Raw genomic sequence first — 57,671 nt, 5'->3', positions numbered from 1 at the left:
GATCGTCACCGACCACATGATGCCCGGCATGAACGGGTTGGACATGGTGCGTGCCATCCGCGCCCGCAACAACCCGGTTCCCATCCTGATGGTCACAGGATTCGCCGAAGAGCTGAGGACGGACGTGGCCGGGGTCAGCGACGGGCTGTCGCTGCTGGCCAAGCCGGTGGTCCCGCAAAGTCTGGTCCGGTCGATCCGCGCCATGGCGTCGATGTCCACCGCCGCGTGAACCGTCGCCCTCCTGGAACAAGCGACAAAAAGTGAAGCGGGGCAACGCTCTGACGTCTGTTTCACGAACGCGGTGCGTCAAACCCGTTTCGGTTTTGGGCGTTCCGCTCTAGCATGTTTGCGAACGAAACGAACAAACGGCGGTGGCCGTGATGCGGAAGGCCATGAGGAACGCGACAACGACCCTGCGCCGTGCGGCGTGGGGCGGTCTGGTGGCGGTGATCGCCCTGCTGTGGACGGGGGACGATGGGCACGCCTGGGCTGACGCCGGGGGCGAGCTGGCGGCCAAGACCTGCGCCACCCTGGCCAAGCGGGTCGATGAGATTCCCGGGGCGGGATCGGTGTTCCTGCGCAGCTACGACAACGCCTTTTCCGCCGGGCCGACCAGCGAACCGGCCCTGTCGATTGCCGCCTTCACCTACGACAACGCGCTGGCAATCATCGCCTTGCACGCCTGCGGCAAGCGCCCGCAGGCGCTGCGCATCGGCGAAGCGCTGCTGGACGCCACCAACCTCGACCGCGCCGGGCGCAAAGGCCGGCTGCGCAACACCTACCGCGCCGGGGCGCAGAAGCAGCGCCCGATTCCGCCGATGGGCTGGTGGGATGCGGTGGAAAACCGTTGGTTGGAGGACGCCTACCAGATCGGGACCGCCACCGGAAACGTCGCCTGGGCCGGGCTGGCCCTGCTGACCCTGGCCGAAGCCACCGGGGAGAAGCGGTTCCGCGACGGGGCGGCGGGGCTGGCCCGCTGGGTGGTGGACAACACCGCCGATCCCAAGGGGCCGGGCGGCTTCAACGGCGGCCTGCAAGGCTTCGACAACGCCCCGCAACCGCTGACCTGGAAGGCGACGGAGCACAACACCGACCTCGTCGCCCTGTTCGACCGCTTGGGCGGCGGCGGGGAATGGGCGGCCCCAGCCAAGGCGGCGCGCGGCTTTCTGGACGCGCTGTGGGCTGCGGGGGGCGATCATTTCCCGGTCGGCACACTGCCCGACGGAGTGACGGTCAGCCGGAGCATCTCCGGCCTGGACGCGCAACTCTGGCCGCTGCTGCTGCGCGACGCCCCGGTTGGGTGGCGTGCGGCGCTGGCCTACGCCGAACGCGCCCATGGCGTGGACGGTGGTTTCGATTTCAACGACGACCGCGATGGCGTGTGGGTCGAAGGCACGGCGCAAGCCGCGCTGGCCTACCGCGCGGTCGGGCGCAAGGCCGACGCCGACCGGCTGTTCGCCGACCTCTTGCAGGACATCAGCCCCGGTGGGTTCCTGTGGGCCACCCGGTCGGCGATCCTGACCACCGGGCTGGCCATCGGCCCGGACAGCAAAACCGACGATTTCCTCTATTTCCGCCGCCCGCATCTGGGGGCCACCGCCTGGGCAGCGCTGGCCGCCCAAGGCTGGAACCCCTTCACCGGCGCTCGGCTGCCATAATCCACCCACCCCCTCACGGCGCGGGTGTGGACGGCGTGGCGGAGGGGAGGTTCGGTGTGGGAACAGATGGCGGCGCGTTGGCCGGTGGATCGCCGTTGGCGGGGCGGGGGGCCGCCGCTTCGCCGGTTGCTCCCGGTGGGAACGGGGCTGGAGCCGCCGGGGCGACGTGCGGTCGGGCGTCGTCGGCGGTGTTGAGGATGACGGGCAGCCCGTCACGCCCGCCGATGATGATGGTCTTGGCGTTGGCGGATTCGGCGAAGGCGCGCGTCGCCTCGATCCCGCGCAGGCGCAGATACTCCGGTGTGATGGTGTGGGCGACGGTTTCCTGGAAATCGCGGATGCCTTCCGCCTCGATCCGTTTGCGGTCGCGCTCCTTGGCTTCGCGGGCGACGCGGAACTCGTACTCCTGCATGATCTGCTGCTGTTCGATCTTGCGGTCGATGGCCTGCCGAACCAGCGGCGGCAGGGTGATGCCGCTGACCAGCACATCCTCCACCCGGATCATCGGTTCCCCCAGATTGCCCGGCGCGACGTCGAAGGCGTCGGACGGAACCGGAAATCCGTTGCGGGCGTTGGTCATCAGATAGGTCTGAATGTCGGCGCGGTCAGCGGAATAGAAGCTTTCCGGGTTGTTCTGGGCCACGAAATGATAGACGAGGCTGCCGACCTTGGGATGGACCAGCGTGTCGGCGAAAGACGGCCCGGTCAGCTTGTGCAGCACCCCGGCGGTCGGCGGGTTGACGCGGTAGCGGACCGACACCTCCACGGTCAGGGTCATGCCGTTGCTCGTCACCGCGTCGAACCGGCGGTTGTCGGTGCGCAGGCGCACGTCGTAAAGCGTCACGGTGTCCCACGGAAAGATGACGTGCAGCCCTTCCTTGAACACGCGGTCGGTGACGGTGCCGCCGAAGAAGCGCAGCCACAGCACGCCGACGTGACCGGCCGGAACCTCGATGAAGATTGACGGAGCGATGGCGAACAGCGCCATCAACAGGGTGAGGATCGCCGCGTAAAAGGAGATCGCGTGCCGCTTCATCCACAGCCCGGCGCGGGTCAGGACGGACGGCGGGCGGGGGGCCAGATCAATGGTGGTCATCGCACTCTCAGCGGGATCGCAGCGACATCAGCTTTTCGCGCATCCGGGCGCTGGGCCGTCCAACCGCCTGGATGACGAAATCAACCAGCGGCGTCAGGAACAGGGCCAGCAGGAAATGCCCGACAAAGCCGAACACGGTGTTGCGCCCCATGATGCCGCACACCACGCAGGCGGTCAGGTACAGGCCAGAGAAGATGATCGGCATGGTCCGGGCCTCGGAAGGAAGACAGACAGGCGGTGACACGGATGGGGGAGGCGGAAACGCCGCGAACAGCGCCTCCGCCCCCATCCACGGGCAGCGGATCAGGCCGCGACGGCCTCGGGGGCCGCGTCCGGCACCACGCCCTTGCGGCGGCGCAGTTCGTCGTACTTCTCGCGGAAATAGGTCTTCACCTTCTCCGGGTCGAAGGTCAGGAACGTGCCGCCCGAGGCGAAGTGCTGCTGGAACACCTTGCCCAAGGCGTAGGTGAAGGCGGCGTTGAACAGCGGCTGGGTGGCCAGACGCGTGACCGTGCCGACCACCGGAACGCGGTTGAGCGCCGCGTTGACCACCGTCGATCCCAGGAACCCGCCACTGAGCAGCGCCGGGGTGACGCTGGCCAGCAGCGCGCCCACGGCGGAGCGGCCGATGTCAGCGCGGAAGCTGACGCCATAGACGTCCGACAGCTCCTTGAGCAGGCGCAGTTGGACGACGGCGGCGGCGGCGGTGTCCACGAACGTCACCGGGATCACCCCGGCGGCGGCGGACAGCAGCACATGGTTGCGGATCACGGTGTGGGCGTGGCGCGCGCGCTCGCCGTCCACCGTGGCTTCGGACGCGACCGCTTCGGGGGCGGCCTCGGACGCGGCGGCGTCGACGCTCTCCGCCACGGCGGGGGCGGCGGCCTCCGGCGCGGCGGCGGTCGTCTCGACCACCGGATCCGGCGTGGACGGCGCAGCGCCGTCGCCGGTCGGCGGGTCTTTCTTAATGACCATCGGTTGGTGCTCCCAAAACTACACTGGTGAAACCCGCGCACCGAACCGGCGCGCGGTGTGTGACGGCCCCGAGGGGACGGCCCGCGTGGGAACGCCGACGGCCGGAACCGGCGGTGTCCTGATATGGGCTAACGAATGAACGGGTGATCGTCAAATCGGCAGCGGCGCAATGATGGATGCAATGGATCAGCATGTGCCTAAAACGCGAGCGGAAGAATGGTTTCAACAATTTTCTGTCGGTGCTGGTGCAAAAAGAAATGGTCGCCGGGCAATGGGTGCAGGGCGAATCCGGCCCCCGCCACCCGTTCCCAGGCGGCGACATCCTCCACCGCAACCTCGGCATCCCCAATTCCGGCAAAGGCCAGCAGGGGAATCGCCAAGGGGGACGGGTTGGGGTCGGCGAAGCCGTCGGACAGGATGAAATCGGCGCGCAGCATCGGAACCACCAGATCCATCAACTCGTCGCAGGCCAGCACCTCCGGCGGGGTGCCACCCATCGTGCGAATCCGCGCGCGGAAACTGTCGTCGTCCAGGCTTGCGGTGTGCGGTCGGCGCAACGGGACCTGCGGCGCGCGCCGTCCCGACACCGCCAGCCGTTCGGGCGGACGCCCCGCCGCGATCAGCGCGCGGGCGGTGGCGTAGGCCAGCGCCGCCCCCAAGGAATGACCGAACAGCACCAGCGGACGGTCGAGCCGGATCAGCGCGTCGCACAGCGGCAGGGCGACCGCCGCCGCGTCGGTCGCGCAGGCTTCGGTGAAACGGTTCTCCCGCCCCGGCAGGCGGACAGCCAACAGTTCGTCCCCCCGCCCGATGTGCTGGTCCCAATCGCGGTACAGCGCCGCCCCCGCCCCGGCGTGCGGAAAGCACACCAGGGTGCGGCGCGGGGCGACGACGGGGCGGAAACGGTGGAGCCACGGCGTCCCGGTCATGCCGCTCCCCCCGGTTCCGGGCCGATCCGCCCAACCTCGATCCGCCCCTCGTTCATGTGATAGACGCGGTCGGCCATGCCGAACCACCGGTCATCGTGGGTCACGCAGATCACGATCTTTCCCTTGGCCTTCATCTCGGGCAGCAACTCTTCGTAAAAGACGCGGCGGAAATGGGGGTCCTGGTCGGCCGCCCATTCGTCGAGCACGATGACCGGCTTGTCCTCCATCTGCGCAACGACCAGGGCCAGACGCTTGCGTTGGCCGGTGGACAGGGCGACGGTGGAGAAGGCCCCGTCCTGCACGCTGGCCTTGTCCTGCATCTCCAGCCGTTCCAGCAGGGCACGGGCGCGCGCCGGATCGGGATCCGCCACGCCATAGAGCCGCCGCGACAGGTGGTAGTCGGAGAAGATCGCCGAAATCTGGTCGCGGTAGCTCTGCATCCGCTCCGGCTCCACCGGCTCGCCATCGGCCAGCAGCGCCCCGCCCTTGATCGGCATCAACCCGGTCAGCAGGCGCAGCATGGTGGATTTGCCCGATCCGTTGCCGCCGGTGACGAAGGTGATCTCGCCCGCGTGGAACTCCGCCGACAGCGGCCCCACCGAAAAGACCGGGTTGCCCGCCGCGTCGGTGTAGGAAAAGACCGCGTCGCGCAGCGCGATCCGGCTGGGCGGGCGGTCCAGCGCGCGGGCGTTCTCGTCGGGCGCGTCGCCCGCCGCCGTGCTCAGCAGCGCCGCCATGCTTTCGATGTTGGCGAGCGCGAATTCGGTCTGCGTCACCAGCGGGGTGACGTGGGCCAGCGTGCCGACCGGGCCAACGATGAACAGCGCCGCCATCGTCGCCGGAACCACCACCTCATAATATTTGGTGGTGAACAGCGGCACGACGAAGACCATCAACCCGACCAGCACATAGAACAACGCCTGGAGCAAGGCGAACTCCTGCCCCCATAGCGCCTTCATCGCGGTGTTGACCCGCCTTGCGCTGTCGGAGGCGCGGGCGGCGTCCGCAACCACGCCATCGGCGCGGCGCACGCTCATCCGCACCTCTTTGAAGCCGCGCAGCAGGTCGGTCAGCCCGTCGAACACGGCCATTTCCGCCCCCATCGCCGCGCGCATCTGCGGCCCCAGGGCGGCCATGCGCGAAAAGCGCAGCGCCACGGAGAAACCGGCGAAGCCAAAGGCCATCACGCAGGCCAGAGGCGACAGCCACGCCAGATACAAAGCGAGGAAAATCAACATCGTCGCCTGCTGCCCACCGATGACCAGCATCGGCAGGGTGCGGGCCAGCGTCTGGGTGTCCTGGGTCAAGGCCCCGTGCAGGGCGGCCCGGCCCACCCGTTCGACCGTGACCAGATCGGCCCGGCGCACGGCGTCGAACAGCCGCACGCGCAGGCGGTGGATCAGCCCCTCCACATCCTGCGACGCGGTGACGAGCACGTAATTGTGCGTCACCCCGAACAGGGTGATGGTGATGGCGAACAGCACCAGCAGGCGGACGCTCATCTGCCCCTTGGCCGCGTCCTTGGCGGCGAGATCGACCACCCAGAGCAGCATGGAGGTGGACAGCGCCGACAGCGCCGTCATGATCGCCAGGGAGCGGAGATTCTGCGGGATCTCCTGCCGGATCAAGCGGATGAGCCTCACGGCGCACCCCCTTCCCCGGCGGACGGGCGGGGCACGGCGATTTCGCTCAACCGGCCTTCCTCCATGTGCAGGCGGCGGTCGGCCACGTCGAAATAATGGTCGTCATGGGTGACGGCGATGATGGTCAACCCGCGCCGTTTCAGCTCCGGCACGATCTCCCGGTAAAATTTCTGGCGGAAATGCGGATCCTGGTCGGCGGCCCATTCATCAAGGATCAGGATCGGCTTTTTCTCCAGAATGGCGGCGACCAGCCCCAGCCGCTTGCGCTGCCCGGCGGACAGGTCACGCCGCCCGAAGCGGTCGCCGTCCACGCTGGTCACGCGCTCCATCTCCATCCAGCGCATCAGGGCGTCGGCCTCCGCCCGGTCGGGGTGATCCATGCCGTAGAGGCGGGCGAACAGATGGAAATCGGCGAACACCGTGGCCATCAGCCCGCGATAGGCGTTCTGGCGACCCGGCCCGATCTCCAGCCCGTCCACCGTCAGCCGCCCGCGCAAGGGGTGGTACAGCCCGGTCAACAGCTTGATGAAGGTTGATTTTCCCGATCCGTTGCCGCCGGTGATGAACAGCGTCTCCCCCCGACGGATGGTGAGGTCGAACGGACCGACGGCAAAGCTCTGCTCCCCCGCCGGGGCGGGAAAGGCGTATTCGATCCCCTCCAACCGAATTACATGAAAATCCTCCGGCAGAGGCAAGGGCGGGGCGGTGGCCGCCGGTTCGGCCAGCTCGTTCAACTGGCCCTCCAGCTCGATCATGCGGCGAGCGGCGGAATCGGCCGCCGCCATCACCGCCATCGACTGCATCAGCCCGAACACCGCCGAGGCCATGAACAGGATCGCCGCCGTCACCTTCACCACCTCCTGCCCAAAGGTGGAGGAGTAGTTCGGCACGACGAAGACGATCACGCCCAACATCATGTTGAAGGCGGTTTCACCGAACACGAACTGCTGCCAGCCGTGCAGATGCACCTCGTTGCGGGCGGCGGTCGTGGTGGCCGACACCCCGGCGAAGGTGGCGTTCAGATCGGCGCTGCGCGCGCTGTTCAGCCGCTGTTCCTTGAAGCCGTCGAACAGGTCCGACACGCTTTCGAACAGCCCGGCCTCGTGGCGGTTCTGGATCTCCTGCCGTTCGTTGAGCGCCTCGCCCAGCCGGAGATAGCTGACCGCCCCCACCGCCATCAGCGCGGCGATCAGCAGAAAGGCCAGCGGCGACAGCGCGGCGATGTAGACCAGCACCGCGACGATCAACAGGGCCGAGCGCAGCGACAGCGCCAGGAACTGCGAGTTCATCGACACGATCTGGCAGCTTTGGGTGATGCTGTCGAACAGCGGTGTTTCGCCGAACCGTTCCAGCTTCCACAGATCGGCCCGGCGCAGCCGGTCGAGAAGGCGCACGCGAACGCCGTCGATCGCCTCCTCGATGTCCGCGCCCATGCGGGCGACCATCCAGCTTTCGGACGCGGTGTAGAGCAGCACGCAGACGACGAAGAGCGCCGCCATCCACAGATCGACGACGTCGCTTTTGGTCTCGGCGATCTTCTGGGCGGCCCGGTTGACGATGGCGAGCACGACGGCGCTGCTCAACGCCGACACCGCCGCGCCGAAGACAAGACGGCGCAACGGCATCGGCCCGAGCCGCGCCAGCAGCAGGACGACGTTCATCGACCGGCCCCTTCACCCCGACCCACTCCCCGCAGGAGAGAGGGAACCAGACCGCCTTCACCCATTGACCGCATCCAACCAGCTCCGCACATGGTTCGCCAGCTCGTCCAGCCAGGGTTTGACCAGCATTTGCCCGTGGGTTCCCTCCATCCAGCGGAGCGTCACCCCACCGGTGGGCAGTGGTCCCCAGCCGTTCAGCGGATCGCCGGGGACGCCGGGGGCCTGCTTGGTTTCCACCTTGGGACGAACGAGCAGCAGCTTGCCATCGAAGGGGCGCGGGCGATAGCGCACGGCGGCCAAGCCATTGTTCTGGAACAGCGCCATCAGGCGGCGCATCCCGGCGCGATCCATGCCGTCGGGCAGGAAATGGCCACCCTTGCCCCGTTCCAGGATCAGATCCAGCCGCTGTTCGGGCGTCAGCGGGCGCAGGGTTTCGGCGTCGAACAGGCCCATTTCGTCGAACAGGGCGGCCAGATAGTCCGACTCGTCCTTGCGCAGCAGGTCGCGCACCACCTCCGGCACCGCCACGCCGTCCAACACCGCGACGGCGCGCACATCGACCCCGGCGCGTTGCAACTGACAGGCGGCCTCCCAGGCCAGCAGCCCGCCAAAGCTCCAGCCCGCCACCGCCAGCGGCCCGTCCGGCACGATGCCCTTGGCGGCGGCGAGATAGGCCGCGACCATCGCCTCCACCGACGCGTGCAGCGGCTGGCCTTCCTCCAGGCCATAGCTCTGCACCATATAGACCGGCTGGTCGGGGCCGAGCGCCTCCGCCAACTCGCGGTAACACAGGACGTTGCCGCCCACCGGGTGGAAGCAGAGCAGCGGCACGCGGGTCCCGCCCGCGTTCACCGCGACCACCGGGTGCCAGTCCGACGCGCTGCCGCGCCGGTCGATCAGCGCGGCCATGCTGGCCACCGTCGGGCTGGTGAAAAGCTCGGCCAGCGGCAGACGCACGCCGAACTCCTTTTCCGCCGCCGACAGCAGCCGCACCGCCAGCACGCTGTGACCGCCCATGGTGAAGAAATCATCCTCGCCATCCTCCACCGTCACGTCGAGGATACCGCCCCACAGGGCGGCCAGCCGCTTTTCGGTGTCGGTGGCAAGCGGGCGGCGCCTCCGGTTCGGGCGGGCACCCAGTTCGGCGGGCGGGGGCAGACGGCGTTCGTCCAGCTTGCCGTTCGGGGTCATCGGCAGATCGTCGATCGTCACCAGCCAGGACGGAACCATCCAGGCGGGCATCGTGGCGTCCAACTCCGCCCGCGCCTGTGCGGCGTCGAAACCGTCGCGCGGCACGACATAGGCCACCAGTTGCTTGTCACCATCGCCGCGCGGGTCGGCGGCAACCACGGCGACGCGCCCGACCAGCGGGTGCGCGGCCAGCTTGGCCTCCACCTCGCCCAGCTCAATGCGGTAGCCGCGAATCTTGACCTGCCGGTCCTCGCGCCCCAGGAACTGCAACAGCCCGTTGGACAGGCGGCGGGCCATATCGCCGGTCCGGTACCAGCGCGCGCCGGCCTCGTCGGTGACGAAGCGGCGGGCGGTCTGGTCGGCGTCGTTGAGGTAGCCGCGCGCCACCCCCCGCCCGCCGATGCGGATCTCACCGGGCACGCCATCGGGAACCGGGCGTCCGGCATCGTCGGTCAGGCTGACGACGACGTTGTCGAGCGGCAGGCCAATGGGCGGGGGCAGATGTTCGGCCCAATTGACCGCCGTCATCACATGCTGGGTGGCGCAGACGCAGGTTTCGGTCGGGCCATACTGGTTGACAACCCTCAGATCGCCATGGGCGGGCAGGCTGTAGAGACGGCGCAGCATCTCCGCCTTCACCGGCTCCCCGCCCAATATGACGGCGCGGGCGCTGGTGCTGGTCCCACTGTCATGCCAGTGATCGACCAGCATGGAAAACAGGCTGGGGGTGGCATCGCACACGTCGATGCGGTGCGCCTCGATGAAGGCGTGCAACCGGGCGGGGTCGCGGCGCGTGTCCTCGGCCGGCACATGCAGGGCGTGGCCGTTCAACAGCGACGTGCCGATGGAGTGCATCGACCCGTCGAAGGCGAAGGCGAAAATGCAGCTCAGGGCCAATTGGTCGCCCTGGCCCAACGGCTCATAGAGCGAGCGCTCGATCGCATCGGCCAGATTGACAAGCGGGGCGTGCCCGACCAGCACCCCCTTGGGCGTGCCGGTGGTCCCGCTGGTGAAAATGACGTAGGCCCCCTGGTCGGGCGTGACCGTCACCGCCGGGGCGCTGTCGGGCAGCCGCTCCAGCGCGGCGCGACCGTCCAGATGACGGATTGCCTGCGCGCCCTCGCCCCGGCCATCCAGGCGGATGACCAGATCGAAGCCGTAGGGGGCGGGGTCGAAGCCGGGGGCGTCGATGGCGGAAAACTCCAGCGACGGCTTTTCCGCCCGCCTGGCCGCCCAATCGCGGAAGAAGGCGGCGGGCACGAAGAAATCATCGCTGAAGTCGAGACGGGTGGCGTAGCCCTGTCCGGCGTGGTCGCGGGCGAACGCGGCGAGATCGGCCAGATAATCGTCCTTGCGCTCCAAATTCCACAGGCTGCCGAGGAACAGAGAGCCGCCGGGGGCGAGCAGCGTCACCGCCTTGTCCAGGATGTCGGCGAGGTAGCCGAAACCGGGAAAGCTTTCGATCACGCTGTTGAAGACGATCAGATCCAGGCTGCCCGGTTCCAGCAGATCGATGTCGTGCGAGGTCAGGTGACGCCCGGTGACGTGGGTCAGCCCCAGCTTGCGGGCGTTGGCCTCCACCCGCTCGGCGTTCAGGCGGCTGATGTCCGACGCGATGTAGGAGCCGCAAAGCGGGGCGACGTGCCGCATGGTGAAGCCAGAGGCGCAACCGACCTCCAGCACGCGGGAGGCGGGCGTCAGCAGCGGCGCGGTCTTGGCCCGCGCGTTGGCCCCAAAGGCCGCCAGCGCGGCGTCGGGGATCGGCAGGCCGGTGAAGGCGCTTTTCCAACCGCCCGCCCCGGCGTCATCGGCCTGTTCCCCGGCAAGATGATCCCACAATTCGGTCGACATCATCACGCCAGGAGCCTCGATCACCCGGTCGGGGTCGTCGGCGTCCAGGCACAGACCGGCGCGCAGGCTCGGGCAACGCCATTGCAGGCTGCGCAGGTCGCCCAGCGACGCCGCGTCGCCGACGATGGCGGCGATGCCCACCGCGTCGATCTGGGTGCGGCGGCGGGCCAGCGGCTGGGTGGGGTCGAGCGGAACATAGACGCACCCCGCCTTGACGATGCCGACCATGGCGGCCAGAACGCCGCGTTGGCGGTGCATCATCACGCCGACACGGGTTTCGCGCGGCAGCCCCTGCGCGACCAGCCAATGGGCGATGCGGTTGGACCAGCGGTCGAGCGCGCGGTAGCTGGTGCTCCCGGCTTCGTCCACCACGGCCGCAGCGTCGGGGCGGCGCTCCACCCAGGCGGCGAAGCGCGAGACGATGGTGTCGGTGGAAGCCGGAGCGGTGGCCACGGACGGAACGGGAACCGCCGTCGGTTTGGCGCTGGCGTCAAAGACGAAATCGGCGATCCTCATTCGGCGGCATCCTTGTTTGCGTTGGCGTGGTTCACAACCATCGAGGCGAATTGCTCCAGATAGGCCAGCCAGCGTTCCGCCGTGGCCCGGTCGAACAGGTCGGTGTCGAATTCCAGGGTCAGCGTGCCGCCGTCACGCTGTTCGCTGAAGAACAGCAGCAGGTCATGCTTGGCCGTCGGCGTGCGGATGGCGTCCTGCAACGCCCCGCCAAAGGCGGGATCGACCGGCTGGCCATCGCCGAACGGACGGTCGCCCAGCGCGTCGGCACACCCGGCCTCGGCGTCCAGATCCTCAAAGCGCTGGTATTCGAACACCACATTGATGAGCGGCTGGCGGTTCGCCACCCGGCGCGGGGCGACGCTGCGCACCAGCAGGTCAAAGGGAAAGTCGCGGTGGTCCATCGCCGACATCATCGCGGTGTGGACCTGATCGACCAGCGGCCCGAACTCCGTCTCGTCGCCGATGCGCACGCGCAGCGGCAGCACGTTGACGAAGAAGCCGATCAACCCCTCCACCTCCGCCCGGTCGCGCCCGGCCACGCCAAAGCCGATCACCAGATCGCCTTGACGGGTCAGGCGGTAGAGCAGCCCGGCGAACATCGCCAATGACACCGACGCGCTCGACGCGCCGCGCTGGCGGGCGTAGGCGGCGATGCCCTGAACCAGGGCCAGGGGCAGGCGGCGGCTGACCGTGTCGCCCCGGTGCGATTGCACCGCCGGGGCCGGATGGTCGGCGGGCAGCGCGATGCTGTCCGGTGCGTCGGCCAGGACCGACCGCCAATGACGCGCCGAATCCGCCCAATCGCGCCGGGTCTGCCACGCCGCGTAGTCGCGGTAGGCCACCGGCAGGGCGGGCAGGCCCGCCGCCTCGACGTTTCCGGCCAGCGCGGCGCGGTACAGGCTGCCCAGCTCGCGCAGCAGGATGCGCGACGACCAGCCATCGCCGACGATGTGGTGCAGCACCAGCAGGACCAGCCAGCCGTCCGTCGTTGGCGCTCCGAACCCGGCGGTGGATGCGGGATCGAGGACGCTCGCCCCCAGCCGGATGGCGCGGGCGCGCAGCAGCGGCGGGGTGGCAAGGTCGAACGGCGTGGCCGCCTCGCGCCGGGCCACGCGCAGGGCCTCGCCACGCGGATCCGGGCTGGCCGACAGGTCATCGACCGCCAGCGGCGGGACCGCCGACGCGGCGATGCGCTGGCGGATCGCGCCATCCTCCTCGTCAAAGCCGGTGCGCAGGGTTTCGTGGCGGTCGGCCAGACGGGCCAGCGCCGTCCGCAGCGCTTCGGGATCCAGCGCACCGCCAAAGGGCAGGGCGAAGGTGATGTTGTAGGCGGCGTCCCCGCCGGTCGCGTCGCCCTGCATCCGGCTGGCCAGATACAGGCGCGCCTGCGCGTGGCTGGCCGGGTGGCTGGGGGCGTCGGGAACCCGGACCACGCCGTCGCTGGGCTGCGCGCCCTCCGCGATCAGGGCGGCCAGACCGGCGACGGTCGGCACGGCGAAGAAGCTGCGCATCGACAGCCGCACCCCGGTGGCCTGGGCGATGCGGTTCACCACCTTGATCGCCAGCAGCGAATGACCGCCAAGATCGAGGAAATTGGCGTCGCGGTCGGCCACCTTGCGGCCGAACACCTCCGTGAACACCTCGGCCACCAGGGTTTCCGACGCGTCGCGCGGCGGATCGCCCGCCGCGTCGTCGTCGTTGGCCTCGACCGGCGGCAGGCTGGCGGCCAGTTGGCGGCGGTCAATCTTGCCGTTTTCCGTCACCGGCAGGGCCGACACGGTGACGAAGCGGCGCGGCGTCATGTAGGCGGGCAGACGCCGCCCGAGCCAGTCGCGCAGGGCCGCCGAACTCGGGGCCTCCGCCTTGGGTTGGACGCAGGCGACGAGCGCGCCGTCGCCCTCGCCGGACGGGTCGGGCAGGAACAGCACCGCACCGTCGGCGATGGCCGGATGGGCGTTCAGCGCCGCCTCGATCTCCTCCAATTCAATGCGATAGCCGCGCAGCTTGATTTGGCCGTCGCGGCGTCCGCCGAACTCCAGCGCTCCATCGGCGCGCCAGCGGCCCAGATCGCCGGTGCGGTAGAGCCGCTCGCCGCTGACCGGATCGGTGACGAAGCGATCCGCCGTCAGGTCGGCGCGGTTGAGGTAGCCCTCGGCCAGCCCCAACCCGCCCAGCAGCAAATCGCCCCACACCCCGACCGGGGCCAGCCCGCCACCCGCCTCGACGATGCGGACGCTGGTGTGGGCGATGGGGCGGCCAAGCGGGACCGGCCCCGGATCGACGTCCGAAACCGTCACCCGATGAACGGCGGTGAAGGTGGTGTTTTCCGTCGGGCCATAGCCGTTGACGAAGACCACATCGGGGCAGGCGCGCAGGGCGCGGGCGGCGTGCGGGACGCTCATCGCCTCCCCGCCGGTGATGACCAGCCGCAGGCCCCGGAAGCGGTCCGCCCCGGCATCGACCTGCCGGTTGAACAGCCCGGTCGTCAGCCACAGCACCGTGGTGCGGTGGTGGGCGATGGCGGCGGACAGGGCGTCGGGGTCCAGCACCGCGTCGCGGCTGGCGACGGCCAGACAGGCCCCGTTCAGCAGCGCCCCCCAGATTTCGTAGGTGGAGGCGTCGAAGGCCAGCGGCCCGGTTTGCAGCACCCGATCCGCCGCCGTCAGCGCCAGATCGCCGCCGCCCAGGGCCAACCGCAGAATGCCCGCCTGCGTCACCACCACGCCCTTGGGCGTGCCGGTGGATCCCGAGGTGTACATCACATAGGCGGGGCCGCTGGCGGGCGGACGCGGTAGGCTGTCGGCGCTCAGACCGACCAGCCCCTCCGCCGCCAAAATCCGCCGACCGGTCGCGGCGGGCAACGGGGCGAGCAATGCCCGCCCGGCCGCGTCGGCGATCACGGCACGGCAGGCCGCATCCTCCACAATCCAGCCGATGCGCTCGGCGGGGTAGGCGGGATCGAGCGGCACATAGACCACACCGGCGGCCACGCAGCCGACCAGCAGCGCCACGGCGTCGCGGTCGCGCTCCACATGCAGGGCCACGCGGTCGCCGGGCAGCAACCCGGCCTCCCGCAGCGTGCGGGCCACCCCGGCGGCCCGGCGCAGCAGGTCGCCATAGCTCAGCGGTCCGCCGCTGCCCTCCAGCGCCACGGCGTCCGGGTTGGCGGCGGCCCGTTGGGCCAGCGCGCCGAACAGCCCCTCGGACAACGGCAGGGGCGGGGTCGGGCCGACGCCCACACCGGCCAACCACGCCCGCTCCTCGTCATCGGACAGCGGCAGGGTGGCGACCGGCGTGTCGGCGGCGGCGCTGACCAGCGCGGTCAGCAGGGTGCGGAAATGGCGGCCCATCCGCTCCATCCGCTCGCGGTCGAACAGGTCAGCGTAATACTCGACCGCCATCACCATCTGATCGGGCAGATCGCGGACATACAGGCCAAGGTCGCTTTTGCCGTCGTGGCGGGCCAGACCGAAGGGCGTCAGCCCGTCGCCGCTGCGGCTCTGCCCGGCCCCGTCGGCGAAGTTCATGTAGGACAGCGTCACCTCCGACAGCAGCGCCCGGTCCGGCGAGGCGGGCGGGGCGAGGTCGGCCAGCAGCCGCCCCAGACCATAAGCGCGGTTGCGCATCGCCTCGGCGTGGGCGGTGTGGGTGCGCTGGATCAGGTCGGACACACGGTCGTCGGCGTGCACGCCCAGCCGCAGCGGCAGCAGCGTGACCAGCATCCCGGTCATCGTTGCCATCGCCGCCCCTTCCCGCGCGTTGACCGGCACGGCGAAGACCAGATCCTCGGTGCGGGCGTAGCGGGCCAGCAGCAAGGCCCAGGCCGCCGTCACCACGGCAAAGGGCGTGGTCCGCCGTTCCGCCGCAAAGGCGCGCAGGCGGCTGACCGTGTCCCAGGCGATGGGGAATTCGGTGGTTTCCGCCCGCCAGGTGTGGCGCGCCGGGCGCGGGTGGTCGGCGGGCAGATCCAGCACCGGCAACGGCCCCTTGAAGCGTTCCAGCCAATAGCCGCGCGCCTGTTCCGGCGCGGTCGCCCCGGCCCCCGACCGGGTCCACCACGCGTAATCCTTCAACTGGATCGTCGGGGCGGGTCCGGCGCTGCCGGTGTAGAGCGCGATCAGGTCGGCTTGCAGCACCTCCATGCTGAAGGCGTCGGCCAGGGAGTGATGCACGTCGAGCAGCACCGCGCGCGGCCGCCCGGCGACGAAGCCCAGCAGGATGCGCACCGGCGGTTCGCCGTTCCACAGATCGAACGGGCGCACCGTGGCGTTGAGCGCGTGGAGCAACCCGGCGTCGGTCGGGCACTCCACCCGCTCCACCCGCACCGGGCCGGGCGGCAGGATGGCCATGGTCGGCTCATCCCCCTTGGCGGCGGCGGGAATCAGGCGGGTGCGCAGGATCTCGTGGCGGGCCACCAGCGCGTCCAGCGCCGCGCCCAGCCGATCCATGTCCACGTCCGGCGGCAGGTGCAGACCGTTGGGCAGGTTGTAGGCGGTCCCCATGTCCGCCGCCGCTTCGGCGTGCAGGACGGCCAACTGCTCCCACGCCACCGGATAGTGGTCGCGCTGCGGGGCGGGTTGCAGGGCGTCGTCCTTGGGCCGCTGTTCGGCGGCACGGCTGCGCAACCGCTCAGCCAGCGCGGCGACGGTCCCGGTTTCGAACAGATCGACCAGACTCATGCGCTGGCCCAGATCGCGCGTCACCTGCTCGACGATCTGCATCCCGGCGATGGAATCCCCGCCCAGCGCGTAGAAATCATCGTCGGGGGCGACGCTGTCATAACCCAGCACGTCGGCCCACACGGCGGCCAGCGCCGCTTCCAAGGCCCGGCCAGCGCCGGAACGGCTCGGCTTGGCACCGGGACGGGAGGCGGGAGTCGCAACGGGTGCGGCGGCCACCAGGGCGACGGCGGGCGCGGGCGCCAGCAGGGCGCTGACGGTCGGGTCAAGGATGGCGACCTGCGGGACCCGCGCGGCCAGCGCCCGGCGCAGCAGCGGACCGACGTCCGCCGGTCCGGCATCCACCCCGACGCTGCGCCCCTTCAGCAGGCGGGCGGCCATGCCCACCTCGCGGATGCCGCACCAGTCGATGGTCAGGGCCGGTTTGCCGCGCCGCACGCGGGCGGCGGCCAGCGTGTCGAGGAAGGCGTTCGCCCCGGTGTAGGCGGCGTGCGCCACCGCCCCGGTCAAGCCGGTGAGGGAACCGGCCATGACAAAGGCCGCAACCGGATCGGCGTCGGTCAGTTCGTCGAGCAGGCGGGCACCCTCCACCTTGGCGGCAAGCGCGGCGGTGTAGGCGGCAACCGCGCGCTCGCCACCGGCCAGAAAGGCCCCATCGGCCACCCCGGCGTTGTGGACCACGGCGGTGATCGGCCCCAGATCGGCCCGGATGCGGGCCAGCGTGGCCGATAGGCCAGCGCGGTCGGCGATGTCGCAGGGATAGACCACCGCCCGCAGGCCAGCGGCGCGCAGGCCATCCAGCAGATCGCGGCGGCGGCGAGCGTCGATGTCGTCGCCGGTCGGCTCCCCGCCGCGCGACAGCAGGGCCAGCGTCAGCTTGCCCCCAACCGCCAGCGTGTCGGCCAGCATCAGCGACAGGCCGCCGGTCCCGCCGGTGACGACGCACACCCCGTGATCGGGCCAGCCATGGGCGGGCCACGCATCATCGCGCAACGCGGCGGCGTCCACCACCAGCTCCATCGGCTGGAAGTGGCGGATCAGGCGACGGCCCCGCCGCCACGCCACCGCGCGCGGATCGCGCTCCAACACCGTCAGTTCGGCCAGCAGTGCGGCCGGGCCGATGGCGTCGTCGCAATCGACGCAACGGGCGATCAGATTCGGATCCTCCAGCGTCGCGGCGGCGATCACGCCAATGGTCAGCGCCTGGAACGGGTCGAGGGGGTCGTTGTCCTCCACGGCAAAGGCCCCTTCGACCAACGCCAGCAGGCGGGTGGGGCCGGTCAACGCGCCCAGCACCGCGCGCATCGCCCGCGCCGCGCGCGGACCAACGTCGGCCCCGCCCTGCGGCGCAAAGAGGATGACCGGGCGGTCCGACGCACCGACACGGGCGAGCGCGTCCGCCGTCACGGTCTCGCTGCCGCTGTGGGCGGCCAGCCGCCCGGCGCGGGCCAGATGGTCGGCCAACCGATTGGCCAACGCCCCTTCGCCGATCAGCACCACCGGCCCACCGGGATCGGCGGCGGCAAGCGGGGCGGACTCCCACACCGGCAACGCCGGAACCAGCGCGCCGCTTGTCTTGCCAGCAACCGCCTGCGGACGGGCCAGACGGGTCCAGCGCAGACCCAGCAGACGGGCAACCACCCGCCCGCTGGCGCGGTCGGCCAGAACGACATCGGCCTCCGCCCCGTCCTCGGTGACGCGGCGCTCAATGTGGGCCACCGGGTCGGCGGGCAGCGGTTCGAGCAGGTCGATGCGGGCGCAGCCGGTGGGGACCATGCCGCCCTCGGTCAGGGCGACGCCGGTGGCGACGTCCAACAGGCCGGGGTGCAGGCGCAGGCCCGCATCCACCGACGGCACGCGCAACCACGCCAGGGCTTCCGCCTCGGCGGCGGCGACACGCTCCAGGCAGTTCCACCGCGCGCTGACCTCGACCACGCCGTTTTCGCTGTGGAAAGGCGGGGCGTCCTGCGCGGGGGCGCAGCGGGCGGCGATGGCGGCAAGGTCGAGCGCGGCGATCTCGATCTTGGTGTCGGCGCTGGTGACGGTCGCGGTGACGAAGCTCTGCCACCGGCCATCCAGGGCGCGCCCGCTCAGGCTGGCAGCCCCATCCCCGGCCAGGGTCAACGTCACCGTGCCGGGAACCAGATCGGCCGGACGCAACGGGCGCAACCAGCGCAGATCGGCGATGCACACCGCGCGATCGCCCATCGCGTCGGCGACCAGCGCGGCAAAGCCCATGCCGACCAGCGTGGGCGCGCCGTTCAGCCGGTGTTCGGCCACCGGCCAGAATTGGGCGGCGTGGGCGTCCACCCGGTGGAACACCCCCTGCGCCGTCACCACCGCCGGACCCAGCAGGGCAAAGGCGGCCTCAGCCGTCGCGGTTGGAGCGGGTTGCGCCGGGGCGGTGGACAGGGCGGTCAGATCGGGCAGGCAGCGGCGGCGGGCCAGCGGGGCGGCGGGCAGATGCACCCGCCCGGTGCGCACCGACGACGGCCAGGACAGCCGCGCCCCGGTGACAAAGGCGGTGGCGGCGGCCAGCGCCGACTCCTCGTCCGCGCTCAGGGCCGCGTGGGTCACGGCGGCGTTGGCGCGGTCGGCGGTTCCGGTCAGGACCAGCCCGTCCACCGCGTCGGGCGCGGCGGCGAACACGGCCAGACGGGCCATCAGGTCGCCCCGGTCGCGCACCCACACCGCCAGCCGGGCGTCCAGCGCGTCGCGCCCGTCGGTCAGGGTGCGGGCGATGTCGGCCAGCGGCCAATCGGGGTGCGCGCGCAGCGCGGCGACGACCGCCCCGGCGTAGCCGCGCAGACGCTCGGCGTCGGGGGCGGACAGGCCGATGGCGAACCACCCGGCCACCGCCAGGGCGTTGCGGGCCACGCGCGGCGCGGCTTCGATCACGACATGGGCGTTGATGCCGCTGAGGCCGAAGGCGCTGACCCCGGCGCGGCGCGGTCCGCCCCGGTCGGCCAGCGGCGTCAAGGCGGAAGCCACCGCCACCGGGGCCTTGGCGAAGTCGATGCGCGGGTTGGGCGCGGTGAAGAAGGGCTGCGGCGGCGCGCGGTCGTGGATCAGGCAAGCCAGCGCGCGGGCCAGACCCAACGCCCCGGCGGCCCCGTCCAGATGGCCGAAATTGCCCTTGGCCGACCCGATGGCGGCAAAGCCGCTGCCCGCACCCTCCGTTGCCGCCGCGCGGGTCAAACCGTCGATCTCGATGGGATCGCCCAGCGCGGTCCCGGTCCCGTGCGCTTCGATGTAGGACAGGCTGGCCAGGGAAACACCGGCGTCGCGGGTGGCCGCCGCGATGACCTCCGCCTGGGCCGCCGGGTTGGGCGCGGCCATGCCGCTGCTCGCCCCGTCCTGGTTGATCGCACTGCCCAGAATCACGCCGTGGATGGCGTCGCCATCGGCCAGCGCGTCGGCCAGCGGGCGGAGCAGGAAGGCAACCGCCCCCTCGCCCATGCCGGTTCCGTCGGCCCCCTCGGCAAAGGCGCGGGTCCGCCCGGTGGAGCTGTCGATGGTCAGGCGCGCGCCCTCGGCGGGCGGGGTCAGCAGGATTTTCGCCCCGCCGACCAAGGCCCACTCGCACTCGCCGTTGCGCAGCGCCCGGCAGGCGGTGTGAACGGCGGCAAGCGAGGCCGAACAGGCGGTGTCGATCAGCGCCGCCGGTCCCCGCCAATTGTGCAGGAAGGACAAGCGGGTGGCGATGTTGGAGGCGACGTTGAGCGCGAAGATCTGCTCCACCCGGTTCGGAGCGGCCCCGCGCATCAGCGCGTCGCGCCACGCCGTGCCGGGGACCCCGCCAACGAAGACGCCGACGCGGGCGTCGTCCAGCGCGGCCCCGCCACGTCCGGCGTCCTCCAACGCGCGCAGGGCGGTTTCCAGGAACAGGCGCTGTTCGGGATCCAGCAGCGCGGCGTCGGCGGGCGACAGCCGCAGCCGCTTCGGCTCGAACCCCATCACATCGTCGAGATAGGCGGCCTCGCGGAAGCGGTCGGGCTGCGGCAGCCCCAGCGCCGCCAGCACCGCGCGGGTGTCGGCCTCCCGCCCATCGGGCAGCGGACGCACCCGGTCGGCGGCAGTGGACACGTCGCGCCAGAACCCAGCGAGATCCTCGCTGCCGGGCAGGCGCAGCGCCATGCCGACGATGGCGATGGCACCGGCGGGGGCGTTCCCGGCGAAAGTGGCACCGGCGGGTGACGCCATGGCGACGGGGTGGGTGGTGGTCGGCGGGTGCGTCATGGTCGGGGGCGTCGGCAAAACGGGGGATGCGGGGGGAGCGGTGGGGGCGATGCGCTGGGCCTGTTCGGCGATGGTGGCGCAGGCGAACAGGTCGGCCACGCCGAACACGCCGGGCCAACGGGCGTTCAGCCGCTCGTGCAGGCGGATCACCAACAGGCTGTTGCCGCCCGCATCGAAGAAGCCATCGCGCGGGCCGGGATCGGCGTCCGGCAGCAAGTCCTTCCAGATGGCGCGGATCGCCGCCTCCACCGCAGACCGGTTGCCCGCTGCGTCAACGGAAGGGGCAGCGGGGGCAACCGTGGCGGCGGGCCGGTCGAGCGGCGCGCCGGTCAGCGCCTTGCGGTCCAGCTTGCCGCTGCTGGTCAGGGGCAGGGCGTCCAGCCGGAGGAAGCGGGCAGGGATCATCGCCTCCGTCACCCGGTCGCGCAGATGGGCGCGCAGGGCGGCGGTGGTCAGGGCCGGGTCGCGGGGCAGGATGTAGCCGTGCAGCTCGGTCAGGCCGTTGACCGCGACCGGGACGACGACGGCGCGCTCCACACCGGGATGGCGTTCCAGCGCGTGTTCGATCTCGCCGGGTTCGATGCGCTGGCCGCGCACCTTCACCTGATGATCGATGCGCCCCAGATACTCGATGGTCCCGTCGCGCCGCCAGCGCCCGAGATCGCCGGTGCGGTAGAGCCGCCCGCCGGGCCGGTTGGGATCGGCGATGAAGGCCTTGGCCGTCAGGTCGGGCCGGTTGACGTAACCGCGCGCCACCTGCGGCCCGCCCAGATGGATTTCCCCGGCCATGCCGATGGGCAGCGGCGCGCCATCGGCGTCGAGAATGTCCACGGTGGTGTTGGCGATGGGCTTGCCGATCGGGACCACCGCCCCGCCGGTCCAGGGGGAGCAGGGGTGCCACGTCACGTCCACCGTGGCCTCGGTCGGGCCATAGAGGTTGTGAAGCTGGGTTCCGAACCGGCGGTGCAGCAGCCGGTCGAAACGCTCAACCAACGCCGGATCCAGCGCCTCGCCGCTGGCGAAGACGAAGCGCAGGCGGGCCAGCTTGGCGGCGTCGGCCCGGCCATCCTCCAGACAGGTCAGGAAGGCGGCGAGCATCGACGGCACGAAATGCAGCACGGTCACGCCGTCGCGGGCGATCAGATCGACCAGCGTCTGCGGATCGCGCTCGGCCCCCGGCGGCGGCAGGGCGACGGCGGCCCCGGTCCAGCCCCACCACAGCAGCTCCCACACCGACACGTCGAACGTCACCGGTGTCTTTTGCAGGATCACGTCGCCGGGGCCGATGGGAAAGGCGCTTTGCATCCACAACACGCGGTTCACCACTGCGTGCTGCTCCACCGCCACGCCCTTGGGCCGCCCGGTCGAGCCGGAGGTGAAGAGGACATAGGCCAAGCCATCCGGCCCGCCCAAATCCAGCGGCTCCGCCACGCCGTCCACCGACAGGTCCAGGCAGCGGGCGCTTTCGCCCAGACGGGCGCGGGTGTCGGCGGTGGTCAGGACCAGCGGGTGGCCCAGATCCTCCAGCATCCCGGCCAGACGGGCGGGCGGCTGGTCGGCCCCCAGCGGGGCATAGCCCGCCCCGGCCATCAGGATGCCGTGGATGCCGATCAGCAGCTCCGGCCCGCGCGGGGCGCAGATCGCCACGCTGTCGCCGGGCTTCACCCCGGCGGCGACCAGCCGACGGGCCACCGCCCCGGCCCGCGCCGCAAAGTCACGGTAGGACAGCGGGGCCTGACCGTTCCACAGCAGGGCGGGCGCGCCGGGGCTGCGGGCGGTCTGGTCCAGCAGCAGCCGGGTCAGGCTGCGCCGGGTGTCGAGCGGGGTGGCGGTGTCGTTGAAGCGGGCGAGCTGCGCCCGTTCCCCGTCCGGCAGGATCGGCAGGGTCCTGATGCGGCGGTCCGGGTCGGCCAGCACGGCGGCGGCCAGATGCTCCAACCGCGCGAACAGCGCGGCGGCGCTGTCGGCGTCGAACAGGTCGGCGCTGTGCTCCAACTGGCAGATGATGCGGTCGCCGCGCCGCCCGAAATGGAATCCCAGATCGAATTTGGCAAAGGGGAAGGACACCGGCAGGCTGTGGGTGGTCAGGCCGGGCAGGGACGGCGGCGCGCCATCGTCCGATTGCCAGACGACCAGCACGTCGAACAGCGGGTTGCGGCCCAGATCGCGCGGCGCGCCGGTGGCCTCCACCAGCGATTCAAACGGGCAATGCTGATCGGCCACCGCGTGCAGGCAGGTGCCGCGCGTGTCGGCCAGCAAGCGGCGGAAACCGGCCTCCGGGTCGATGGACTGGCGCAGCACCAGCGTGTTGACGAAAAAGCCGACGGTGTCCTGCACCTCCGCCCGGTCGCGTCCGGCGACCAGCGTGCCGAGCGCCATGTCGGTCTGGCCGGTCATCCGGTGCAGCAGCGCCTGCACCAGCGCGGTGACGACGGCGAAGGGGGTGGCGGATTCCGCCCGCGCCAACCGGTCGAGCGCGGCGCTGAGCGCGGCGTCAAAGGCGTGCTCCACCGTGTCGCCCCGGAAGCTCTTGACCGGCGGGCGGCGGTGGTCGGTGGGCAGGGCCAGCGGTTCGGGGCGCGGGGTCAGCCGCCCCACCCAGCGGGCGAGCAGGGCCTTGCCCTCCGCGCTGTCGGCGTGGGCGCGTTGCCAGGCGGCGACGTCCTGGAACTGCACCGCCGGGGCCGGGGTGGCGATGGTCAGCGCGGCCCCCGCCGGGGTGGTGAGCGCGGCAGAATAGAAGGCGGCGAGGTCGCGCATCAGCACCCCGGCGGACCAGCCGTCCATGATGGCGTGGTGCAGCACCAGCAGAACGCGCCAGCGCGCCGCGCCCAACCGCATCAGCAGGGCGCGCGCCCCGGCTTCGCGTTCCAACGCAAAGGGGCGGTGCAGTTCGGCGGACTGGCGGGCGGTGGCGGCGGCAACCGGATCAGCCTCCGCCGACAGATCGACGCGGTGGAGGACCAGCGCGCCGACCGGGTACAGCCGCTGGCGCGGACGCCCGTCCGGCCCATCGACGACGCGCAGGCGCAGGGCGTGGTGACGCTCCTCCAGCGCGGTCAGCGCGCGGGCGAGCGCGTCGGCGTTCAGATCGCCGTCGACGTCGAAGACAAGCGGAATGTTGTAGACGCCGCTGTCGGGGAACAGGCGTTGCATCACCCACAACCGCTCCTGGCCGGTGGACAGGGGGTAGCCGTCGGCGGGTTCGGCCCGGTGCGGGGCGACGGGGGGCAGCAGCATGAGGGTTTCAGCGGATCCGGTGGCGGTGGGTGCGGCGGCGGCTGTGGACGGCAACAGCGCGGCGATGGCGGCGACGGTGCGGGCGGCGAACAGCGCGCGCAGCGACACCCGCGCCCCGCATTCCTCGACCAGACGGGCCGACAGGCGCATCGCCGTCATCGAATGGCCGCCGAGGTGGAAGAAGTCCGACGACGGATCCAGCGCCACGCCGGGGAATTGCTCGGCGAACAGCCGCAGCACCAGTGTTTCCGCCGGGCTGGCGGCGGGGCGGGGCGGGGCGGAAACGGTGGGGGCCGCCATGGCAAGGGCGGGTGCCGTGGCCGCCATCACCGCCGTCACCAGCGACTGCACGGCGCGTCGGTCGCGCTTGCCGTTGGCGTTGACCGGCAGGGCGGGGACGACGATGAAGCGCGCGGGCATCATGTAGATCGGCAGCCGTTCGGCCAGTGTCCGCCGCCACGCGCCTTCCCCCGCCGCGCTGTCGGCGGCCACGCAGGCGACCAGCGCCTTGTCGGCCCCGCTGCCGGTGACGAGCACGGCGGCGTCGCGCACGTCAGCACAGCCCGACAGCACGGCTTCGATGGCCCCGGTTTCGATGCGGTGGCCGCGAATCTTCACCTGCCCATCGCGCCGCCCGAGGAACTCGATGACGCCGTCGCGCCGCCAACGCACAATGTCGCCGCTGCGGTAGAGCCGCTCCCCCGCCGCCCAGGGCGGGGAAACGAAGGACGCGGCGGTCAGATCGGGCCGCCCGGCGTAGCCCAGCGCCACGCCGTCGCCCCCGCACAGCAACTCGCCCCAGACGCCGACCGGCACGGGGGTGAGACGGTCATCCACCACGAACACCCGGCAGTTGCTGATTGGGCGGCCAATGGGAATCGCCCCGTCCAGATCGGCGGTGGTGATGGTGTGCAGCGTGGTCAGGCAGGAATTTTCCGTCGGCCCATAGCCATTGAGCAGGCACAGGTCCGGACAGGCCGCCATCACCCGGCGGAGATGCGGCGGGCTGAGGGCCTCACCCCCGCTCATCAGCAGGCGCAGGGGGCGGAAGATGTGGGGCGCTTCGTCCGCCGCGCGGTTGAACAGCCCGGCGGTCAGCCACAGCACGGTGACGCCGCCGCTGACCAGCGCCCGGCCCAGCGCCTGCGGATCCAACAGCTCCTCGTCGTCGAAAACGCGCAGGCTGGCCCCGTTCAGCAGGGCGCTCCACAGCTCCAGCGTCTTCGCGTCGAAGGCGAGCGGGGCCAGTTGCCCCATCACGTCCTGCGGGCGCAGGTCCAGCACCGCGCGGTTCAACGCCAGCCGAGCGATGCCCCGGTGCGGAACCACCACCCCCTTGGGTGTGCCGGTGGTCCCGGAGGTGAACATCACATAGGCGGGCGCACCGCCATCGGGCACCACCGGCGGAGCGGCAGAAGCATCGGCAGGAGCGGGGGCGGACGGCAGGGAGTCCAGGCGCAGGATCGGGTGGTCGGGCAGCCCGGACAGCGTCGCGGCCTTGGTGGCGTCGGCCAGGATGATCCGGGCCTCGGCGTCGGTCATCAATTGGGTGACGACGGCGGGCGGCAGCTTGGAATCGAGCGGCAGATAGGCCGCCCCCGCCTTCCAGATGCCGAGAATGGCGGCCACGGCGTCAAACCCGCGCTGCACCGCCAGGGCGACCGTCGGCCCCACCGGACCGCTGCCGAGCAGGGCGGCGGCGATGGCCCCCGCCCGCTGGTCGAGCGCGGCGTAGGTCAGCGTGTCGCCGTTCGACGCGCGCAGGGCCACCCGGTCGGCGTGCTCGGCCGCCGCGCGCGCCCACAGATCGGCCATCGACGCGTCGCGCGGGTAAGCGGCGGCGGTGTCGTTGAAACCCGACAGCACCAGACGGCGTTCGTCCTCCGGCATCACCGCCAGATCGCCCAGGGCGGCGTCCGGGCGGTCGGCGGCGGCGCACAGCAGGGTTTCCAGCCGCGCGGCCATCGCCAAGGCGTCCTGCGCGTCGTAGAGCCATTCGTCATGCTCGACCGTCAGCACGGCGCTGCCGTCGGGCATCCGACCGATGATGAAGGCAAGGTCGTATTTGCCGCCGCCGATGCGTGGATCGAACCAGTCGCGGGTCTGCGGTTCGGCGTTTTCCAGCACGGCGACCACATCATAGAGCGTGGTCGGGTCGCCGCCCCGCGCCGCCAGCGTGTCTTTCATGATGTGGCGCAGCGGGTAGGTCTGGTGGGCGAGCGCCCCGGTCAACGCCCGGCGGGCGGCAGCCAGATGGTCGGCGAAGGACCGCTCCAACCCACCGGGGAAGCGCAGCGGCAGCACCTCGACAAAGCAGCCGACAAGGTCGGCGTGCTCCGGCTCCGTCCGCCCGGCGAAGGGGGTGGCGACCGACACGTCGCGCCCGTCGCCCTTCAGGCGGATCATCAGGGCGCTGGCAGCGGCGATCAGGGCGACGGTCGGGGTGGTTCCACCGGCGCGGGCGATGCGGTCGAGCGCGGCCATCGTCGCGGCGGACAGGTCGCGCTGCGTGCGCAGGCCGCGCGGCGGTGCGCCCGGCGGGCGGGAGCCGGGGGCGGGCAGGTCGCCCAACTCCATCCCGCGCAGGGTGTCGAGCCAATAGGCGCGGTCGGCCTCCAGCCGGCGGGTGTCGGCCAGCCGCCGCGCGGTCAACGCCACCGGGGTGCAGGCCAGCGCGGGCAGCCCATCCCCCCGACCCGTCGCCGCCGCGTCGATCAGCGCCACCACGTCCCGGCGCAGCACGTCGAGCGACCAGCCGTCGATCAGCGTATGATCGGCGTTGAGAAACAGTTCGCCCGCGCCATCGCCGTTGGTGAACAGGTGAAAGCGGTAGAGCGGCCCGCGTTCCAGATCCATCGGGCGGGCGAGGTCCCGTTTCATCACGGCAAAACGGGCGGCGGCGTCCAGCCCGTGATGAACGGTCAGGTCGATCAGGCCGGGGTGGTCGTGCGGGGCGATGCGCTGCCGGATCGCGCCATCGCGCTCGCACAGGGTCGTGCGCAGGGCGGGGTGGCGGGCGGCCAACCGTTCCAGCCCGGCGCGCACGACGGCGGCCTCGGCGTGGCGGGCCAGCGGAATCACCAGCGGCACCGACCAGGCGGTCGTCTCCGCCTCGTCCCGCCGGGTCAGCCACATGCCTTCCTGGCCGGGGTTGGCCGGATGCTCCTCCGCCGCGCCCTCCAGCGGGGCGGCGGCGGTGGGCGCGGTGGCAAGGGCGGGTTGCCCACCGTCCAGCAGGGCGGCCATGTCCATCAGGCGGGTGGCCCCCAGCGCCTCGGCCAACTCGATCCGACCCAGAGAGCCGTCGCTGTTGATGGCGTTGACGACGCGCATCAGCAGCAGGCTGTGGCCGCCCAGCACGAAGAAATCATCGTCGCGCGCGGTCGGCGGCGTCGCCAGAAACCCGGCCCACAGCGCGGCCAGGGCGCGTTCGGTTGGAGTGGCGAACCCATCGGCCACCGGCGTGGCGACAGGTGATGACGCGGCGGGGGTGATTGCGGCGGTGGTCGCCTTGGCGGGCGTGACCAGCGGCGACCGATCCAGCGGGGCCGACCATTGACCGGGTGCCGCGCGCAGAAAGGCGCACAGCCAATCCGCCCAACCCACCACGGTGGCGGCGTCGAACAGGGCGGTGGCGTAGGTCAACGGCCCGTCCAGCGCGCCGTCGGCCGTGGTTTCCAGATTGAGCGTCAGTTCATAGCGCGCCGCCTCGTTGTGGCGGGTCCGCACCGTCACGGCCAGCCCGCCCAGCGCTGGGGCGGGCACGGCGCGCGGCTGCATGGCGAACATGGTCTGCACCAGCGGCGTGGTGGCGCGGCTGCGCGGCGGGGCCAGCGCCTCCACCAGCTTGTCAAAGGGCACATCCTGGTCGGCCATGACGTCGAGCGTGCGGTCGCGCACCTGCTCCACCAGCGCGCCAAAGCTGCCCGCCGCGCCGACATCCACCGGGATCGCCACGCTGTTGGACAGATAGCCGATGATCGCCTCCTCCGCCTCGTCGGCGCGGGCGGCGACCGGTGCGCCGATCAGCAGGCGCGGCGCGCCGCTCAAACGGGACAGCAGCAGCGCCCAGGCCGCCAGCACCGCCATGTAGGGGGTGGCTCCGGCCCGCCGCGCGGCGGCGGCGAGCGCGCCCGCCGCGTCCGGCTCCAACCGCAGGGCGAGGGCGGCCCCGCGCCCATCGGCCACCGCCGGGCGCGGGTGGTCGGTTGGCAAGGTCAGGTGCGTCGGGTGGCCATCCAGGCGGCGGCGCAGCCGCTCCAGCGCGGCGTCGAACCCGCCGGACGCCAGCGCGGCGCGCTGGGCGCGGGCCAGATCGGCCATGTCGCGGACCAGCGGCGGCAAATCGGCGGGGCGACCGGCCCGCGCGGCGTTGTAGGCGGTGGCGAGGTCGGCGGCGAACAGCCCGTTCGACCAGCCGTCCCACGCGGCGTGATGGGCCGACAACGACAGGACATGATGGTCATCCGCCAACGTGAACAAGGCGACGCGCGCGTGCGGGTCGGTCGCCAGATCGATGGGCCGGTGCGCGGCCTCGTCCAACGCGCGTTCCAACGCGTCCGGCGTGGCGCGCAGATCAACCCGATGGGCGGGGAGCGCAGCGGCGGCGGGCGGGGCGACGCGCTGGACCGGGCCGTCGGGGCCATCCTCGAACCGGGTGCGCAGCGCGCCATGGCGGGCGGCCACCGCCGTCAGGGCGCGGTCGAGCGCGGCGTGGTCGAGCGAACCAACCAGATCGAAGGCCAGATGTTCGGTGTAGCCGCCGCGCGCCCCGCCGGGCTGGCCCAGATCCAGGCGGTTGAGGAACCACATGCGCTCCTGCCCGAAGGTCAGGGGGGCGACGATCTCGCCAGTGGCCCCCTCATTCAGGCCCCGATCCTGGCCGCCGTCTTGACCGGACAGGCGGGCGATCAGGGCCGGGCGCAGGGCGCGCACCCGCGCTTTCAGGGCGTCGTCGAAGGCACCGGCGGGGGCGTCGTACCCCAGCCGTCCATCCTTCACCGTCAACCGGATGTCGCGGGCGGCCAGTTCAACCAGAAGGGCATCGGCCAGCGGGCCATCACGCTCGACCATCGCCGCACCGTCCGTCGTCTCGATCCCGCCCATCACAGCCATCCCTCTTCACGCGCGCCGATCTCTTGCGCTTCGGTCTTTTGCTCATCACCGCCCAACAGGCGGGCCAACCCGGCGACGGTTCCGCCCCGGAACAGGGCGCTGGCCGCCACCTCGCACCCCAGCCGCGCGCGCAGCCGGGTGGCGATGCGCACGGCGATCAGCGAATCCCCGCCCAAGGCCAGGAAGTCATCCCCCGGCCCGACCTGGGGCACGCCCAGCACATCGCGCCACACCTCGGCGATCACCGCTTCGCGCCCGTCGATGGTGGCCGGAGGTGCGGACGACGGTGGAGACGGCGGCGGCGCGTGATCGGGAGCCGCCGCGACGGCGTTCGGCTCGATCCACAGCCGGATGGTGGCAAAGGGGTAGGGCGGCAACGCCACCCGCCGGGTCGAGCCGCCCGCCGCCGCCTTGCGGTCGATGGTCCCACCCGCCGCCCAGACGCGGCCCACGGCGTCGAGCAGGGCGGCGTGACCGTCGCGTCCCTCGGTCGGTTGGGTGGCGGTGTGGATGGCCAGGGGCAGAGCGGCGATGGCCTGCGCCTCCCCCGCGCCAGCGCCTCGGGCCAGCCGGGTCAGGGTGGAGCCGGGTCCGGCCTCCACCAGCAAACGGGTGGGATCGGCGTCGATCAGGCGGCGCAGCCCATCGGCAAAGCGCACGGTCCCGCGCAGATGGCGCACCCAATAGGCCGGATCGGTCGCCTCCTCCGCCCGCAGCCAATCGCCGCTGACGTTGGACAGGATCGGCACGGTCGGGGCCGCCAGCGGCGTGCGCGCCAGCTCCTCGGCGAAGGCGTCCAAAATCGGGTCCATCAGGGCGGAGTGGAAGGCGTGCGACACCACCAGCCGCCGCGACGGCTTGCCCAACCCCGTCACCAGCGCCGCCAGCGCGGTGATCTGCGCCTCCGTCCCCGCCGCCACGCATTGGCGCGGGGCGTTGACCGCCGCCAGATCGGCCCCGGATTGAGCCAGCAGCGGCAGAACCTCCGCCTCCGGCAAGGACATTGCCAGCATCGCCCCGCGCGGGGCGGTGGCCATCAGCCGCCCGCGCGCAGCGACCAGCCGCAGGGCGTCGTCGAACCCCATCACCCCGCCCAGACAGGCGGCGACATACTCGCCCACGCTGTGGCCGATCAGCGCGTTGGCGCGCACACCCAGCGATTCCAGGGCACGGGCGGTGGCGTATTCGGTGACGAACAGCGCCGGTTGGGTCAGCAGCGTTTCTGACAGCGACGCCGTGGCCCGCGCGTCAGCGGGATCGGCCAGCAGCAGGGCGCGCAGCCCCTCCGCCGGACCACCGCGCAACGCCCGGTCGGCCGCGTCGATCACGTCGCGGAAGGCGGGAACGGCGCGGTGCAGGTCGCGGGCCATCCCGGCCTGCTGCGCACCCTGGCCGGGAAAGAGTAAGGCGGTGGCAACGCCCCGCGCCGCCTCGCCCACCGGCGCGCCCGCCCGCAAGGCGCGGGCGGCCTGCGCCGGGGTGGCGGCGACCAGCACGCGGCGGTGGCGCAACGGGCGGCGACGGGCGAGCGACCCGGCGACATCGGCCAGACGGTGCCCGTCGTCCCCCTCCAGATCCGCCACCAGCGCGTCGGTCAAGCGGTCGAGCGCGTCGGGCGTGGCGGCGGAGAGGGTCAGCAGAACCGGGGCGGTGTCGGTTGGGGTTTGGGTGGTTGCCTCGGCAGGCCCATCCACCGGTGCGGCGGACAGGATGGCGTGGATGTTGGTTCCCCCCATGCCAAAGCCGCTGACCCCAGCCAAGCGCGGGCGATCCGCCGGGCCGGGGAAGGGTTCCGGTTGCCCGTTGACGCGGAACGGTCCCTCGGCGAAGGGAATGCGCGGGTTGGGGCTGGTGAAATGGGCGGTGGGCGGCACGATTCCCCGCTCCAGCACCAGCGCGGCCTTGATCAGCCCGGCCATGCCGGCGGCGGCGTCGAGATGGCCGATGGTCCCCTTGACCGACCCCAGCAACGCGCTGCCCGCTTCCGCCCGGCGATCGGTCCCGCGATAGGCAAGGTTGAGCGCGGCCACCTCGATCGGGTCGCCCAGCGGGGTGGCGGTTCCATGCCCCTCGACAAAGCCGATCTGGCCCGGTTCCACGCCCGCGTCATCCAGCGCCTGGGCAATCGCGGCGGCCTGACCATCGACCGACGGGGCGGAAAAGGCAGCCTTGCCCGCGCCGTCGTTGGCGATGCCGATCCCCCGGATCACCGCGTGGACGCGGTCGCCATCGGCGCGCGCGTCGCCCAGCCGCTTCAGCACCAGCACCGCCGCCCCGGCCCCGGCGACCACGCCGTCGGCCTGCGCGTCGAACGGGCGGCACAGCCCGGCGCGCGAGGCGATGCCGCCGTCGGCGTGGATGTGGCCGAAGGGGGAGAACATGCCCAGCGACGCCGCCCCCGCCAGCGCCACCCGGCACCGCCCGGCGCGCAGGCTGTCCACCGCCGCGACGGTGACGGACAGGGCGGTGGAACAGGCGCTGTTGACCGTCATCGCCGGGCCGGTCAGCCCCAGCTTGTAGGCGATGCGGGTGGCGGCGAAATCCTTGTCCACGCCGACCACGGCGGAAAAGCGGTCGGTCCCGCCCGCCACGCCCAGCCGGTCGCGCAGATTGTCCACGAGATAGCTGTTGAAACCCACCCCGGCGAAGACGCCAACCGGGCCATCCTCCTCCGGGTCACAGGCCGCGTCTTCCAGCGCGTGCCACGCCAATTGCAACAACAGGCGCTGTTGCGGGTCAATCTCCGCCGCCTCGCCGTGGCTGTAACCGAAGGGCACGGGGTCAAACCGGTCGGTGCCGTCGATGGCGGCGTGCGCCGCGATGAAATCCGGGTGATCGACCAGGGCGGCGGGCGCGCCGTCCGCCCGCAAGCTTGCGGGATCACGGCGGCGCACCGCGTCCGTTCCCGCCATCATCGCGTCCCAGAAGGCCGCGCGGTCGGCGGCACCGGGAAAGCGGAAGGCCATGCCGACGATGGCGACGGCGTGATCCTCCTCCCCCGCCAGCGCGCGGCGGCGGGCGGCGGCGGGCCGGGACGCGACGTCGCCCCCCGCCATGTGGCGGGCAAGCGCGGCGACGCTGGGGAACCGGAACAGATCAACCGCGCTCAATCGCCGCCCCGTCGCCTCCTCGATGGCGATAAGGGCGCGCGGCACATGCAGGGAATGCGCGCCCATCTCAAACAGATTGGCGGTGACGTCCACCGACGGACGGCCCAACAGCCCGGCCCAGACGGCGGCGATGCGCCGTTCAAACGACGCGGCGTCGCGGGGTGACGGGGGCGCATCCGGCTTGGAGACCGCAAGGGCGGGCCGGGGCAGCGCCTTGCGGTCGATCTTGCCCGAGGGCAGCGTCGGCAACGCATCAAGCACCAGGATGCGCGCGGGCACGGCGGCGGCGGGCAGGCGTTCGGCCAGCCACCGGCGCAGCGCCTCCGGCTCCGGCGCGTCGCCGCCCGGTGTCGCGGTGAGGTGGGCGAGCAGCGCCGCGCCACCGGGGGCGTCCTCCCATTTGCTGACGGTGGCGAGCGCCACGCCGGGGGCGGCGCGCAAGGCGGCCTCGACCTCCCCCAGCTCGATGCGCTGGCCGCGAATCTTCACCTGTTCATCCTGACGTCCGAGAAAGGCGATCTGGCCATCGGGCCGCCAACGGGCCTGATCGCCGGTACGGTACAGGCGATCCCCCGGCGCGCCGAAGGGGTCGGCGACAAAGGCGTTGGCCGTCGCCTCCGCCATTCCCAGATAGCCCAGCGCCAGACCGGCCCCGCCGATGCACAGCTCCCCAACCTCGCCCACCGGGACGCGCTCCAGCGCCGCGTTCAGGATGCGCACCCGGCAACCGGGCAGCGGCGCGCCGATGGGGATGTCGCGGTCGCTCACCGACGGATCGGCGCGCCAGCCGGTGGCGTCCACCGTCGCCTCGGTCGGGCCATACATGTTGTAAACCGCCACCGACCCCAGCGCGGCGGCGATGCGGGCGGGCAGGTCGGGCGGCATCCGCTCCCCCCCCATCACGATGCGGCGCAGGCCGGGCAGGCCACCCGGCGGCGCGCGGCGCAACAGCGCCTCCACCTGCGAGGGCACGAAGTTCAGATGGGTGACGCCAAAGCGCGCCGCCTGTTCCCAGAACAGCGCCGGATCCAACAGGGCGTGACGGTCGGGCAACCACAGGGTTCCGCCCACCAGCAGCGGGAAAAACATCTGTTGCAGGAACGGGTCAAAGGCCAGGGTGGACCCGGCGCACACCACATCGTCGGCGGCGACGCCGAACCAATCGACCATGGAGCGCAGCCGCGCGCTGATCGCCCGGTGCGGCAAGGCCACCGGCTTGGGCCGCCCGGTCGAGCCGGAGGTGTGATAGATCACCGCCACCCGGTCGGGGTCATGATCCGGGCGGTCATCATCGGAGATTGGGGCGTCGTCCGGCGTCTCGTCCAGATCCAGCAGCGGAATGGCGTCGCCGAACAGCGGGGCGGTGTCGGCCGTCGTCAGGATGCGGTGGCAGCCCAACGCGGCGGCCATGGCGCGCAGCCGGTCGGCGGGCAGGGCCGGATCCAGCGGGACCACCGCGCCGCCCGCCTCCAGAATCGCCAGAAACCCAATCGGAATCGCCAGATCCGCCGCCGCACACAGTCCAACCGGCGCACCGGGCGGCAGGCCGGTGGCCCGCAGGCGGTGCGCCCAGCGCCGGGCGCGGTCGGCCAACGACGCGTGATCCAACCGACGCGCGCCATCGCGCTCCACCACCGCCAGCGCCGCCCCTTGCACCGCCTGCGTCGCCCGCCAAAGGGCGGCCAACGCATAGTCGCCATACCCGGACGGCAAGATGTCCCCAACCTCCCACGCGACGGCGGGATGATGATCGATGGAGGCGGAACCGCTCGATGCTGCGTCTTGCACGAAACCACCCTCAAGCCATGAGTCGCTTTGAGTGTGGTGCATATTGGAAATTCGCGAAAACGAAAAGAATCAAATGGTGACAGGTTTGTTTCCATTGATTCACAACTTTTTTCATGAAAAATCAGTGAAAATGTTTCACTTCTGAAATAATATGTCTATAAATTAATAACTGCATCAGAATTATTTGAAGGAACTGGCCATTTCCTAAAATTTATCAAGCGAGCATTACGCGATAATGGACACAGGGATTTTGGTTTTTGGCGTCAATACACGCATACGTGGTCATTTTCTCGAAATCGGATTCAATCTGAATTGCCGACTTCCTATATTTTTTCGAGAATAAATCAATGGTGAAATCCCTTTTGGGTGTAACGAGCCGCTGGCTGCGGTATAATGCGCGACCTTCAACGACACGCAGCGGGCCATGATGGATGGCAAGCTGATGAAAAGCCGTCCAGAAGCGGAAGGGGTTATGACCACACCCAATGATGAAGCCTTGCCCACTGGATGGGCACGTTGGCGTGACGATCTGGTTGGCGGTCTGGTTGGAGCGCTGTTTGTGATGCCCGCCGTTCTCGGCTGCGGTTTGGTGGTGTTCCAACCGCTGGGTGCCGGGTTCCAATCCCTGGGCATCCAGGCCGCGTTCGGGGCCACCATCGCTGCCGCGCTGCTGCGGGGGTTGATCGGCGGACGCGGTTTGCAGATCAACGCGCCGCGCGCCACGCAGGCCGCCTTGTTGGGCGGGCTGTTGACCCAGGCGGGACAGGTCGCGGCAACGGGTGGACACGAGGTAGCTGCCGCGCCGATGGTTGCCATCACGGTTCTGGCCCTGGCGGTGGCCGGTCTGGCGCAGATGCTGCTCGGTCTGTTGCGGTTGGGCGACGCGCTGAAATTCGTGCCGCAGCCGGTCATCGCCGGATTCGTCAATGGCTTTGCCCTGGTCATCCTGGTGCAGCAATTGCCCTATCTGCTGGGCTTGCCCGATGGGGTGGGGCTGCGCGCGCTGCTGACCGGCGCGGCGGGCGTCACACCGGGAGCCTTGGCGTTGGGCCTCGCGGCGGCGGTCGGTGTCTGGCGGTTGGGGGAGCGGCGATTCGTCGTTCCCGGCCCGTTGGTCGGCTTGGTCGGCGGTGCGGCACTCTATCAGCTCGCCTTGACCGTCACCGACGGGGCAATTGCGCTGGGCACGACGGTGAAGGCCCCGCCGCCTGGGCTGCCGGTGTCCTGGATCTGGCCCGGCGTGACGGAATTGATCGCCCATCCGGTGTTCACCGCCATGGCCCCGTCCATCCTCGTCACCGGCCTCACGCTGGGCATGATCTCGTCAATCCAATCGCTGTTGAGCGCGGCGGCGGCGGACGCCCTGCTGCGCGCCCGCCACGACAGCAGCCGGGAGTTGCTGACCCAAGGTGGTGCCAATCTGCTGTCGGCGGCCATTGGCGGCACGGTTACTGGCGGTTCGCCGCTTTACACCCGCGTGGCGATCCACAACGGCGCGCGCACCGACCGCGCCAACCTGTTCGTCGGGCTGGCGCTGCTGGCCGCCGCGCTGGGGCTGTCGCCCTTGCTGGAACTGGTCCCGGTGTCGGTGATGGCGGCGATGGTGATCGTCACCGTGCTGCGGCCCGACGATTGGACGTGGCAGCTCATCACCCTGTTGCGCCGCACGAAAATGCCGCAGGCGCGTGCCGAACTGATCCAGAATCTCGCCATCGTCCTCGTCGTCGCCCTGTTGGTGGCCACCGCCGACGCCTTGGTCGCGCTGGCGGTCGGGATGGGAGCGAGCGTCATCGTCTATCTGCGCCGGGCGGCGGTGTCGGTGGTGCGGCGGTCCTATCGCGGCGACCGCGTGCATTCGCAAACCGGGCGGTCGGACGTGGACATGGAGCGGTTGGAGCGGCACGGCGGCTCCATCGCGGTGATGGAACTGCACGGCCCGGTCTTCTTCGGCTCGGCGGAGAATCTTGCCCGGCAGGCGGAGGCGCTGGCCGAAGGGTGCCAAACCCTGATTCTCGATCTGGCGCGCGTCAACGACGTGGAAAGCACCGGGGTGCTGGTGCTGCGCCGCCTGGACGAACGCCTGTCACGCGCCGGTGTCACCCTGCTGCTGGCGGGCTTGTCGAAAGGGCGCGGCCTGCGGGTGCTGCTGCGCGACATGGGCTATGACCAGCCCGAACGGGAGGGGCGGATTCACGGCGATCTCGAAACCGCGCTGGCGGCGGCGGAAGACCAGCTCTTGAAACGGCTGGCCGGTGGCCGCGATGAGGACGAGGAAATGCCGCTGGCCGAACACCCCAGCCTCTATGGCCTGACGCGGGCGCAATTCGATCTGTTGTCGCTGACCACCCGCCGCCTGTGCTTCGCCCCCGGCGACCGCATACTGACCGAAGGCACCACCGACGACAGCCAGTTCTTTCTGGTCCGGGGTCGGGTCCGTGTGGAACGCCGTCTGCCCGGCGAGGAGCATGGCGTGCGCATCGGGACCATCCGGTCGGGCGCGGTGTTCGGTGAAATGGCCCTGCTGACCGGCGAACCGCGCTCTGCCGATGTCGTCGCCGACAGCGAGGTGGTGTGCCATGAACTGACCGCCGACGACATCGCCATGCTGGACAACATCGATCCGGCCATCTCCTTCATCCTGCTGCGCAACGTCGCCATCGAGGTGACGCAGAAGGTCCGCCGCATGTCGCGCACCGCCTCCCTCAGCGACGCCTGAGGGAGCGAACACGCGGTGGCGGGATCACACCAGTTCCGCCGCCTTTGCCTGGACGGGCGCGATGGCGGCGGGTTGGGCTTGGTCTGAATCCGCGCGGCGGCGGGCACGGGCGGTTGCCCCGCCGCGCGGACTGACGAGACGGCGGCGCTCCTGCCGCGCCCAATCGACCTCGTTCTTCGCCGCCAGGACATAGGACAGCAGGTCGCGCCCGAAGGGGGAGGCAACCTTGATGTCCTCTTCGTTGATCGCAGCGCCATTGAGGTATTGCAGCCGCAACGCGTCGCCGCCCTCCACCTCGAACAGCACACCGGCGAAGAAGAATCCGAACGCCTCGAACCCCTTGCACAGCAGGGCGGTCATCGGATCGGACAGCGGCAATTCCAGATAGACGCAGGCGTACCCGTGGCGGCACAGCGTGCGCAACTCCTCCTGCACACGTCTCAACACATCGGCCCCATAGGCGCGGACGGTGAGAAAGGCCCGCCCGACATCCTGCCGGGCCGCCACATCCAGCGCGGCGTCACGCCCGCGCAGGCTGTGCAGCGTCAGATGGGGATCCGGGACGGCGATCCGCCGATTCATGCCGCCGCGCTGGATGATGGCGTCCACCATCACCCGATGGTGCGATGGGGCGTGGATGACGCGATCCGGCTCGTCGTTCGTGCGCAAATAGAACAACACCGCCGACCGCCGGTCGGCAACCGGCCCGTCGCTGATCTTGCGAAACACCTGGGTCGCCGGGGTGAAGGCCAGCAAAAAGCCGGTCTCAAAGCCACCCAGCGCCAGATTGCCCTTTTGCGTGAAGGTGTGGACGGCCACCGCCTCGCTGAACAGGCCGAAATAGCGACGGTTGCGCGCCAGATCGCGCATCTCGTCCTTCATCCGTTCAAACAACCGCCGTCCGCGATAGCGCGGATCGACCGCCGCCATGGCGGTTTCGCCAGTGGTCGAATCCGGGCCGTGCAGCAGCATGGCGAGATGGCCGACGACATCGCCGGATTCATTCACCGCGATCAGCGACACCAGCTTGCCGCTGGCCAGCATGGCGACGATGCGTTCCGGGTAATAGACGAACTCCGATCCATACGTGTAGCCATAGGACCTGTACATCAGGCGTGACAGCGACGGCGCGTCCTCCGCGTCCAGCAACCGCAGCGTCACCTCGTCGAGGGCGCGCGGGGGTTCGGCCTCGTCGGGGACGGGCGCGTCGGGCGGTGCCGCTCCCGGCGGGGTGCTGAGACTGCGCGCCACCTCCAGCCGCTTGCCGCCCCGGCCCAGATTGCGGAAGGCAACGCGGTCGGCGAGATTGGCGGGCAGAAAGGGTTGAAACCCGGCCCGCGCGCCGTTGGCAGCGTCCACGCCACCGGCGTTGTAGGGGGCGGGCAGGCCCTTGTCTTCGATGGCGAACACCAGTTGATCGGGCCGCTTGACCAGTTCGGCGGTGTATTCGCCGTGCTCACCGGGATCGAAAGCGGTGCGGATGACGTGCAGCGCCACCTCCTCCACCAGCCGCCCCAGCGCGGGCAGATCGTCCGGGTGATCGACGCAGCCGCGCGCCGCCTGCATCATCAAACCTTGCAGAGCCGGGACCGTCGCCGGATCGGCGGGCAGGGTGACACGGGCAAGAAGGCGGTCGGTGCTCATCACGGTCGGCCCCCGATCTGGCGGATGGGATTGGGCGGTGTCAGGCCGCCCGGATGTTGCGGATGAAGGTCGCCACCTCGGTCTGCAACTGATCGGCCTGCTGGTGCAGGCTGGTGGCGGTGTCGAGCGCGGTGTGGGCGATGGAGCCGGTTTCGGTCGCTGCCTGCGACACGTCGCCGATGGTCTGCGACACCGAATGGGTGCCGTCGGCGGCGTCCTGGGCGTGGCGGGCGATGTCCTGCGTCGCGGCGTGCTGCTGATCGACCGCGCTGGCGATGGTGGCGGTGATCTCGCTCATCCGGTCGATGGTTCCAGCGATGGCGCGGATCGACCCGACGGCGCGCACCGTCACCGATTGCATCTGGCTGACCTGGGCCTGGATGTCCTCCGTCGCCTTGGCGGTCTGGTTGGCCAGCGCCTTCACCTCGTTGGCGACAACGGCGAAGCCCTTGCCCGCCTCGCCCGCACGGGCGGCCTCGATGGTGGCGTTCAAGGCCAGCAGGTTGGTCTGTCCGGCGATGGAGTTGATGAGTTCCACCACCGTGTCGATCCGCCCGGCGGCTTCCGACAGGCCGGAAATCGCGTCGTTGGTGTTTTCCGCCTCGCGGACGGCGGTTCCGGCGATCTGCGAGGATTCGCCGATGTGGCGAATGATCTCCTCGATCGACGCCGCCATCTCCTCCGCCGCCGACGCGACCGACGACACGCGTTCGGACGCGGTGGACGATGCCCCGGCGACGCTGACGGTCTGACGCTTGGTCTGTTCGGCGTTGGCCGACAGGGTTTGCGCATCATCCCGCATGCGCGAGGAAGCCGACAGCAGGGAGCCGATCACCGATTTGACGCTGCTTTCCAACTGGTTGGCCAACTCAAGCCGGGCGGCGCGCCGATCCGCCTCCGCCTGCCGCTGGGCGGCTTCCTGCTCGGCGGTCAGGCGGCGCACCTCGTGCGCGTTGACGCGGAAAACCTCCAGCGAGCGGGCCATCGCGCCGATCTCGTCGCCGCGCGTCTGGGCGGGAACCGTCATGTCGATTTCGCCCGCCGCCAGCGATTCCATGGTCCCGCGCAGACGGTCGAGCAGGCGGATGCTGCGGTTGACCAGCAGCAGACCGGCGACCACGCCCAACAGCATGGTGAGACCGACCAGCGTCGCGGTGACGGACAGGCCGGACGCGATGACGGTGTTGACCTCGTCGGCGGCGCTGTTGGCGTTGCGTTCGTTGGCGTCGGCCAGCGCGCTGGCCTGCTTGCCCAGCGTGTCCACCAGGGCGAACAGACTCTCTTCGGCCTTGGCCCCGGCTTCACGCGCGGCGATTTCCGCCTTACGCAGGGCGAACACCCCCTCGGCGTCGCGGCCAAAGACCAACACGGCCTGCGACAGGGCGCGCGGGGTTTCGTCGCGCAGCAGGTTGGCCAGGAAGTCGGCGGAAAACTCCACCCGCTTGGCGGCGGCGGCGAACTGCTTTTCCTGATCGGCCACCTGGGCCGCCGTGGTCGCTCCATCCGCCTTGCCCAGCAGCGTCACGGCCAGATTGATGTCGCTGATGATGTCCGACAGCGCCTGACGCTCCGGCAAAGCCTTCGACACCAGCGTCAGGATCAGCATGGTGAGGTTGTTGGCGTCCGACGGCAAATCCATGGTCACGCCCTGGATGCTGAGCGTCAGGTTGCGCACCATCGGTTGATAGCGATCCAGAAAGGCCGTGTGGGCACCCCCCAACGCCTTCAGCCGTTCCGCGCGCTTGGCCGCCGTTTCCAAACGGCGGCGGACCTCGCCATCCAGGCTGGTGGCGGCCGTCATGGTGCTGGTCAACAGATCGCCCAGCGCCTTGCCGGTCTTGGCGTCTCCAACACCCCCCGCCTGCTCCAACCCGGCCAACTGGTCCAGCTTGGCTTTCAGGGCGGCGCTGCGGCGTTGGAATTGCTCCATCGCCGCCGCACGGGTGCGATCATCCAGGGCAACCGCCAGCGAGCGGGCCGATTCCTCAAGCCCACCGCTTTCGTCGGCCACCTTCAGGGCACCAACGGCCAGCGGAAAATCCCGCTCGTGAACCTGGGCGAACAGCCCGGCGATGCGAAGCTGGAAGAAGCCCGCCCCGCCCCCGATGGCGGCGGCGGCGACGAACATCGCCGCGAAGGCACCAAACAGTTTGGCCTTGAGACTCACCCCTTTGGGAGATTGGCGCGTGCTGCTCATGGCGGAAATTCCTCAGCGCAAGGGGGATGCGGTCCGCAGGACGGTTACGGCTTTTCGTAGGCGGCGAGGGCCTTGCGCGCGGCGTCGAGCAGCTTGCGGCCATCCAGCCCCTGCTCGTTCAGACCGGTGGCCCAATCGGCGTAAACCTCTTCCAGCTCGTCGCGGATCTCGGTCATTTGCGTCGGCGTGAAGCGCTTGACCTTGTGCTGGCCGTCCTCGGCCAGCTTGCGCTTCATGTCTTCTTCGATCTGGTCGCGCTCCTCGGCGATGGCGAGGGAAACGGGCTTGCCGAGATGCTTGTCGAACGCGGCCTTGACCGGGTCGGGCAGCGCGTCGAAGGTCGCGCGCTTCATCGCCAGCATCACCACCGGGCCGGAGAAATTGATGTCCAGAAGATGGGTCAACTGGTTCATCAATGGCTTGCCATCCGCCCCGCCGGTGGTGGTCGACGAATACCACCCATAGGAAACCCCATCGATGAGGTTGCTCTGGATTCCGGCGGCCATGCTGTTCAGCGGCAGCGCCACCGGAATGACGCCCAGCTTGGCCAGCGCCCGCCCCACGGTCTTGCTGGGGTTGCGGATGCGCAGGCCGCGCAGATCGCGCGGTGATTCCATCGGGCGGCTGGCGGTGAAGATGCCATAGGTCGGCAAGGCCCACAGCCCGACCACCTTCAAGCCCTCGTAATCGTGGCTGAGCACCCCCGACTCGTACAAATCCCACAACGCCTTCGTGCCACCAACCGCCGTGCGGCGGATCAGCGGCAGTTCGATCACCGAACTGGCGACGAAACGGGTGGGGCTGTAGCCCTGGACGGTGTAGGCGATTTCAATGTCGCCGCTGTCCACCAGCTTCATCAGTTCGGTGGGTTTGCCGTATTCGCCGCTGGGGCGGATGTCGATGGCGACGGCGTTGTTCGTCTCCGTCTCGATCTTGCGGCAGGCTTCCACCAACATCCGATAGGTTGAGGTGGTGGGGGTGAACACGGTGCCGAATCGCAGCGTCACGTCAGCGAACGCGGATTGTGCAAACAACGTGAAAAACACGGAAAAACATACCAGAGTGATCAAAGAACGCCGGTATGCACGCATGTCTCTCTCCCTTGCCACACTTATGCGACTTATCGCACAGCGCGATGATGCGCGCCACAAGGAAGAGCATTCAAAAAATTTCAACCAACCAACACGCTGTGGCTTTTGATCTCAGCCTGGACATGTGGAAAAACGCGACTTGATTTGGTTTTGAGTTGCATTCGATCTTTCCCGGAATCCTCAGGTCTTCTCCGTTTGCCCTGTCGGTTGATTGCGCGATGAACGGGTGACGCTGTCAGGACAGGGGGATTCGGACCAAACATCCGGAGTCCATTGTTCGTTTGGTCAAAACATGGTCGACACTCCACACGTTGGGGTGGTGGTTCAATTCCTTACATCTCTAGGCATTTGGTTTCAAAATCGCCACAATTCGACGCATCAGCTGAAGGCCTCCGGCCCGATCGGAGCTGGCGGCAACCCGGCGCACCAGCGCCGCCACACCAAACGGTAGGCCCGCTCCAGGTGGCGGACGTAACGCGGCGCGTCCATCAGCGGGGACGACGCCACCCGTTCGCGCAATCCCTGTCGCAAACGGGCGATGCGCGCCGGATCCCCGGCCAGTTCCACCCCCAGCGCCACGAACGCGTCCACCGAACGGGTGATCAGTTCGGTCATCCCGATGTTTTCCAGATAGCATTCGCCCACGCACGAGAACATCCGCCGCCCGGCGCAGGTCAGCACCGGCACGCCCATCCACAGCGCCTCACAGCTGGTGGTCCCGCCGTTGGCGATCAGCGGATCCAGGGCGATGTCCACGCGGCGGTAGGCCTCGTGCGGGTCGCCGGTCCAGCCCATCAGTTCGATCCGCTCCCCCTCCACCCCCAGGGCGGTGAAACGGGCGCGGGTGGCGGCGGCGAAGTCCGGATCGTTCAGGCTGCGCCATTTCAGCAGCAGCTTTGCCGTTGGCGCGCCGCGCAGAATGGCGGCCCAGGCGGCGACGGTGCGATCCCCCAGCTTGGACAGGTTGTTGAAGCTGCCGAAGGTGACAAAGCCGCGCGTCATGGCCGGTGGAACCGGGTCGGGGGCGGCGTCGCTCGGGCGGGGTTTGAAGACGACATAGATGTCGGGCAGACGGATCAGCGCCTCCGAATGCCAGACGTCGGAACCGGGTGGGGCGAACCAGCGGTCCATGATCCGGTAATCCATCGCCGACAGGCCGGTGGTGTCGGGGTAGAGCGGGTAGCTGATTTGGATCGGGGCCGGTTTGCGGGCAAAGGTGAACAGCCGGTGCCCGGTGAGGTGGCCGGAGCAATCAACCAGCAGATCGATGCCATCGGCGCGGATGCGCGCGGCCAGCGCCTCGTCGTCCAGATCATGGCACAGAACGAAACGGTCGGCGGCGCGCTCGAACGCGTCGGTCAGGGCGTCGCGCACCGGGCTGGTGGCGTAACAGGTGACGGAAAAGCCCGCGCGGTCAGCGTTTTCCACCAGGGGCAGCACGAAATTGCCGCAAGGGTGGCCGTAGAAATTCGGCGAGACATAGCCCACCCGCAAGCGGCGCTCCGGGTCCCGGCTGTTGGTGTGGGGGGCGGGAGCCAGGCCCAGCGGGGCGATGTGCTGGCGGTCGAACGCCCGATGCTCCTGATAGACGTCGTCGGGATCGGCCTCCTCGTCAAACCCCAGGGCAAAGAGCAGACCGGAACGGGCCTGCCACAGGTCCGGGTCAAGGGCCAGCGCCCGGCGCAGGGCGGTGATGGCGGCGGGCAGGTCGCCCTGCTCGAAGCAGATCCCACCCATCGCCATGTGCACCTTGGGAACATGCGGAACCAGGGTTTGCGCCCGCGCGCAAGCCGCCCGCGCCGCACCATAGCGGTGGGCGCGGGCGTGCAGCGTGCCCAGCGCGTAAAAGGCGCGCGCGTCGTCCGGTTGCAGCGCCACCGCGCGGCGTTGCCACTCCACCGCCGCGTCGCTGCGCCCCAGATCCTCCAGCAGGTTGCCCAGCGTGTGAGGGGCATCCGCCGCCGCCATGGCGTTGCGGCACAGGACCAGCGCGTCGTCCAGACGGCCTTGCGCGTGCAGGCTTTGGGCCTGCGCCAACGTGCGTTCGGCCTGCCTTTGATCCAGGCTGGGTTGCAACCGCGCCCGCGCGGTGCGCAGAGGGGCGAAGTCCGGACAGTGGCCTATGGCCCGGTCGAGCGTGTCCGCCACCTCCTCCACCGCGACCGCGCCGTCGAGCGTGGCCGCGAGGTTGAACCAGGCTTGGGCAAAGGTCGGGTGATCGGCCACCGCCTGGCGGAGCATCGCGACCGCCTCCTCCCGCCGTCCGCTGTCGCGCAGCAGCAGGCCCAGATTGTTGCGCGCCGACGGGTGGGTCGGGGCCAGTGTCAGCGCGCGGCGGTAATGCGCCTCCGCCTCGTCCAACTGCCCCAGCCGGGCCACGACCAGAGCGCGGTTGAGGTGCACGTCGGCGTTGCCCTCCGCCTGTTCCAGCGAGCGGGCGAGCAGGTCGGCGGCGCGGGCATCCTCGCCCCGGTCCGCCAGCAGCGCCCCCAGAAGCTGCAAGGCGGTGGCGTTGGTGGGATCGACGTCGAGGATGCGGCCGTACAGCGTTTCCGCTTCCACCAGACGCCCGGCGCGGTGATGGTCAAAGGCGATGGACAGGGCTTCCAGAATCGTGGCCATGACCGTTTCACCTGCCGGGTTGCGCGTTGCGCCGGATCAGACCAGTGCCGTCCGGCCCTGTCAACGACCGCGCGTCGCCCGGTTCAGGCCGCCAGCGTGGCGGCGATGTAGCGGTGCTCCTGCGTCCGCCCGCCATAGCCATAGGCGTCCGCCGGAACCTCCTGCACCAGGGCGTAGCTGGTCTCGTGCAGGGGACCGGCAACAGAAGCGAGAAAGGCGAAGATCTCGCGCAGATACGCGGCCTTTTCGTCCTTGCTGTTGGTGCTGGCGGTGATGGTGATCGCCAGCCACGCGCTGGCCATCCCCAGATCGGTCAGGCTGCGGTCGCCGATGAACCAATGGTCGGGGGCAATCGCGCTGACGGCAACGGCGGTCACGCCGGGCTGCTTGCGCAGGACGCGGGCGGTGATGGCGGTGACACCCTGGGCAACCCGCGCCGACAGGGCGGGGGACGCGTCGGCGGACAGGGTGACGGTGATGTGCGGCATGGTCGGCTCCGTTCGGTGAGGGATGGAATGCTCCGACTGTAGCGCTGTCACAAAATTCAGAAAAACTCGTTTATATGAACTTCAAATTGAGTTATTAGCAGTCATGCTTCGCACCTTCGACCTTGCCGTGCTGCGCTCCTTCCTGCTGATCGCGCAGGGTCGCAGCTTCGCCGACACCGCCGATCTGGTCGGGCGTTCGCCCTCGGCGGTCAGCTTGCGCATCCAGAAACTGGAGGAGGAGTTGGGCGTCACCGTCCTGCGCCGCAACGCGCGCGGGGTGGAGTTGACCCCGGCGGGCGAACGGCTGCTCGGCTACGCCCATCGGCTGCTGGCGTTGAACGACGAAGCGCTCGCGGCCTTCCAGCGCAAGGAGCGCCGCCCCTTGCGCGTGGGAGCCACCCAGGACATGGCCGAAGCGCTGCTGCCCGACCTGCTGCGCCGCTTTGCGCTCGATCACCCCGAGGTGGAGTTGACCCTGCGCATCGACCGTTCGCACGCGGTGATCGAGGCGGTGCGCAGCGGCGCGCTCGACGTCGCGCTGGCCCTGCACCGGCCCGATCCGACGCTGGTGGCGGTGGTCGCGGAAGAGCCGATGCTGTGGATCGGCGCGCGCGGCCTGGATTGCCCGGCGGACCGCCCGTTGCCGCTCGCCCTGTTCGAAGCGCCATGCGGTTTTCGCGCCGCCGCGTTGGACGCGCTGGCGCAAGCCGGGCGGACGGCGCGGTTGGCGGCGACCAGCCCCAGCCTGTCGGGCCTGCGCGCGGCGGTGGAGGCCGGAGTCGGCGTGACCGTCCGCACCCGCCACAGCCTGAGCGGCCCGATTCTGGCCGAGGTCGGCGCGGCCCTGGCCTTGCCCGCCTTGCCGACGGCGGTTTTCGGCCTCTACGCCCAAATGGAGGACGGATGGAGCGAACGCGACGACTTCCTGACCCTCTGCCGCCGCCGGGTGTGAGGGCACGCAGAGCCGCCGGGCGGTTGCGCAACGCCGCTGGCTTGCGCAGAGTGGGACCATGCATCTCGACACCACCGACCTGCGCCTGCTGCGCATCTTCCTGACCATCGCCGAATCCGGCGGCTTCGCCGCCGCGCAAGGCGAGCTGAATCTGTCGCTGCCGACGATCTCCAGCCACATGGCCGCGCTGGAAAGCCGTCTGGGTCTGACCCTGTGTCGGCGTGGGCGCGGCGGTTTCGCCCTGACGGCGGAAGGGACCGCGATTTATGAGGAGGCGCGGCACCTGTTCCTGGCGCTGGACCGCTTCGAACAGCGCGCCCGCGCCTTGCAGAACCGGATGACGGGCACGCTGGCGCTGGGCATGGTCGACAACACCATCAGCGACCCCAACCTGCCCCTGGATCGGGTCTTCGCCCGTTTTGCCGAGGCGGCCCCCGATGTGGTCCTGTCCATCGTGACCCGCCCGCCGAGCGACCTGCTGCGCGATGTGGTGTCGCGCCAACTGCACCTGGCCATCGGCGGCTTTCCGCGCGTGGCTTTGGGTCTGACCTACAGCGACCTCTACACCGAACAGCAGAATCTCTATTGCGGTCGCAACCACCCGCTGTTCACCATCGACGATTCGGCCATCAGCATCGAGTTGGTGCGGCAGCACCGCATCGTCGCCCGCAGCTATTGGGGGTTGCGCGATATGAAGCTGTTCGCCATCGCCGCCCCGCGCGCTGTGGTCAGCGACATGGAGGCCACGGCGCGGCTGGTGCTGTCGGGGGCCTATCTGGGCTATCTGCCCGATCACTACGCCGCCCCGGACACCGCCACCGGGCGGATGCGCCCGCTGCGCCCGGATCTGTTCGGCACCAAATCGCGCTTCCAGGCGGCCACCGTTCCCAACGCGCGGGACGAACCGATGGTGGCGCTGTTTCTCGACACGCTGGCGGAGGAGATGAACGCGGCCAAGCCAACAGCGGATGGCCCCCTTCGACCGGCCTTATAACCGGAGCGCCGCCGCCCCCAACGCAATCGCCGCACCGGATGCGGCCCGCCACCAGCCAATCCGCTCCCTCAGGATAAGCGCGGCGAACAAAAGAGCGAACAGAATAGAGCTTTCGCGCAAAGCCGCCACCGTGGCGACCGGCGCACGGGTCATCGCCCAAAGCGCCAAACCGTATGAAGCCACAACGCAAAAACCGCCCACCACGGCGACCGGCCAGCGGGTGCGGGCGTAAACCGCCAGTCCCGGCCCCCCGCCCAGAACCACAGGGATGCCGGCCAGCAGAAACACCCAGAGCGTGTAGGACGGGGGGTTTCCAGACAACCGCACCCCCACACCATCAATCACGGTGTAGGCCGCGATCACCGCCGCGTTGGCCAGGGGTACCCCCAGCACCGCAACCAGTCGTGGCTTCGGCCCGTCGGTCGGACACCCGTTGGCAGTATGCGCGTTCGCAGTCTGGACGTTGGCAGGACGCCCGCTCAGGGCCAGGGTCAGCACCCCGGCACACACAAGAGACGTGCCAGCCCAAGCGGACGCGGAGAGCTGTTCATCCAACAGAAAGCCGCTGCACGCCGCGATCAGCAGCGGCGGTGTTCCCCGCATCAACGGATAGGCCAGACTCATGTCACCGCAGCGATACGCCGCAGCGACCAAACGGAAATAGAGAAGCTGAAGACAGGCTGACGCCACGAGGCAGGGCAGACTCGCAGCCGTTGGAACGCCCAGCCAAGGCAAAAACAGTGCTGCAATCACAGCCGCGCCACCGGCAACGAGCACCGTGTCGCGCCGGGTGTCCGTCCCGGACTTGATCGCGGTGTTCCATCCCGCGTGCAATACGGCACCAAGCAGAACGGCAAGAAGGGCGTCGGTTGGCATCGGGGCGGTTTTGGGAAATAAGCGCGTTTGTTCAGCAATTTGACGTGACATGCATCAAGGCACCGTGTCAATGCTGATGCCCATACATCCGGATCAACCACCCGGCTTCGCCCATGCCCGCTGACAGTCTGAAGAACGCCCGGCGCCGCCGCCTTCTGGGAATTGCCAGCGCCTTTATCATCGGCATGGTCATTGCGCTGGGTGCTTTGGAAATCGTCTTCGATTACCGCAAGACGATGGACGATGCGTTTGAGCGGTTGGAGCAATTGGCCCGCGTCGCCGATGAAAGCGTGTCCGGACGGATTCGCGCCATTGATGTGCTGTTGCAGGATGTGGGGCGTGAATCCCTGAACATCCGCAGTCCACAGGACGCTGACACCTTGCTGGCGTATATGAAGGCGCGCGTCGATGCGTTGGACGAGGTGCGCAGCATCTCCATCACCGACGGGACCGGGCGCGCCATTCTGACCACACGCGCCGATCTGCTGGGGTTCGACGCCAGCCAACGCCCCTATTACACCATCCCGCTGCGCGCTGAAAACCGGGAACGGCTTTTCATCCATGGCCCCACCCTGTCCAGCACCGGCGCACAGGTGCTGTTCGCGTCCCGCGCCCGGCAAATGACGCCGACGGATTGGGACGGGGTGACGCTGGCCTCGCTGCCGCCGGAATATTTCGTCAGCATCCTGGAAACGGTCAATCCGGGCGATGGTGGTTTCGCGGCGCTGCTCTCCAGCGACGGGACCATCGCATCCCGCTTCCCAAAGCCGGAAACATTCATCGGGCAATCCGTGGTCCGGCGGGCACCCTTTGCGGAATACCGCGCCTCCGGCCAACGCATGACGCGGTCGCTGGCCCCCACGGTGGTGGAAGAGCGGCCGAGTCTGGTGGTCACGCGCGGAACCGCCTATCCCGAACTGGTCATCACCGTCGGCCTGCCCCAGGACGTTGTTCTCCGCGAATGGCGGGACCACTCACTGCTGAAGGGAGGCATCCTGGCGCTGGTTGGGGTGATCGCCACCGGAACTCTCCTGCGCTTTTCCCGGCACGAGGACGAATTGCGCGCGCAGCGCAATTTCGCCCAGCAACTGGTCCAGAACGCCAATGTTCTGGTGGTTGGTCTGGACCGCAACGGCATCGTCCGGATTTTCAACGAAACAGCGGCGGACATCACCGGATATCGACCCGACGAGATCATCGGGCGCGACTGGTTCGACACCGTGGCGGTGGGTGGTGGCATGCCAACCATCGCACAGGCTTTCGCCATCGGCGCACCGCTTCCGCGCCAGTTCGATGGACCGATCCGCACCAAGAACGGGCATCTGCGCCGCGTGTCCTGGCAGAACAGCGTTGTCACCGGTCAGGACATTGTCGCCATGTCGTTCGGCATCGACATCACGGAGCGGATCGCCACGGAGGAGCAGCTCAAAACCAGCAAGCGCTTCATTCAGGCCGTCACCGACAGCCTGCCCGGCATGGTCGGCTACTGGGACGCCGGGTTGCGGTGCCGGTTCGCCAACAAATCCTACCTCCACTGGTTCGGCAAACCGCCCGAGGCGATCATCGGCCACTCCATGGTCGACCTGTTGGGTGAACGGCTGTTTGCGCAAAACGAACCCTACATCCGCCGGGTGTTGCGGGGAGAGCCTCAGAATTTTGAACGCATTCTGACCAAACCCAGCGGAGAGGTGGGGTGCACCTGGGCGCACTACATCCCTGACATCAACGCCAGCGGAGCCGTCATCGGCTTTTTTGTGCTGGTGAACGACATCACCCCGCTGAAGCGGGCCGAAGACGCCCTGCGCGCCACCATGAACCGTTTGTCCCTGGCCACCAAAGCGGGCGGCATCGGCGTGTGGGAGGTGGAATATCCGTCCCGGACCCTGCGGTGGGATGATCGGATGTTCCAGCTTTATGGGAAAGAACCGATGGACGGCCCAATCCCTTACGAGGTTTGGCGTTCATCCTGCCTGCCGGAGGATTTGCCGAGAGTCGAACGCGAACTGGAAGAGGCGGTCCAGACTCATCAGGATCTCGACACTGAATTCCGCATCGTCGTGCCGGGGCAGGGCATCCGTCACATCAAGACGGCGGCATTGGTGGACTATGATGAAAGTGGTCAAGCCCGCCGCATCATCGGCGTCAATTGGGACATCACCAGCATCCGCGAAAAGGAGGCCGCGTTTCAAGCCGCCCAGTGGACGGCGGAAAAGGCCAACCGGGCGAAAAGCGAATTTCTGGCGAACATGAGCCACGAAATCCGGACCCCTCTGAACGCCATCCTGGGCCTGTCCCATCTGTTGGGCCGAACCGATCTCAACACCGAACAGCAGGATTTCGTCAGCAAGATCACCCAATCCGGACGCGGGTTGCTGTCGATCATCAACGACATTCTGGACTTCTCGCGGGTCGAGGCCGGGCGGATGGAGTTGGACGTCGCTCCCTTCGACCTGTCCGCGCTGTTGGACGCGGTGTCGACCATCATGTCCGTCAGCGCCAGCACCAAGGATCTGGAACTGCTGATCGATCTGGCCCCCGACACACCGGTGGCTCTGATGGGTGATGCCTCACGGTTGCGGCAGGTCCTGATCAACCTGACCAGCAACGCCATCAAGTTCACCGAAACCGGAACCATCATGCTGCGCGTCGAGGCGGTGGACGGCGACGAGGAGCGCCAAACCCTGCGGTTTTCCGTGGAGGACAGCGGCATCGGGATTGCGGCGGAGGCGTTGCCCCTGCTCTTCACCGCCTTCAGCCAGGCCGATTCCTCCACCACACGGCGCTATGGCGGTTCCGGCCTTGGATTGGCGATCAGCAAGCAATTTGTCGGGCTGATGGGCGGCGAGATCGGTGTGGAAAGCCAGCCGGGCCACGGCAGCCGTTTCTGGTTCACCGTTCCGTTGATGCCAGCGGCGCCTCCCCCCGAGTCCAAGCCATCAGGGCTGACGGAAAGGCTGACGCCGCTCAACGTGCTGATTGCCGACGATCACGACATCGCCCGCCGGGTGATCGCTGACACCGCCGGTTGCCTGGGATGGAACGCCGACACCGCCGATGGGGGTCCGGCGGCGGTGGAACTGGCGCAACGCCGGGTTCGCTCCGGGCAGCCCTATGACGTGGTTGTCGTGGATTGGAAGATGCCGGATATGGACGGTCTGACGGTGAGCCGCCAGATTCGCGGCCTGTCGGGCGGTGCGCAGCCGCCCATCGTCATCATGGCGACGGCCTTCAACCGTGACACCCTGCTGCACACACCGGGGGCCGGCATGGTTGACGCGATCCTGGTGAAACCCGTCACCGCCTCGGCCCTTCACAACGCCGTGGTCGAGGCGCGGGCGCATCGTGGCGCGCGGGGTGGCGACCGGGCGGGCGATCCTGTGGCCGGTTCCCAGCCCATCGCCCGCAACCGCCTGTCCGGTGTGCGGTTGCTCGTGGTCGAAGACAACGCAATCAACCAATCGGTCGCCCAACGTGTCCTGGAACTGGAGGGGGCCATCGTCGCCCTGGTGGGGGATGGGCAGCAGGCGGTCGACCGGTTGAAAGCCGACCCGACAGCCTTTGACGTGGTCCTGATGGATGTCCACATGCCGGTGATGGACGGCTATGAGGCCACCGGACGCATCCGACGGGATTTGGGGCTGGTGACGTTGCCGATCATCGCCCTGACCGCCGGCGCGTTGGCCGAAGAGCGCGCGCACGCCGAACAGATCGGGATGAATGATTTCATCGCCAAACCCTTCGACGTCGATGACATGGTGGGCTGCATCCGCCGCCATGTGTCCCTTTCCCCCTGCGCCCCCACTCCACCGGCTGGCTCCAACCCGCCCGGAGCATCCGGCCCCACAGCCGTCGACGGCCCTAGCATCCCTGGCGTTGATATGGTCCAGCTCCTGCACCGGTTGGGGGGAGACACATCGCTGGTGGCGCTGCTGATTCCACGCTTCATCACCGAGTTCGGCGACACGGCGTCGCGTGTGCGCGACCAGATGCGGGCAGGCGATGGGGCGGAGGCCACGCGCACATTGCATGCGCTGAAGGGGGCCGCAGGCAACATGGCGGCGGTTGACATCGCGGTGCTGGCCCAGACAGCGGAAAACGCGGTCAAGGACGGGCGGCACGGCGATCTTCCCGGCCTGTTGAAGCGCATGGACGCAGCGTTCACAGCCTTGAAGCATCACACCGCCAAAATCCCGGCGCCCCCCCCGATCACAGCTGTTTGAAAAGACCCCCATGATCGGGTGGATCATGCTAGGTTGCCGTCCTTGATCCGTAAGAGACGGCTGTTCTCGGGACGCGGGTTTGCGGGCAGTGGTTGGGGGGCGCGTTGGGTCGGGTTGGGCGCAGCGTTGTCGTGGCGGTGATCGTGCTTTCCGCTTTTGCGGGAAACGCGGGCCGCCTTGTTCTTCGCGATCATGAAGACACCTTGCAACGGCGCCACGCCATGGCCCGTGACATGGCCAGTCTGGCGGTCGGGCATGCGCACCGCGTCCTCACCACCGCATCCGTGGCGATTGATCAGGTGGCCGCCTTGGTCCGGGACGCCCCCAGCCTGAACGCCGTGCACTCGATCGATCATTGGAAGCGCCTGCGTGAGCACACCGCGCATCTGGAGGGCGGTGAGTCGTTGTGGGTGGTGGACGCGAACGGCAAGACCATTCTGGAATCCGCCAGCTATCCGGGGCGGCAGGCCCCGATCCGCGATTTCGCGTCCCACCTGTCCAGCGACCGGCCTCTGTCGATTGGTCCTGTGACGGCGGAACGGGGAGAGGATGGCCGCGTCGTCTACACGCTCATCCGCCCCTTGCGCGACGAATCGGGCCGCGCGGTGGCGGCGGTGCTGGCGGTGATGAACGCCGCTTACCTGACACGGTTTCCAAGCCCGCCGAGCGCCGACGACAGCCCCGTGATCGGAGTCTACCGCCACACCGGCGAATTGGTGGCCCGCAGGCCCACGCTTCCCGACCCGGTTGGAAAACCCCACAGCGACGCCCCTTTGCTCCCGCTCCAACTGCATGAAACGTCGGAGGGGATGTTTGCCGTCCCGCCGATGGCGGGCGGGGTGACTCGGATCACCGCCCTCCAGCGGGTTGGGGACCAGGGCGTTCAGGTGCTGGTCAGCCTCGACCCGGAACGCGCCTTGGCGGAATGGCGGGCGCGCAGCCTGCGCACCTTGGGTGAACATCTGGTCGGCGCGCTGGCGGTGTTGCTGGGAATGGCCTGGGCCTTCCGTTTCCTTGGCCACGGGCGGTTGAGCGGCGGTCCGGCTGCGGCGGACACCGGCATCACCAACGCCCCTCCCGCGCACCAGCTCATCGACAGCCAGGGCGGCATCCCCCCCAACCCACCGATGGGCGAGTCCAGACAGAACGCCACCGAGGCCAGCCACGACGCGGACACGGGGAACAGCGACCAGGACCCGTCTCCGGTTTCAACCGTCATGCCGTCGACGCCAGTCGGGACGCGGCGCGCCCTGACCATTCTATTGGCGGAGGATGACCCCACCATCCGGCGCAGCGTGGCCGCGTTGCTGCGCGATTGGAATCACCGGGTGATCGAAGCGGCGCATGCGGACGAGGCGCTTGCAGCCCTGCAGGGGCCGGACACGCTGGATTTGCTGTTCAGCGCCGTGGTGATGCCGCCCGGCACGACCGGAACCGAATTGGCCGCGCAGGCCCGACGCCTGCGCCCCGAGTTGCCGATCCTGCTGGCGTTCGGTTCACCACCGCACGCGGTCGGGGCGGAGATGGCGGGGATTGCCGGTGTTGCGACCATCACCAAGCCCTACGACATCGGCGCGTTGAAGGCACAAATAGCCCGACTGTGTGGCACGGACCCGCCTTGACCCCTGGCATTCACGCTGGCTTGACCGGCTCCGTCGGACGCAGAACCGATGGTTCAGAACATCAGGCGGGATCGAAGGCGTGGGGGAAATGAGCCAGACGACGACCGAACAACCCGGCGGCCTGCTTGGTTCCGTCATTGCTGGAACGCGACACAGGCGCGGTGTGTCGGATCGCTGGTGGAATGGCCGGATCAGTCCCGCTGCTGGTCGTTTGCCCGTCGGGTGTTGCCGAACGGGTCCGCCGCTCATCCTCGCAAGGGGGGGCGTAGAAGGGCAGGGTCAGTTGACCATCCGGTTCGGTCGAATAGGGCAAACCCGGCAGCGTCCGGCGCTCGGTGCCCGGAAGTACATATTGCTCGCCTTGGTCGGTTTGCTCGATTTGCGGCATCCACATGCGTCCTGTATCGACCGGGGGGATTCTGCCGTCCCCTTTCGTTCCGGTCAAGGACAACGGTGCGGCAAACGGAACAAGCCGTTCACCGCACGGTGTTTTTCCGCATCACCCGACCAGAATGGCCGCCGCAATCCGGTAGGACACGTAGGCGACCGCCGCCGACGCCGGAATTGTCAGCACCCAGGCCCAGACAATCCGCCCGGCAAGCCCCCAGCGCACCGCCGAGGTCCGGCGGGCCGATCCGACTCCGACAATGGCCCCGGTGATGGTGTGGGTGGTGGACACCGGAATGCCCAGCCACGTCGCGCCGAACAGGGTGATCGCCCCGGCGGTTTCGGCGCAGAATCCCTGATAGGGCTTCAGATCGGTGATGCGCGATCCCATGGTGCGCACGATCCGCCAGCCCCCCATCAGCGTGCCCAGCCCCATCGCCAACTGGCAGGTCAGAATGACCCAGAAGGGCACATGGAAGGTGTCGCCCAACAGGCCCTGGCTGAACAGCAGCACCGCGATGATGCCCATGGTCTTCTGCGCGTCGTTGCCGCCATGCCCCAGGCTGTAGAGCGCGGCCGACACCAATTGCCAATGGCGGAACTGCCGGTCCACGGCAAAGGGTGGAACCCGTCGCAGCGCCCAGGACAGGATCAGCACCAGCAGCAACGCCAACACCAGCCCGATGGTGGGCGACAGCACAATGGCGACGCTGGTCTTGAGGAAGCCGCTAGCAACAATGGCCCCGAACCCGGCCTTGGCGATGCCCGCCCCAGCCAGACCGCCAACCAACGCGTGCGAGCTGGAGGAGGGCAGGCCCAGCCACCAGGTGAACAGATTCCAGCCGATGGCCCCGCACAGTGCGCCCAAAATCACCGCCGGATCGATGACCGACGGCTGGACCAGCCCGGTGCCGATGGTGGTGGCGACGTGCAGGCCAAAGAACAGAAAGGCGATGAAGTTGAAGAAGGCGGCCCAGGCCACCGCCAGCTTGGGCGACAGCACGCGGGTGGACACGACGGTGGCGATGGAGTTCGCCGCGTCGTGCAGGCCGTTGATGAAGTCGAAGGCCAGCGCCACCACGATGATGAAGATCAGCGCGGGCAGGCCAAGATGAAGGGCGTCCATCGCCGCCGCCTCAGACTTGATCGAGCGTGATGCCCGCGACGAGATCGCCGACGTCGTCGCAGCGGTCGGTCACGGCTTCCAGCTTCTCATACAACTCCCGGCGGCCCAGGAAGGCGATCATGTCCGGCCGTTCGGCGATCAGGGACTTCAGCGCGCCGCGCAGGATCTCGTCGGCCTGATCCTCCAACTCGGACAATTGATGGCAGAGCTGGCCGATGCGCTCGGCGTTGCGGGCGATGGCCCCCAGCAGCGGCATCAGTTCGACCAGGACGTTGGCCTGCTGGTGGATGAGGGCGACGAAGGCGCGCATCGGCGCGTCCACCTGCTCCACCCCGTACAGGGTGGCGTGGCGCGGCACCTCGTCCATCAGGTCGATGGCGTCGTCCAGCGCGTTGATGAGGGCCAGAATGTCGGAGCGGTCGAACGGGGTGATGAAGGCGCGGTGCAGGTCCCGCCCGGCCTCCTTGGCGATGCGATCGGCGTCCTTTTCAACGCGCTTCAAGGCGGCGACGCGCTGGGCGCGCTCCTCCGGCGGGGCGTCCATCACCGCTTCCAGCGCCTGCGCGGCGGCCACGATGTGGCGGGCCTGCGCGACGAACTGGTCGATGAATCGTTCCTCCTTCGGCATCAGCGAACGGAATGCGCGGAGCAGCATGGGACGGTGTCTCGTGTTTTTGGGCGTGAACGGCTGGCGCTGCTCATAGCACGCTTCGCGCCGCGTTGCAGCGCTGGTTGTCATGTTTATGTCATGTTTCTGTCACTTTGCGACGTTCGGTCGCCGGTTCCTTGTCCGACACGGTGGCGGCGGGTGGACAGACGCCCCGCGCGCCCTTACATGTCGGACAGACCCGGACAAGGACACCGTTCATGATCCGCACACCCGCGATACGCCCCACCGCTCTGATCGTTTCCGCTGCGCTGATGGCAGGGCCGTTGGCACTTGCCACGCCAACGGCGGCGCAACCCGCCGACGCCCCGTGCAGCCCGACCGTGTCGGCGGCATTGGGGGCCTGGGACTCCGGCATGGCCGCCGCCGAAATCTTCGGCGACAAGGCGTTGGCTCTGGCGCGCGAGAAAGGGCGGGACTATCTGTTGCCACTGCTGGGCATTGATCCGAAAGCGGTCCCGCCCGCCAACGCACCCGGCGGCAGTGCTGGCAACACCGACGACGTCGCCCGCGCCATTGAGGCGAGCCGCAACGACCCCAAGCGGCGGGCGGAGTTGTGTGCGGTCATCACCCGGTCGGTGAACGAGGCCCGCGATGGGGCTGAAGCCAAGCTGGACGCGCTCAAGCGCGCCATCGACGGCTGGCGGACTCCCGCTCCGGCGACTCCGGCCCCGGCGGCACCCCCGACGCCCGCTCCGGCCCCGGCGGGACCGGGCGGCCTCATCAAGACGTGATCCCCTGACGCGTCAGACCCGCCACACGCGCGGGGTCCGCCACCGAAAAAACGCATGTGTGGAATAGATCGGCCCCCGCCATGTTCATTCCATCAAAGGCTTGCGGGTCGCGGGTTTTGACGGACCGGTCAGGATCATCGACTTGTCACAGACTTTGGTCAGAGGGCCGGTTGTCGGCCCCTGACAAAAGCATTAATGTTGGTTCGGTCAATCGTTTGAACCCACCGATAGGAAGGTGCCATCCATGATCCTGAAGACCTTGGCCTGTGGCATGGCGGACGCCGCCCTGGCCTGCGACGCGACGCCCCCCAGACGCATGGGCGTCGATCCAATCATTGACTTCGACGCCCCCCTCGCTCCTTTGTCTCCCCTCGCTGCGGCCCGCTTTGTCCATCAACCGGATCGGGTGCCACACGCGCGCGACGAACAGCGCGGCATTGCCCTGTTGAACGGCCTCGTCAGCCAGATTGTCCTGAGCAAACTCCCCCGTTACGACTGACCATCACGATCCCAGTGGCCTGAAGACAGCCGGGGCCAACGCCCCATATCCAAACTCGTCTTTTTTGGTGCCGCCATGGCGATCGAATTGCATTCCTTTACCGTCACACTGGCTGTTGCGGACCCATCGGGCTGCGCCAGCGCCGCCGAACACCGCGCCCGCGTGTGGAAGGCCGTGTCCGAATTGTCGGACGCGGTGCGCCGCGCCGGCATGGCGCGCGAGGCGCGCGTGCGTGGCCAGGACCGTTCCGGCCATGTTCTGATCGAGGCGACCGACCTCGGAGCCGACTTCCTGCGCGGCTTGCCCGCCATCGCCCGTGTTGACACGGGCCGGATGGCCGTTCGTCACTGATCGAACGAAAAGCCCCTCGTCCCGCAGGGACGAGGGGCTTTTTCACGCCACAAACACGTCTTCTACGACCACCGCGTTTCAATCCGCCGTAACGGAGCGGATCTCGTCGGCGCTGAAGCGCTGCTGCTCCTCCATCACCATCAGCGACAAATCGCGCTTGAGGCGGTTGAACTCCGCCGACGCGCCGTCGCGCGGGCGCGGCATGTCCACCCGGACATCCTGCTTGATGGTTCCGGGCCGGTAGGTCATCACGATGATCCGGTCGGCCAGATAGATGCTTTCCTCGATGGAATGGGTGACGAACAGGATGGTCTTGCCAACCTCCTGCCAAATCCGCAGCAACTCGTCCTGAAGGGTGCGGCGGGTCAGGGCGTCGAGCGCGCCGAACGGCTCGTCCATCAGCAGGATCGGGCTGTCGAGCGCCAAAACGCGGGCAATGGCGACGCGCTGGCGCATCCCGCCCGACAGATCCTTGGGGTAGCGGTGGCGGAAATCCTGCAAATGCAGCTTTTCCAGCAGGGCATCGACGCGGGCGGCGATCTCCGCCTTGCCCATGCTTTTGATCTGCAGGCCGAAGGCGACGTTTTCCGCCACCGTCATCCAGGGGAACAGGGCGTATTCCTGGAACACCATGCCGCGATCCGGCCCCGGTCCCGTCACCGTCTTGCCATCCGCCGTGACCGTTCCGCGCGTCGGCGGCTGGAATCCGGCGACCGCGTTCAGCAGGGTGGATTTGCCGCAACCCGACGGGCCGAGCAGACAGACGAACTCGCCCTTCTGCACGTCCAGATCGA

Annotated in this window: 30 protein-coding genes (1 of these 30 running past the window's edge); 10 read left to right on the top strand and 20 right to left on the bottom strand. The window is 69.3% G+C overall.

The window, feature by feature from the left end; all coding sequences use genetic code 11:
• Positions 1–229: the final stretch of a hybrid sensor histidine kinase/response regulator gene (locus EJ903_RS22050; RefSeq protein WP_158627978.1), read on the top strand. It extends 1,901 nt beyond the left edge of the window; the window shows 229 of its 2,130 coding nt (coding positions 1,902–2,130); its start codon lies beyond the left edge, outside the window; its stop codon occupies positions 227–229.
• 163 nt (positions 230–392) lie between these two features.
• A complete protein-coding gene (locus EJ903_RS22045) occupies positions 393–1,658 on the top strand; it encodes a hypothetical protein (protein WP_126619525.1) in 1,266 nt (421 codons plus the stop codon).
• Between the two features lie 13 nt (positions 1,659–1,671).
• On the opposite strand, the gene EJ903_RS22040 is transcribed toward EJ903_RS22045, so the two are convergent.
• The 9 genes from EJ903_RS22040 to EJ903_RS22000 all read right to left on the bottom strand — a co-directional run bounded on the left by EJ903_RS22040 (position 1,672) and on the right by EJ903_RS22000 (position 33,691).
• A complete protein-coding gene (locus tag EJ903_RS22040; protein WP_126619523.1) occupies positions 1,672–2,754 on the bottom strand; it encodes a prohibitin family protein in 1,083 nt (360 codons plus the stop codon).
• 7 nt (positions 2,755–2,761) lie between these two features.
• Positions 2,762–2,959: a hypothetical protein gene (locus EJ903_RS22035; RefSeq protein WP_126619521.1), complete on the bottom strand. Its 198-nt coding sequence runs from the start codon at positions 2,957–2,959 to the stop codon at positions 2,762–2,764.
• Between the two features lie 98 nt (positions 2,960–3,057).
• A complete protein-coding gene (locus EJ903_RS22030; protein ID WP_126619519.1) occupies positions 3,058–3,729 on the bottom strand; it encodes a YcjF family protein in 672 nt (223 codons plus the stop codon).
• A 197-nt stretch (positions 3,730–3,926) separates the two neighbouring features.
• Complete coding sequence (locus EJ903_RS22025; RefSeq protein ID WP_126619517.1) at positions 3,927–4,658, bottom strand: thioesterase II family protein; 732 nt, start codon at positions 4,656–4,658, stop codon at positions 3,927–3,929.
• On the bottom strand, positions 4,655–6,301 hold the full coding sequence (locus EJ903_RS22020; RefSeq protein ID WP_126619515.1) for a cyclic peptide export ABC transporter: 1,647 nt from the start codon (positions 6,299–6,301) through the stop codon (positions 4,655–4,657). The genes EJ903_RS22025 and EJ903_RS22020 overlap by 4 nt, the downstream gene beginning before the upstream one ends.
• Positions 6,298–7,962, bottom strand: a complete 1,665-nt coding sequence (locus tag EJ903_RS22015) for a cyclic peptide export ABC transporter (protein ID WP_126619514.1) — start codon at positions 7,960–7,962, stop codon at positions 6,298–6,300. The genes EJ903_RS22020 and EJ903_RS22015 overlap by 4 nt, the downstream gene beginning before the upstream one ends.
• 57 nt (positions 7,963–8,019) lie before the next feature.
• Positions 8,020–11,520 (bottom strand): AMP-binding protein, encoded by a 3,501-nt coding sequence (locus EJ903_RS22010; protein ID WP_126619512.1) that lies wholly within the window; start codon positions 11,518–11,520, stop codon positions 8,020–8,022.
• Entirely contained in the window at positions 11,517–28,784 is a 17,268-nt protein-coding gene (locus EJ903_RS22005; protein WP_158627977.1) for a non-ribosomal peptide synthetase, read from the bottom strand. Before EJ903_RS22005 ends, EJ903_RS22010 begins: the two co-directional genes overlap by 4 nt.
• On the bottom strand, positions 28,784–33,691 hold the full coding sequence (locus tag EJ903_RS22000; RefSeq protein ID WP_158627976.1) for a polyketide synthase: 4,908 nt from the start codon (positions 33,689–33,691) through the stop codon (positions 28,784–28,786). Before EJ903_RS22000 ends, EJ903_RS22005 begins: the two co-directional genes overlap by 1 nt.
• A gap of 472 nt (positions 33,692–34,163) precedes the next feature.
• Between EJ903_RS22000 and EJ903_RS21995 the strand changes: the two genes are divergently transcribed.
• The gene (locus EJ903_RS21995) at positions 34,164–36,407 is read left to right on the top strand and encodes a SulP family inorganic anion transporter (RefSeq protein WP_158627975.1); all 2,244 of its coding nucleotides are present in this window, start codon (positions 34,164–34,166) and stop codon (positions 36,405–36,407) included.
• Between the two features lie 24 nt (positions 36,408–36,431).
• Here EJ903_RS21995 and EJ903_RS21990 read toward each other — a convergent pair whose 3' ends face one another.
• The 5 genes from EJ903_RS21990 to EJ903_RS21970 form a co-directional block, all read right to left on the bottom strand.
• Complete coding sequence (locus tag EJ903_RS21990) at positions 36,432–38,051, bottom strand: ATP-binding protein (RefSeq protein WP_126619505.1); 1,620 nt, start codon at positions 38,049–38,051, stop codon at positions 36,432–36,434.
• Between the two features lie 40 nt (positions 38,052–38,091).
• Positions 38,092–40,248 carry a methyl-accepting chemotaxis protein gene (locus EJ903_RS21985; RefSeq protein WP_126619503.1) on the bottom strand — a complete coding sequence of 719 codons (2,157 nt, stop codon included), beginning with the start codon at positions 40,246–40,248 and terminating at the stop codon, positions 38,092–38,094.
• A gap of 44 nt (positions 40,249–40,292) precedes the next feature.
• Positions 40,293–41,255 carry a TRAP transporter substrate-binding protein DctP gene (dctP, locus tag EJ903_RS21980; protein WP_158627974.1) on the bottom strand — a complete coding sequence of 321 codons (963 nt, stop codon included), beginning with the start codon at positions 41,253–41,255 and terminating at the stop codon, positions 40,293–40,295.
• Positions 41,256–41,717: 462 nt separating this feature from the next.
• Positions 41,718–43,961, bottom strand: coding sequence for a tetratricopeptide repeat protein (locus EJ903_RS21975; protein WP_126619499.1), 2,244 nt, complete (start codon positions 43,959–43,961; stop codon positions 41,718–41,720).
• An 83-nt stretch (positions 43,962–44,044) separates the two neighbouring features.
• Positions 44,045–44,449: a tautomerase family protein gene (locus EJ903_RS21970; protein ID WP_126619497.1), complete on the bottom strand. Its 405-nt coding sequence runs from the start codon at positions 44,447–44,449 to the stop codon at positions 44,045–44,047.
• A 103-nt stretch (positions 44,450–44,552) separates the two neighbouring features.
• Between EJ903_RS21970 and EJ903_RS21965 the strand changes: the two genes are divergently transcribed.
• A complete protein-coding gene (locus EJ903_RS21965) occupies positions 44,553–45,401 on the top strand; it encodes a LysR substrate-binding domain-containing protein (RefSeq protein ID WP_126619495.1) in 849 nt (282 codons plus the stop codon).
• Between the two features lie 58 nt (positions 45,402–45,459).
• Entirely contained in the window at positions 45,460–46,395 is a 936-nt protein-coding gene (locus EJ903_RS21960; RefSeq protein ID WP_126619493.1) for a LysR family transcriptional regulator, read from the top strand.
• Here EJ903_RS21960 and EJ903_RS21955 read toward each other — a convergent pair.
• Positions 46,390–47,322, bottom strand: a complete 933-nt coding sequence (locus EJ903_RS21955; protein ID WP_246015837.1) for a DMT family transporter — start codon at positions 47,320–47,322, stop codon at positions 46,390–46,392. The two genes, EJ903_RS21960 and EJ903_RS21955, sit on opposite strands and share 6 nt — an antisense overlap.
• A 62-nt stretch (positions 47,323–47,384) precedes the next feature.
• On the opposite strand from EJ903_RS21955, the gene EJ903_RS21950 reads away from it, so the two are divergent.
• Positions 47,385–51,491: a response regulator gene (locus EJ903_RS21950; protein WP_126619491.1), complete on the top strand. Its 4,107-nt coding sequence runs from the start codon at positions 47,385–47,387 to the stop codon at positions 51,489–51,491.
• A gap of 23 nt (positions 51,492–51,514) precedes the next feature.
• On the opposite strand, the gene EJ903_RS27045 is transcribed toward EJ903_RS21950, so the two are convergent.
• Entirely contained in the window at positions 51,515–51,685 is a 171-nt protein-coding gene (locus EJ903_RS27045) for a hypothetical protein (RefSeq protein ID WP_158627973.1), read from the bottom strand.
• 27 nt (positions 51,686–51,712) lie between these two features.
• Between EJ903_RS27045 and EJ903_RS21945 the strand changes: the two genes are divergently transcribed.
• The gene (locus EJ903_RS21945) at positions 51,713–53,113 is read left to right on the top strand and encodes a response regulator (RefSeq protein ID WP_126619489.1); all 1,401 of its coding nucleotides are present in this window, start codon (positions 51,713–51,715) and stop codon (positions 53,111–53,113) included.
• 61 nt (positions 53,114–53,174) lie between these two features.
• Here EJ903_RS21945 and EJ903_RS21940 read toward each other — a convergent pair whose 3' ends face one another.
• The 3 genes from EJ903_RS21940 to EJ903_RS21930 all read right to left on the bottom strand — a co-directional run bounded on the left by EJ903_RS21940 (position 53,175) and on the right by EJ903_RS21930 (position 55,281).
• Positions 53,175–53,501: a hypothetical protein gene (locus EJ903_RS21940; RefSeq protein WP_126619487.1), complete on the bottom strand. Its 327-nt coding sequence runs from the start codon at positions 53,499–53,501 to the stop codon at positions 53,175–53,177.
• 111 nt (positions 53,502–53,612) lie between these two features.
• Complete coding sequence (locus EJ903_RS21935) at positions 53,613–54,626, bottom strand: inorganic phosphate transporter (protein WP_126619485.1); 1,014 nt, start codon at positions 54,624–54,626, stop codon at positions 53,613–53,615.
• 10 nt (positions 54,627–54,636) lie between these two features.
• The gene (locus tag EJ903_RS21930; RefSeq protein ID WP_126619483.1) at positions 54,637–55,281 is read right to left on the bottom strand and encodes a DUF47 domain-containing protein; all 645 of its coding nucleotides are present in this window, start codon (positions 55,279–55,281) and stop codon (positions 54,637–54,639) included.
• Between the two features lie 212 nt (positions 55,282–55,493).
• On the opposite strand from EJ903_RS21930, the gene EJ903_RS21925 reads away from it, so the two are divergent.
• The 3 genes from EJ903_RS21925 (at position 55,494) to EJ903_RS21915 (ending at position 56,877) form a co-directional block, all read left to right on the top strand.
• Positions 55,494–56,027, top strand: coding sequence for a hypothetical protein (locus EJ903_RS21925; protein ID WP_210211506.1), 534 nt, complete (start codon positions 55,494–55,496; stop codon positions 56,025–56,027).
• A gap of 244 nt (positions 56,028–56,271) precedes the next feature.
• A complete protein-coding gene (locus tag EJ903_RS21920; protein WP_126619481.1) occupies positions 56,272–56,526 on the top strand; it encodes a hypothetical protein in 255 nt (84 codons plus the stop codon).
• Positions 56,527–56,601: 75 nt separating this feature from the next.
• Entirely contained in the window at positions 56,602–56,877 is a 276-nt protein-coding gene (locus EJ903_RS21915; protein WP_126619479.1) for a hypothetical protein, read from the top strand.
• 78 nt (positions 56,878–56,955) lie between these two features.
• Here EJ903_RS21915 and EJ903_RS21910 read toward each other — a convergent pair.
• Positions 56,956–57,671 (bottom strand): ABC transporter ATP-binding protein (locus tag EJ903_RS21910; RefSeq protein WP_148105295.1); only part of this gene is annotated, 716 nt, incomplete at its 5' end.

It is taken from the genome of Azospirillum griseum, from assembly GCF_003966125.1.
GTDB classification, from domain to species: Bacteria; Pseudomonadota; Alphaproteobacteria; order Azospirillales; family Azospirillaceae; genus Azospirillum; species Azospirillum griseum.
This window is presented reverse-complemented; position numbering and strand designations above follow the sequence as displayed.

Coding starts and splice junctions, on each gene's coding strand:
- EJ903_RS22045 (WP_126619525.1), top strand. CDS start 393: ATGAGGAACGCGACAACGACCCTGCGCCGTGCGGCGTGGGGCGGTCTG.
- EJ903_RS22040 (WP_126619523.1), bottom strand. CDS start 2,754: ATGACCACCATTGATCTGGCCCCCCGCCCGCCGTCCGTCCTGACCCGC.
- EJ903_RS22035 (WP_126619521.1), bottom strand. CDS start 2,959: ATGCCGATCATCTTCTCTGGCCTGTACCTGACCGCCTGCGTGGTGTGC.
- EJ903_RS22030 (WP_126619519.1), bottom strand. CDS start 3,729: ATGGTCATTAAGAAAGACCCGCCGACCGGCGACGGCGCTGCGCCGTCC.
- EJ903_RS22025 (WP_126619517.1), bottom strand. CDS start 4,658: ATGACCGGGACGCCGTGGCTCCACCGTTTCCGCCCCGTCGTCGCCCCG.
- EJ903_RS22015 (WP_126619514.1), bottom strand. CDS start 7,962: ATGAACGTCGTCCTGCTGCTGGCGCGGCTCGGGCCGATGCCGTTGCGC.
- EJ903_RS22010 (WP_126619512.1), bottom strand. CDS start 11,520: ATGAGGATCGCCGATTTCGTCTTTGACGCCAGCGCCAAACCGACGGCG.
- EJ903_RS22005 (WP_158627977.1), bottom strand. CDS start 28,784: ATGGGCGGGATCGAGACGACGGACGGTGCGGCGATGGTCGAGCGTGAT.
- EJ903_RS21995 (WP_158627975.1), top strand. CDS start 34,164: ATGACCACACCCAATGATGAAGCCTTGCCCACTGGATGGGCACGTTGG.
- EJ903_RS21990 (WP_126619505.1), bottom strand. CDS start 38,051: ATGAGCACCGACCGCCTTCTTGCCCGTGTCACCCTGCCCGCCGATCCG.
- EJ903_RS21985 (WP_126619503.1), bottom strand. CDS start 40,248: ATGAGCAGCACGCGCCAATCTCCCAAAGGGGTGAGTCTCAAGGCCAAA.
- EJ903_RS21975 (WP_126619499.1), bottom strand. CDS start 43,961: ATGGCCACGATTCTGGAAGCCCTGTCCATCGCCTTTGACCATCACCGC.
- EJ903_RS21970 (WP_126619497.1), bottom strand. CDS start 44,449: ATGCCGCACATCACCGTCACCCTGTCCGCCGACGCGTCCCCCGCCCTG.
- EJ903_RS21965 (WP_126619495.1), top strand. CDS start 44,553: ATGCTTCGCACCTTCGACCTTGCCGTGCTGCGCTCCTTCCTGCTGATC.
- EJ903_RS21960 (WP_126619493.1), top strand. CDS start 45,460: ATGCATCTCGACACCACCGACCTGCGCCTGCTGCGCATCTTCCTGACC.
- EJ903_RS21955 (WP_246015837.1), bottom strand. CDS start 47,322: ATGTCACGTCAAATTGCTGAACAAACGCGCTTATTTCCCAAAACCGCC.
- EJ903_RS21950 (WP_126619491.1), top strand. CDS start 47,385: ATGCCCGCTGACAGTCTGAAGAACGCCCGGCGCCGCCGCCTTCTGGGA.
- EJ903_RS27045 (WP_158627973.1), bottom strand. CDS start 51,685: ATGATCGCGAAGAACAAGGCGGCCCGCGTTTCCCGCAAAAGCGGAAAG.
- EJ903_RS21945 (WP_126619489.1), top strand. CDS start 51,713: ATGGCCCGTGACATGGCCAGTCTGGCGGTCGGGCATGCGCACCGCGTC.
- EJ903_RS21940 (WP_126619487.1), bottom strand. CDS start 53,501: ATGCCGCAAATCGAGCAAACCGACCAAGGCGAGCAATATGTACTTCCG.
- EJ903_RS21935 (WP_126619485.1), bottom strand. CDS start 54,626: ATGGACGCCCTTCATCTTGGCCTGCCCGCGCTGATCTTCATCATCGTG.
- EJ903_RS21930 (WP_126619483.1), bottom strand. CDS start 55,281: ATGCTGCTCCGCGCATTCCGTTCGCTGATGCCGAAGGAGGAACGATTC.
- EJ903_RS21925 (WP_210211506.1), top strand. CDS start 55,494: ATGATCCGCACACCCGCGATACGCCCCACCGCTCTGATCGTTTCCGCT.
- EJ903_RS21920 (WP_126619481.1), top strand. CDS start 56,272: ATGATCCTGAAGACCTTGGCCTGTGGCATGGCGGACGCCGCCCTGGCC.
- EJ903_RS21915 (WP_126619479.1), top strand. CDS start 56,602: ATGGCGATCGAATTGCATTCCTTTACCGTCACACTGGCTGTTGCGGAC.